The sequence below is a fragment of the Thermobifida alba genome (genome assembly GCF_023208015.1).
In the GTDB taxonomy this organism is placed as follows: Bacteria; Actinomycetota; Actinomycetes; order Streptosporangiales; family Streptosporangiaceae; genus Thermobifida; species Thermobifida alba.
The window spans coordinates 341716-398419 of record NZ_CP051627.1 but is presented as its reverse complement, the minus strand read 5'-3'; the positions used below and the strand labels follow the sequence as shown (position 1 = coordinate 398419).

At 73.7% G+C, this 56704-nt stretch carries 55 protein-coding genes (2 of these 55 running past the window's edge); 37 read left to right on the top strand and 18 right to left on the bottom strand.

All coding sequences use genetic code 11. The features are described 5' to 3' along the window. Positions 1–382 carry the 3' portion of a DUF3043 domain-containing protein gene (locus tag FOF52_RS01785; RefSeq protein ID WP_248592082.1) on the top strand. 215 nt of this gene lie to the left of the window's left edge, so only the last 382 of its 597 coding nucleotides appear in the window; its start codon lies off the left edge, out of view; its stop codon occupies positions 380–382. 86 nt (positions 383–468) lie between these two features. After that, positions 469–1473 (top strand): aldo/keto reductase family protein, encoded by a 1005-nt coding sequence (locus FOF52_RS01780; protein ID WP_248592081.1) that lies wholly within the window; start codon positions 469–471, stop codon positions 1471–1473. A gap of 129 nt (positions 1474–1602) precedes the next feature. Here FOF52_RS01780 and FOF52_RS01775 read toward each other — a convergent pair whose 3' ends face one another. After that, positions 1603–2343: a hypothetical protein gene (locus tag FOF52_RS01775; protein WP_248592080.1), complete on the bottom strand. Its 741-nt coding sequence runs from the start codon at positions 2341–2343 to the stop codon at positions 1603–1605. A 159-nt stretch (positions 2344–2502) separates the two neighbouring features. Further along, positions 2503–2661 (bottom strand): hypothetical protein, encoded by a 159-nt coding sequence (locus FOF52_RS01770; protein WP_248592079.1) that lies wholly within the window; start codon positions 2659–2661, stop codon positions 2503–2505. A gap of 490 nt (positions 2662–3151) precedes the next feature. Here FOF52_RS01770 and FOF52_RS01765 point away from each other — a divergent pair, with 490 nt between their 5' ends. Then, positions 3152–4402, top strand: coding sequence for a metallophosphoesterase family protein (locus FOF52_RS01765; protein ID WP_248592078.1), 1251 nt, complete (start codon positions 3152–3154; stop codon positions 4400–4402). Then, positions 4399–8028 (top strand): ATP-binding protein, encoded by a 3630-nt coding sequence (locus FOF52_RS01760; protein WP_248592077.1) that lies wholly within the window; start codon positions 4399–4401, stop codon positions 8026–8028. Before FOF52_RS01765 ends, FOF52_RS01760 begins: the two co-directional genes overlap by 4 nt. A gap of 39 nt (positions 8029–8067) precedes the next feature. Here the strand turns inward: FOF52_RS01760 and FOF52_RS01755 are convergent, their stop codons facing one another. Next, positions 8068–8274 carry a hypothetical protein gene (locus FOF52_RS01755; protein ID WP_248592076.1) on the bottom strand — a complete coding sequence of 69 codons (207 nt, stop codon included), beginning with the start codon at positions 8272–8274 and terminating at the stop codon, positions 8068–8070. A gap of 215 nt (positions 8275–8489) precedes the next feature. Between FOF52_RS01755 and FOF52_RS01750 the strand changes: the two genes are divergently transcribed. The 8 genes from FOF52_RS01750 to FOF52_RS01715 all read left to right on the top strand — a co-directional run bounded on the left by FOF52_RS01750 (position 8490) and on the right by FOF52_RS01715 (position 18062). Next, a complete protein-coding gene (locus tag FOF52_RS01750) occupies positions 8490–9464 on the top strand; it encodes a bifunctional adenosylcobinamide kinase/adenosylcobinamide-phosphate guanylyltransferase (RefSeq protein WP_425265541.1) in 975 nt (324 codons plus the stop codon). 5 nt (positions 9465–9469) lie between these two features. Then, positions 9470–10225, top strand: a complete 756-nt coding sequence (locus tag FOF52_RS01745) for an adenosylcobinamide-GDP ribazoletransferase (RefSeq protein WP_248593721.1) — start codon at positions 9470–9472, stop codon at positions 10223–10225. Between the two features lie 192 nt (positions 10226–10417). Beyond that, on the top strand, positions 10418–11917 hold the full coding sequence (locus tag FOF52_RS01740) for a leucyl aminopeptidase (RefSeq protein ID WP_248592075.1): 1500 nt from the start codon (positions 10418–10420) through the stop codon (positions 11915–11917). 86 nt (positions 11918–12003) lie between these two features. After that, a complete protein-coding gene (gene lpdA, locus FOF52_RS01735) occupies positions 12004–13383 on the top strand; it encodes a dihydrolipoyl dehydrogenase (RefSeq protein ID WP_248592074.1) in 1380 nt (459 codons plus the stop codon). Between the two features lie 81 nt (positions 13384–13464). After that, a complete protein-coding gene (sucB, locus tag FOF52_RS01730) occupies positions 13465–15243 on the top strand; it encodes a 2-oxoglutarate dehydrogenase, E2 component, dihydrolipoamide succinyltransferase (RefSeq protein ID WP_282573794.1) in 1779 nt (592 codons plus the stop codon). A 313-nt stretch (positions 15244–15556) separates the two neighbouring features. After that, entirely contained in the window at positions 15557–16258 is a 702-nt protein-coding gene (lipB, locus tag FOF52_RS01725) for a lipoyl(octanoyl) transferase LipB (RefSeq protein WP_248592073.1), read from the top strand. 50 nt (positions 16259–16308) lie between these two features. Next, positions 16309–17247 (top strand): lipoyl synthase, encoded by a 939-nt coding sequence (lipA, locus tag FOF52_RS01720; protein WP_248592072.1) that lies wholly within the window; start codon positions 16309–16311, stop codon positions 17245–17247. Between the two features lie 83 nt (positions 17248–17330). Further along, positions 17331–18062 carry a DUF4191 domain-containing protein gene (locus tag FOF52_RS01715; protein WP_248592071.1) on the top strand — a complete coding sequence of 244 codons (732 nt, stop codon included), beginning with the start codon at positions 17331–17333 and terminating at the stop codon, positions 18060–18062. A gap of 98 nt (positions 18063–18160) precedes the next feature. Here FOF52_RS01715 and FOF52_RS01710 read toward each other — a convergent pair whose 3' ends face one another. Continuing rightward, the gene (locus FOF52_RS01710; protein ID WP_248592070.1) at positions 18161–18655 is read right to left on the bottom strand and encodes an RDD family protein; all 495 of its coding nucleotides are present in this window, start codon (positions 18653–18655) and stop codon (positions 18161–18163) included. A 235-nt stretch (positions 18656–18890) separates the two neighbouring features. Between FOF52_RS01710 and glnA the strand changes: the two genes are divergently transcribed. Beyond that, on the top strand, positions 18891–20315 hold the full coding sequence (gene glnA, locus FOF52_RS01705; protein WP_248592069.1) for a type I glutamate--ammonia ligase: 1425 nt from the start codon (positions 18891–18893) through the stop codon (positions 20313–20315). 314 nt (positions 20316–20629) lie between these two features. On the opposite strand, the gene FOF52_RS01700 is transcribed toward glnA, so the two are convergent. Next, positions 20630–20953 carry a DMT family transporter gene (locus FOF52_RS01700; RefSeq protein WP_248592068.1) on the bottom strand — a complete coding sequence of 108 codons (324 nt, stop codon included), beginning with the start codon at positions 20951–20953 and terminating at the stop codon, positions 20630–20632. Between the two features lie 162 nt (positions 20954–21115). On the opposite strand from FOF52_RS01700, the gene FOF52_RS01695 reads away from it, so the two are divergent. The 3 genes from FOF52_RS01695 to FOF52_RS01685 all read left to right on the top strand — a co-directional run bounded on the left by FOF52_RS01695 (position 21116) and on the right by FOF52_RS01685 (position 26874). Beyond that, positions 21116–24130 (top strand): bifunctional [glutamine synthetase] adenylyltransferase/[glutamine synthetase]-adenylyl-L-tyrosine phosphorylase, encoded by a 3015-nt coding sequence (locus FOF52_RS01695; protein WP_248593719.1) that lies wholly within the window; start codon positions 21116–21118, stop codon positions 24128–24130. A gap of 392 nt (positions 24131–24522) precedes the next feature. Further along, entirely contained in the window at positions 24523–26343 is a 1821-nt protein-coding gene (locus FOF52_RS01690) for a carbohydrate-binding module family 20 domain-containing protein (protein WP_248592067.1), read from the top strand. 192 nt (positions 26344–26535) lie between these two features. Beyond that, positions 26536–26874 carry a hypothetical protein gene (locus FOF52_RS01685; protein WP_248592066.1) on the top strand — a complete coding sequence of 113 codons (339 nt, stop codon included), beginning with the start codon at positions 26536–26538 and terminating at the stop codon, positions 26872–26874. 60 nt (positions 26875–26934) lie between these two features. Here the strand turns inward: FOF52_RS01685 and FOF52_RS01680 are convergent, their stop codons facing one another. Then, positions 26935–28689 (bottom strand): NAD+ synthase, encoded by a 1755-nt coding sequence (locus FOF52_RS01680; protein WP_282573793.1) that lies wholly within the window; start codon positions 28687–28689, stop codon positions 26935–26937. Between the two features lie 193 nt (positions 28690–28882). On the opposite strand from FOF52_RS01680, the gene FOF52_RS01675 reads away from it, so the two are divergent. The 5 genes from FOF52_RS01675 to FOF52_RS01660 all read left to right on the top strand — a co-directional run bounded on the left by FOF52_RS01675 (position 28883) and on the right by FOF52_RS01660 (position 34031). Then, complete coding sequence (locus tag FOF52_RS01675; protein ID WP_248592065.1) at positions 28883–30244, top strand: glutamine synthetase family protein; 1362 nt, start codon at positions 28883–28885, stop codon at positions 30242–30244. A 224-nt stretch (positions 30245–30468) separates the two neighbouring features. Beyond that, positions 30469–31311 (top strand): 3-methyl-2-oxobutanoate hydroxymethyltransferase, encoded by an 843-nt coding sequence (gene panB / locus FOF52_RS01670; RefSeq protein ID WP_248592064.1) that lies wholly within the window; start codon positions 30469–30471, stop codon positions 31309–31311. Between the two features lie 136 nt (positions 31312–31447). Continuing rightward, positions 31448–32485 (top strand): LLM class F420-dependent oxidoreductase, encoded by a 1038-nt coding sequence (locus tag FOF52_RS01665; RefSeq protein WP_248592063.1) that lies wholly within the window; start codon positions 31448–31450, stop codon positions 32483–32485. A gap of 152 nt (positions 32486–32637) precedes the next feature. Then, on the top strand, positions 32638–32919 hold the full coding sequence (locus tag FOF52_RS22085; RefSeq protein ID WP_425265516.1) for a hypothetical protein: 282 nt from the start codon (positions 32638–32640) through the stop codon (positions 32917–32919). Between the two features lie 116 nt (positions 32920–33035). After that, on the top strand, positions 33036–34031 hold the full coding sequence (locus FOF52_RS01660) for a metallophosphoesterase family protein (protein ID WP_425265515.1): 996 nt from the start codon (positions 33036–33038) through the stop codon (positions 34029–34031). On the opposite strand, the gene npdG is transcribed toward FOF52_RS01660, so the two are convergent. Continuing rightward, a complete protein-coding gene (gene npdG / locus FOF52_RS01655) occupies positions 34018–34704 on the bottom strand; it encodes an NADPH-dependent F420 reductase (protein WP_248592062.1) in 687 nt (228 codons plus the stop codon). The two genes, FOF52_RS01660 and npdG, sit on opposite strands and share 14 nt — an antisense overlap. A 69-nt stretch (positions 34705–34773) precedes the next feature. Then, the gene (locus FOF52_RS01650; RefSeq protein WP_248592061.1) at positions 34774–34998 is read right to left on the bottom strand and encodes a hypothetical protein; all 225 of its coding nucleotides are present in this window, start codon (positions 34996–34998) and stop codon (positions 34774–34776) included. Positions 34999–35036: 38 nt separating this feature from the next. On the opposite strand from FOF52_RS01650, the gene map reads away from it, so the two are divergent. After that, positions 35037–35888 carry a type I methionyl aminopeptidase gene (map, locus tag FOF52_RS01645; RefSeq protein ID WP_248592060.1) on the top strand — a complete coding sequence of 284 codons (852 nt, stop codon included), beginning with the start codon at positions 35037–35039 and terminating at the stop codon, positions 35886–35888. 67 nt (positions 35889–35955) lie between these two features. Then, entirely contained in the window at positions 35956–36330 is a 375-nt protein-coding gene (locus tag FOF52_RS01640) for a peptidoglycan-binding protein (RefSeq protein WP_248593717.1), read from the top strand. A 6-nt stretch (positions 36331–36336) separates the two neighbouring features. Here FOF52_RS01640 and FOF52_RS01635 read toward each other — a convergent pair whose 3' ends face one another. Both FOF52_RS01635 and FOF52_RS01630 read right to left on the bottom strand, forming a co-directional pair. Beyond that, entirely contained in the window at positions 36337–37515 is a 1179-nt protein-coding gene (locus tag FOF52_RS01635; protein ID WP_248592059.1) for an FAD-dependent oxidoreductase, read from the bottom strand. Further along, entirely contained in the window at positions 37503–38108 is a 606-nt protein-coding gene (locus FOF52_RS01630; protein WP_248592058.1) for a TetR/AcrR family transcriptional regulator, read from the bottom strand. Before FOF52_RS01630 ends, FOF52_RS01635 begins: the two co-directional genes overlap by 13 nt. A gap of 536 nt (positions 38109–38644) precedes the next feature. Here FOF52_RS01630 and FOF52_RS01625 point away from each other — a divergent pair. The 4 genes from FOF52_RS01625 (at position 38645) to FOF52_RS01610 (ending at position 41280) form a co-directional block, all read left to right on the top strand. Beyond that, complete coding sequence (locus FOF52_RS01625) at positions 38645–39358, top strand: metal-dependent hydrolase (RefSeq protein WP_248592057.1); 714 nt, start codon at positions 38645–38647, stop codon at positions 39356–39358. Positions 39359–39408: 50 nt separating this feature from the next. Further along, positions 39409–40068, top strand: a complete 660-nt coding sequence (locus FOF52_RS01620; RefSeq protein WP_248592056.1) for an O-methyltransferase — start codon at positions 39409–39411, stop codon at positions 40066–40068. A gap of 68 nt (positions 40069–40136) precedes the next feature. Continuing rightward, on the top strand, positions 40137–40817 hold the full coding sequence (locus tag FOF52_RS01615; protein WP_248592055.1) for an AAA family ATPase: 681 nt from the start codon (positions 40137–40139) through the stop codon (positions 40815–40817). A gap of 55 nt (positions 40818–40872) precedes the next feature. Next, positions 40873–41280: a hypothetical protein gene (locus tag FOF52_RS01610; RefSeq protein WP_248592054.1), complete on the top strand. Its 408-nt coding sequence runs from the start codon at positions 40873–40875 to the stop codon at positions 41278–41280. A gap of 5 nt (positions 41281–41285) precedes the next feature. On the opposite strand, the gene FOF52_RS01605 is transcribed toward FOF52_RS01610, so the two are convergent. The 3 genes from FOF52_RS01605 to FOF52_RS01595 form a co-directional block, all read right to left on the bottom strand. Next, complete coding sequence (locus tag FOF52_RS01605; protein ID WP_248592053.1) at positions 41286–42176, bottom strand: TIGR03621 family F420-dependent LLM class oxidoreductase; 891 nt, start codon at positions 42174–42176, stop codon at positions 41286–41288. A gap of 64 nt (positions 42177–42240) precedes the next feature. Continuing rightward, positions 42241–44292: a bifunctional copper resistance protein CopD/cytochrome c oxidase assembly protein gene (locus FOF52_RS01600; protein WP_248592052.1), complete on the bottom strand. Its 2052-nt coding sequence runs from the start codon at positions 44290–44292 to the stop codon at positions 42241–42243. A 28-nt stretch (positions 44293–44320) separates the two neighbouring features. After that, positions 44321–44461, bottom strand: a complete 141-nt coding sequence (locus FOF52_RS01595; protein WP_248592051.1) for a hypothetical protein — start codon at positions 44459–44461, stop codon at positions 44321–44323. Positions 44462–44782: 321 nt separating this feature from the next. Between FOF52_RS01595 and FOF52_RS01590 the strand changes: the two genes are divergently transcribed. The 6 genes from FOF52_RS01590 to FOF52_RS01565 all read left to right on the top strand — a co-directional run bounded on the left by FOF52_RS01590 (position 44783) and on the right by FOF52_RS01565 (position 50590). Beyond that, positions 44783–46081, top strand: coding sequence for an amidohydrolase family protein (locus FOF52_RS01590; protein ID WP_248592050.1), 1299 nt, complete (start codon positions 44783–44785; stop codon positions 46079–46081). A gap of 119 nt (positions 46082–46200) precedes the next feature. Next, positions 46201–47322 (top strand): alanine dehydrogenase, encoded by a 1122-nt coding sequence (gene ald / locus FOF52_RS01585; RefSeq protein ID WP_248592049.1) that lies wholly within the window; start codon positions 46201–46203, stop codon positions 47320–47322. A gap of 127 nt (positions 47323–47449) precedes the next feature. Next, complete coding sequence (locus tag FOF52_RS01580) at positions 47450–48580, top strand: enolase C-terminal domain-like protein (protein ID WP_425265514.1); 1131 nt, start codon at positions 47450–47452, stop codon at positions 48578–48580. 133 nt (positions 48581–48713) lie between these two features. After that, complete coding sequence (locus FOF52_RS01575; protein ID WP_248592048.1) at positions 48714–49085, top strand: hypothetical protein; 372 nt, start codon at positions 48714–48716, stop codon at positions 49083–49085. Between the two features lie 219 nt (positions 49086–49304). After that, the gene (locus FOF52_RS01570) at positions 49305–49760 is read left to right on the top strand and encodes a MaoC family dehydratase (protein WP_248592047.1); all 456 of its coding nucleotides are present in this window, start codon (positions 49305–49307) and stop codon (positions 49758–49760) included. Positions 49761–49975: 215 nt separating this feature from the next. Further along, positions 49976–50590: a superoxide dismutase gene (locus FOF52_RS01565; protein WP_248592046.1), complete on the top strand. Its 615-nt coding sequence runs from the start codon at positions 49976–49978 to the stop codon at positions 50588–50590. Positions 50591–50668: 78 nt separating this feature from the next. Here FOF52_RS01565 and FOF52_RS01560 read toward each other — a convergent pair whose 3' ends face one another. The 3 genes from FOF52_RS01560 to FOF52_RS01550 form a co-directional block, all read right to left on the bottom strand. Continuing rightward, complete coding sequence (locus FOF52_RS01560) at positions 50669–51343, bottom strand: HAD family hydrolase (RefSeq protein WP_248592045.1); 675 nt, start codon at positions 51341–51343, stop codon at positions 50669–50671. Positions 51344–51353: 10 nt separating this feature from the next. Continuing rightward, on the bottom strand, positions 51354–51995 hold the full coding sequence (locus tag FOF52_RS01555) for a DUF4126 domain-containing protein (protein ID WP_248592044.1): 642 nt from the start codon (positions 51993–51995) through the stop codon (positions 51354–51356). Between the two features lie 111 nt (positions 51996–52106). Then, complete coding sequence (locus FOF52_RS01550) at positions 52107–52361, bottom strand: DUF2630 family protein (protein WP_248592043.1); 255 nt, start codon at positions 52359–52361, stop codon at positions 52107–52109. Positions 52362–52561: 200 nt separating this feature from the next. Here FOF52_RS01550 and FOF52_RS01545 point away from each other — a divergent pair, with 200 nt between their 5' ends. The 3 genes from FOF52_RS01545 (at position 52562) to FOF52_RS01535 (ending at position 53848) form a co-directional block, all read left to right on the top strand. Next, positions 52562–53167 carry a hypothetical protein gene (locus tag FOF52_RS01545; protein ID WP_248592042.1) on the top strand — a complete coding sequence of 202 codons (606 nt, stop codon included), beginning with the start codon at positions 52562–52564 and terminating at the stop codon, positions 53165–53167. A 151-nt stretch (positions 53168–53318) separates the two neighbouring features. Beyond that, entirely contained in the window at positions 53319–53606 is a 288-nt protein-coding gene (locus FOF52_RS01540) for a metal-sensitive transcriptional regulator (protein WP_248593715.1), read from the top strand. 35 nt (positions 53607–53641) lie between these two features. Continuing rightward, positions 53642–53848 (top strand): heavy-metal-associated domain-containing protein, encoded by a 207-nt coding sequence (locus FOF52_RS01535; RefSeq protein ID WP_248592041.1) that lies wholly within the window; start codon positions 53642–53644, stop codon positions 53846–53848. A 40-nt stretch (positions 53849–53888) separates the two neighbouring features. Here the strand turns inward: FOF52_RS01535 and FOF52_RS01530 are convergent, their stop codons facing one another. Together FOF52_RS01530 and FOF52_RS01525 are read right to left on the bottom strand one after the other, a co-directional pair. Then, complete coding sequence (locus tag FOF52_RS01530) at positions 53889–55244, bottom strand: NAD(P)/FAD-dependent oxidoreductase (protein WP_248592040.1); 1356 nt, start codon at positions 55242–55244, stop codon at positions 53889–53891. 17 nt (positions 55245–55261) lie between these two features. Beyond that, positions 55262–55900 (bottom strand): SACE_7040 family transcriptional regulator, encoded by a 639-nt coding sequence (locus FOF52_RS01525; protein WP_248592039.1) that lies wholly within the window; start codon positions 55898–55900, stop codon positions 55262–55264. Between the two features lie 108 nt (positions 55901–56008). Here FOF52_RS01525 and FOF52_RS01520 point away from each other — a divergent pair, with 108 nt between their 5' ends. Then, a protein-coding gene (locus FOF52_RS01520) for a carboxyl transferase domain-containing protein (protein WP_282574039.1) crosses the window boundary here: on the top strand, positions 56009–56704 show its 5' portion. 915 nt of this gene lie beyond the right edge of the window; the window shows 696 of its 1611 coding nt (coding positions 1–696); it begins with the start codon at positions 56009–56011; the stop codon falls past the right edge of the window.

Sequence of the window (56704 nt, the reverse complement as noted above, 5' to 3'; positions counted from 1 at the left end):
GGACCGCTACATCCGCCCCCAGGACCTGGGTGCGGCACGCGCCCTGGCCCGCGACTACGTCGACTCGCGCCGCACGGTCAGCGAGTTCTTCCTGTACTTCTCGCTGGCCATCATCGTGCTGCTGTTCCTGCCGCTGGTGCAGGTCCAGCTGTTCGTCACCTACGTCGTGTGGCCCATGATGATTGTGACAATGATCATCGAAGGCTTCTTCACCGCGCGCCGCGTCAAGCGGCTGATCGCCGAGCACTACCCCCGGGAGACCGAGAACGTGCGCGGCGCGGGCATGTACGCGGTCATGCGCCAGCTGCAGATCCGCAAGCTGCGGCTGCCCAAGCCGCGGGTGGGCGTGGGCGACGACTTCCTGGCCAAGCACCGCCGCTGACGCGGGCCCCGCCCCCGCGGCGGCGCGGTCGCGGCCCGCGGATCCGGGGAGGCGCTTTCCGGGGGTCGGACACTAGGGTGGCGCCCATGGAATTCCGTCATCTTGGCAGCAGCGGACTCGTCGTCAGCGAGATCGCCTACGGCAACTGGATCACCCACGGCTCCCAGGTCGAGGAGGACGCGGCCGTGGCGTGCGTGCACGCCGCGCTGGACGAGGGCATCACCACGTTCGACACCGCCGACGTCTACGCCCAGGGCCGCGCCGAGGAGGTGCTGGGACGCGCGCTGAAGGGGCAGCGCCGCGACGGCGTGGAGATCTTCTCCAAGGTGTACTGGCCGGTAGGGCCCGGGAAGAACGACCGGGGCCTGTCACGCAAGCACATCGTCCGCGGGGTGGAGGAGTCGCTGCGCCGCCTGGGCACCGACTACCTGGACCTGTACCAGGCGCACCGGTTCGACTACGCCACCCCGCTGGAGGAGACCCTGCGGGCCTTCGACGACCTGGTGCGCCAGGGCAAGGTCCTCTACGTCGGCGTGTCGGAGTGGCGGGCCGAGGAGATCGAACGGGCGCTGAAGGTCGCCGACGAGATGGGCCTGGACCGGATCGTCTCCAACCAGCCGCAGTACAACATGCTGTGGCGGGTGATCGAGTCCGAGGTGGTGCCGCTGTGCGAGCGTGAGGGCCTGGGGCAGATCGTGTGGTCGCCGATCGCCCAGGGCGTGCTGACCGGCAAGTACAAGCCGGGCCAGCCGCCGCCCGCGGGTTCCCGGGCCACCGACGAGAAGTCCGGGGCGAACTTCGTCCGGCGCCTCCTGGACGACCAGACCCTGCTGGAGCGGGTGCAGCAGCTGCCGCCGCTGGCCGCCGAGGCCGGCCTGACCCCGGCGCAGCTCGCGGTGGCGTGGGTGCTGCAGAACCCGAACGTGTCCGCGGCGATCATCGGCGCCTCCCGCCCCGAGCAGGTGCGCGACAACGCCAAGGCCGCGGGCGTCCGGCTCGACGCCGAACTGATGCGCCGCGTCGACGAGATCCTGGGCGACTCCGTACAGCGCGACCCGGCGCTGACCGCCAGCCCGAAGGAGCGCCCGTAGCCGACGGCCGGTCCTCGGCCGCAGCGGGCCGGGCCTTCCGCCCGTGCCGTCCGGGCTCTTCGAGCCGGGGCGGCACGGGCGGCGCCGGTGTCGGGGCGGACGGGCGCGCCCGGGACGGTTCGGCCGGGGTCACCGCGGGCGGTACCCGGCGGCGAGTGCGCGCAGGGCGGGGCGGTTGGCGCGCAGCAGGGCGGAGACGTGGCGCAGGCCCGCCCACTCGGGGTGCCCGCCGCGCACCCGCTCGGGGGCCACGCGCAGCAGGCTCCCGTCCTCTCCCAGTCGCAGCAGGCGGCAGTCCTGCCGCGACCACTCGCGCACGCTGTGGACCAGGCCCAGCTCCCGCCGCAGCCTGCGGTCCTGCCGGACCGGCGTCCCCGCGGCGCGCGCGGCACGCCACTCCTGCGGCGTCGGGTACACCTTGCGCACCGCCGCCGCCAGGTCCGGCACCGCCTCCCCCGCCCAGTCCAGCCGCCCCTCCAGCCGCACCGGTCGGCCCTCCTCACGCAGCTCCACCACGAACCACGGCAGTGCCTCGGCGGGCAGCGCAGGGTCACGGCTGACCAGGCAGGCGAGCAGGTCCCCGGGGTCCTCCACCCGGGCCAGGGTCACCACGCCCCCCGCCCGCGCCGTCTCCTCCAGCCTGGCCCGGACGACCTCCTCCCACTCCTCGGCGACCGCCAGGGCGCGCAGCAGCTCCGCGACCCTGTCGCCGTCGAGCGCAGCCTCCACCGCAGAGACCACCGCCTCCGACACCTGTCCCGCGATCCCGGAGAACGCCACGGCGGCCACGATCGCCGCGGCCAACACCAGCACCCCGGCGTACTCCACGAACGACGCCCCGCGCTCGGGATCGTGAATCCGCCTCAGCACCGCGCACCCGTTCCACCGCAGACAAAACACCCGGTTTGACCGCCGCGCCGCACACTTCCCCCAACAGACGCGGAATGAAACTAGTGGCTTTCCGTCCCCCGGACAGGGCCTGCAGACCCAAAGCAGGCCCCGCAGACCTGACCGGAAACAGCCACCGGCTCAGCGAGCCAGGAAGAACTCCCGCGCCGAGGGACGGCTCAGCAGCACCAGGATCGCCACCGGGAAGACGAGCTGGGTGACACGCCCGTCACCGGCCAGGGTCAGCAGCGTGTACAGCACGAACAGGACCTCGGTGACGAGGATGGCGAAGAAGACCACCCGCCCTCCCCGGGGGGACGAACAGGCCCAGCAGCGCCTGCAGCATCCCCGGCAGGGAGACCACCAGCACGTAGCCGAAGTCCCGGGCCGAGCCGCCCAGCAGGACGAACAGCGCCGCCGCGAACACGAAGGGCAGTCCGGCGACCACGAACAGCAGGATTCTGATCCACGCCACCGACCGGGGCAGTTCCTTGGCCATCTCCACTCCACGCTCTGGGGGCTGCGTGTCCGCACCGACTGCCCGCGGTCCCGCCGTGGCCGACCGGTCACCGGCAGGATACGCCGCCCTCCCGACGGTCCGGCCGACGGGAACGGACGCCGGTCCCGTGGGGCGCCGCGCCTCCCCGCCCGGGGCGGCCGGTCGTCTCCGCTGCCGCCCCGCGCCCTCCGGAGGCCGTTGCGCGACGGGTTTTTCCCACGGTCCGCTGCGCGGCCGCCGGGACCGTGGCATCCTGGTCGGCTGTCTTCCGTCTTCCCCCGGAGGAGATCGATGAAGCTGCTGCACGCCGCCGACCTGCACGTCGACAGTCCGCTGCGCGGGCTGTCCCGCTACGAGGGGGCCCCGGCCGAGCAGTTGCGCGGGGCCACCCGGCGCGCCCTGGAGAACCTGGTGGACCTCGCGCTGGCCGAGGAGGTCACCGCGGTGCTGCTCGCCGGGGACGTCTACGACGGGGACTGGCCCGACTACAACACCGGGCTGTTCTTCACCCGGCAGATGGGACGGCTGCGCGCGGCCGACATCCCCGTCTACCTGATCGCGGGCAACCACGACGCGCAGAACTCGATGACGCGGACGCTGACCCTCTCCCTGCCGGAGAACGTGCACTACTTCCCCACCGACCGCCCCGACACGGTGGTCGACGAGCAGCGCGGGCTGGCCGTCCACGGCCAGGGCTTCGCCCGCTACGACATCACCGACAACCTGGCCGTGCACTACCCCCCGCCGGTGTCCGGCCTGTTCAACGTCGGGCTGCTGCACACCGCGCTGGGCGGCCGCGAGGGGCACGAGCGGTACGCGCCGTGCAGCCTCGACGACCTGGTCGACCGCGGCTACGAGTACTGGGCGCTGGGCCACGTCCACCAGCGCAGGGTCGAGTACGACGCCGACGTCAAGGTCGTCTTCCCCGGCAACGTCCAGGGGCGGCACGCCCGCGAGGCCGGCCCCAAGGGCTGCACCCTCGTCACCGTGGACGACCGCCACCGGGTCACCGGACTGCGCCACCACGACCTCGACACCGCCGCCCGCTGGCACGAACTGCGGGTGGACGTCCGCGGCGCCCGCGACCTCACCGACGTGTTCGGGCTCGTCGCCGAGCAGCTCGGCAAGACGCTCGACTCCGACACCGAACCGGACCGCGTGCACGCCGTGCGGGTGGTGGCCGAGGGGCCCACCGACGCGCACGAGGCGCTGCACCGCGACCACGAGACCCTCCTCAACGAGCTGCGGTCCCTGGCCGCCCAGCGCGCCGACACCTGGGTGGAGAAACTCCGGTTGGAGACCTCCCCGCCCGAGGAGCGCTCCCCCGCCGACCACCTGGACGACCTGGGCGGCACGCTGCGGAGGGTGGGTGAGCAGCTCGGCGGCGACCCCGCGCTGCTGCGCGAGGTCGTCGAGGGCTCGGGCGTCCTGGCCCGGCTGCCGGACGAGCTGCGCCGGGAGCTGCGCGACCCCGAACGGCAGCGCGCCCTGGCCGCCGAGGCCGTCGAGCTGCTGCTCGCCCGGCTGGAGGACGCCCGGTGAGGATCGACCGGCTGGACCTGATCGCCTTCGGTCCGTTCACCGACCTGTCGCTGCCGCTGGACGCCCCCGGCGTGCACATCGTCTTCGGCCCCAACGAGGCGGGCAAGAGCACCGCGCTGCACGCCCTGGAGCAGCTGCTGTACGGCATCGGCCTGCGCAGCCCGCACACCTTCGTGCACGGCAACGACCTGCGGCTGGGCGCGGTGGTCCGCGGCGCGGACGGCGAGGTCCTGGAGTTCGTCCGGCTCAAGAAGCGCAAGGACCCCCTCGTCGCCCCCGACGGGACCCCGCTGCCCGAGGAGGCGCTGCTGCGCCTGCTGCACGGCGTCGACCGGACCGTCTTCACCACCGCCTTCGCCCTGGACCTGAAGACCCTGCGGGAGGGCGGGGAGCAGCTGGCGCGCGGCGGGGGCGAGATCGGCGAGGCGCTGGCCGCCGCCCACTCCGCCCACGACCTCCGCCGCCTGCGGCAGCGCCTGGAGGAGGAGCGCGACAGCCTGTTCCTCCGCAACGGCCGCAAACAGGCCGTGGCCCGGGGGGTGGAGGAGTACCGCGCCCTGGACGAGCAGCTGCGCGCCGCGCGCACCCTCCCCACCGAGTACCGCAGCCGGCAGGCCGCCGTCGAGGAGGCCCGGGCCCGCACGGAGGACCTGAAGCGCCGGCTGGGCGAACTCCGCGGGGAGCTGGCCGGCCTGGAGCGGATCGCCCAGACGCTGCCCGCGCTGCGCGAGCGGGCGCACCTGCTCCGGCGGATCGACGAGCTGGCGGCCCAGGGGCCGCTCGCGCCCGCGGACCTCGCCCACCGCGTCGCCCAGTTCGAGGAGCAGGCCCGCAGCGCGCAGGAGGCCCTGGAGCGGACCGGGCGGGCCGTCGCCGACGCGGAGCGCGAACTGGCCGACCTGACCATGGACCCGCGCCTGGCGCGGGCCCTGCCCCAGGTCGAGCGGCTCGCCCGGTCCCAGGAGCGCGTCCGGGCCGAGGAGGCGCGCGTCGTCGAGTTGGACCGCGCGGCGGCGCGGGCCCGCGACCGGGCCCGCGCCCTGCTGCGCGAGGTCCGCCCCGACGCCGACCTGTCGGACCTGGCCGGGACCGCGGTCACCCCGGCGCTGCGCGACCGGGTCGACGAGCTCCACCGGGAGCACCTGCGGCTGCGCGCCCGCCTCGACGAGGCCCGGGAGGAGGCCGCACGCCAGGAGAGCCGCCACGCCACCGCCGCCCGGCAGCTGGCGCAGCGGCCCGCCCCGGGCTCCGGGGAGCGGATCGCGGCGGCCCTGTCCGCGGTCCCCGAGGACCTGCCGGAGGCGTGGACCGCGGCGGCCGACGCCGTCGGCGAGGCCGAGGCCGCGCGCGACCGGGTCCTCGCCGACGCGGGGTGGGCCCGCGAGGACGCCGAGGCGCTGGCCGCCGCCCGGGTCCCCGGCCGCGACCAGGTCGCCGCGGTGCGGGAGCGGTGGCGCGACACCGAACGGGAGCGGCGGCGCACCGACCAGGAGCTGTCCCGGGTCGCCGCGGAACGGGAGCGCGCACGGCTGGAGCTGGAGCGGCTGGACCACGACGGGCACGTGCCCTCCGAGGAGGAGCTGCGCGCCGCGCGCGAGGACCGCGACGCGCTGTGGCGGCGGGTCCGCGAGGGCGACCGCGACGAGGCGGTGCTGACGGCCCACGAGCGGGCGGCGGCCGACGCCGACGCCCTGGCCGACCGGGCGCTCTCGGCCGCCCGCGTGCTGGTCAGGCGCCAGGAGCTGCGTGCGGCCCTGGACTCCGCGCGGGTCGAGTCGGCGCGGCTGCGCGAGGAGGCGGACCGGCTCGCCGCGGACGCCGACGACCTGGACCGGCGGTGGCGCGGGTGGTGGCCCGACCCGGTGCTGCCCGCCCCGGAGGTGGACGCCGCCGAGACCGTCCTGGACCGCCTCGGCGAGCTGAAGCGGTGCCACGAACGGCTCACGGCGGCGTCCCGGGCCCTGGCCGAGGTCCGCGAGCGGACGGCCGCGCACGCGGCCCGGCTCCACGAGGTCCTCGTCGAGGAGGGCGTGGCGGCCCCCGACCCCGGCGCCGGCTCCCCCGAGCGGGCCCGGACCCTGCTGGCGGAGCTGCGGGAGCTCGCCGCCGCCGAACTGGACCGCCGTGACCTGGCGGCCCGGGAACGGGAGGAGCTGAGCCGCGCGCTGCAGGACGCGGAGCGCGCCCTGGCCGAGGCGCGGTCCCGGCACGGCGCGGTCCAGGAGTCCCTGGCCGCCTGGGAGGAGGAGTGGGCCGAGGTGGCCGCCTCCCTGTCGCTGCCCGGGGACCGCCGTCCCGGGGAGGCGCTGGACGACCTCGCCCGATTCGCCCGGGCCGCCGAACTCGCCGCGGAGGCGGAGGGGCACGCCGCGGAGGCGGAGGCGCTGCGGGAGACCGTCGCGGCCTTCCACGGCGCCCTGGACGGCCTGCTCGGCGACTGCGGCCGCCCGGTCCCCGCGGAGGCGGCCGAACGCCACCCGGCCCTGGAGGCCCTGCACGCGGAGGCCGAGGAGCAGCGGCGCCTGGAGCAGCGGCGCACGGTGCTCGCCGAGACCCTGGAGTCCCTGCGGGAGAGCGCGCGCACCGAGGAGGCCCGGCGGACCGCCGCGGAGGCGGCGCTGGCCGAACTGTGCCGGCAGGTCGGGGTGTCCTCCACCGCCGAACTGCACGCGGCCGTCGCGCGCGGCCGCGAGGCGGGGGAGCTGCGCGCCGGGGTGGAGACGCTGGAGCGCAGCATCGTGTCCACCTGGGACGGCGGGCTGGCCGAGGCGGAGGCCGCCGTGGCCGGGGCCGACCGGGAGACCCTCGCCGCCCGGATCGCCGAGGTGCAGGAGGAGATCGGCCGGCTCGACACGGAGTACGCCGAGGCCATCGGCGCCTGGGAGAAGGCCCGGGGGGAGCTGGCTGCGGTCGACGGGTCGGAGGAGGCGGCCCGGGCCGCCCAGCACAGGGCGGAGGTCCTCGCCCGGCTCGCCGAGGACGCCGAGCGGTACACCCGCCTGCTGCTGGCCCACACCGTCCTGGTGCGGTGCCTGGAGGAGTACCGCCGCGCCCACCAGGACCCGATCCTGGGCCGGGCGCAGGAGCTGTTCGCCGCGCTCACCGGCCACCGGTTCACGGGGTTGGACAGCGACCTCGACGACAGCGGCGCCACCGTGCTGCGGGTGCGGCGGGACACCGGGGAGCAGCTGGCCACCCACCAGTTGAGCGAGGGCACCCTCGACCAGCTCTACCTGGCGCTGCGGTTGGCGACCCTGGAGCGCTACGCCGCCGAGGGGCGCTCCATGCCGTTCGTGCTCGACGACGTGTTCATGGCCTTCGACGAGGAGCGCACCGTGGCGGGGCTGCGGGTGCTCGACTCCCTGGCGGACCGCTTCCAGCCGGTGGTGTTCACCCACCACGCGCACCTGGCCGACCTGGCCCTCCAGGCGCTGCCCGAGGGGCGGGTCCACGTCCACCGGCTGCGGCGGTTCGCCCCGGAGCGGCCCGCCTCCGCGGGCGTGCGGCAGGGCTCCGGCGTCCCGCCGCACCCGGGGTCTTCGGAGCGGCTCTGCCGGGACTGCGGGTCCCCCTTCGCCCACCGGGGGCGGGGCCGTCCCCCCGCCCGCTGCCCGGAGTGCCGGTGAGGGCGGGCGGCCGGGCGCGCCCCGGCCGCCCGCCCGGATTCAGATCTCGTCGTTGAGGCTCATCGTGTAGGTGGCGGTGTCCCCGTCGAAGAGGGTGACGCGCTCGGCTCCGGCGTCCCGCAGCCGCCGCCACGTCTCGCCCAGCCAGCTCTCGGCGTCACCGCGCGAGGGGAACAGCTCCTCGGGCAGCTCCGCGCCGCCCAGCACCGTCCCGTCGGCCGTCTCGTACCGCCAGCTCCACGCCATGTGCGCTCCTCAATCCGTGTCCGTCGGCCGCCTGCCGTCCTCCGGCGGGTCCGCGGTCCCGCCCGTGTCGGACATCCTCGCAGCTGCGATGCGGTTAACTAGCGGACGTGCGTATTCGTCTCGCCGGAACGGCCGGGGCCGCGGGGTGGCCCGCTCCCCACTGCCGTTGCGCCTCCTGCAACCGCGCCGTCAACCGCCGCCGGCTGCCCCTGAGGGTGACCGTCGACGACCTCCTGAGCCTGTCCTCCCCCGACGCGCCCGTTCCGAACCTGGTTCCCGACGGCTACTCGGTGGCGCAGACGCCGTACGGTCTGCGGGTCGACGGCGCGGACGGCGGCCGCCTGCTGTACGCGCGTCCCGACGCGCCCGCCGAGCCTCCCGAGGGCGTCGACCCCGGCGACCCCCGCCCGCCGCACCGGGCCGACCTGGTGCTGGTGGACGTGGTGGAGTCGCCCGAGACGATCGGCGCGCTGCGGCGGGCGGGGGTCGTCGGGCTCACCACCGCCGTGGTGGCGGTGGGCGGCGACCACCGGGTGCACTCCCCCGCGGAGTTCGCCCGCCGGGCGCGGCTGTGGGGGGCGCTGGCCCCCTCCGACGGCCAGGAGTTGCGCTGCCCGCCCTCGGCCTGGCCGCCGTCCCGGCCGCACGGGCCCTACCGGGTGCTGGTCACCGGGGGCGCCCGGTCGGGCAAGTCGGCGGAGGCCGAGCGGCGGCTGCTGGGCGAGCCCGAGGTGCTCTACCTGGCCACCGGCCCCGCCCCCGACCCGGAGGAGGACCGGTCGTGGGCGCGGCGGGTGGCCGAGCACCGGGCGCGACGCCCGTCGTGGTGGCGCACGGTGGAGACGCCGGACGCCGCGTCGGTGCTGGCGGAGGCGGACGGCGCGGTGCTGTTCGACTGTGTGGGCACGTGGCTGGCCCGGGCCATGGAGGACTGCGGGATGTGGGCGGAGCAGGCACCCGCCGACGCCGAGGAGCGGCTGGCCGCACGGGTGGACGCGCTGGTGGCGGCGTGGCGTGCCAGCGGGGCCTACGTGGTGGCGGTGACCAACGAGGTGGGCTCGGGGGTGGTGCCGCCGACCGCGAGCGGCGGCCTGTTCCGGGACTGGCTGGGACGCCTCAACCAGCTGCTCGCCGCCGAGTCCGAGGAGGTCGTGCTGGCCACGGCCGGACGGGTCGTCCCGCTGCCGTGAGGGGGGTGGTGCGCGACTGCGCCGCCGGGCTGCGGATGGCGGTGGGCACGCTGACGGCGATCCCCGTGCGGGTGACGCGGGTGGACCGCACCGTGGCCGCCTGGGCGATGGCCGCGGCCCCGCTGGTGGGCGTGCTGCTGACCGCCCTGGCCGGGGCCGTGCTGGCGGGCGCGCTGCTGCTCGGCCTGTCCCCGCTGCTGGCCGCGGTGCTGGCGGTGGGGGCGCTGGCCCTGCTGACCCGGGGCCTGCACCTGGACGGTCTGGCCGACGTCGCCGACGGGTTGGGCAGCGGCGCCGCGGCCGACCGGGCGCTGGAGATCATGCGGCGTTCCGACATCGGCCCGTTCGGGGTGGTCACCCTGGTCCTCGTGGTGCTGGTGCAGGTGGCGTCCCTGGCGGCGCTGGCCGCGGAGGGGGCGGCGGCGGCCCTGTGGGGTCTGGGCGCGGCCCTGCTGTCGGGGCGGCTGGCCATCACCTGGGCGTGCACGCCCCTGGTGGGTGCGGCGCGGCCGGAGGGCCTGGGCGCGTTCGTGGCCCGGAGTGTGCCCCTTCCGGCCGCGGCGGCGGTCACCTGCGCCGTGCTGCTGGCCGGGGCGGCGGGGGACGGGACGTGGCCGGTCGCGGTGGGGGCGGGCCTGGCGGCGGCGGGCGGGCTGCTGCTGCGGCTGCGCCGCCGGCTGGGCGGGGTGACCGGCGACGTGCTGGGCGCGCTCGCCGAGACCGCGGCGGCCGCCGCCCTGGTGGCCGCCGCGGCCCTGTAAGCAGAATCACATCTGTTCACATAAAATCACTCACGGTCCTCCCGGTTCCGCCGGTTCCCGGCGGGGATCACACCAAACGAATCGGTGCGTCCCACACGGGTCACGGAGCGTCCCCGACCGCCCCGCGCGGATTCCGGGGCGCGCCTGCGACGCGTGTGCCGCCCGCAGAGTGCAAGGACTAGCATCAGGACTGTGAGCACGTCGCTGGAAGTCAAATCCGAGTCCCCACGTTCGCTCGACGCTGACGCGGTCGTCGTCGGCTACCACTCCGGGGCCGACGGCCCCGTGCCCGCGTCGGGCGCTCACGACGTCGACTCCGCCTTCTCCGGCGGGCTCGGCGCGGCCCTGACGCTGCTGGGCGCCACCACAGCGGTGGAGGAGGTGCGCACCGTCCCGGCCCTGGGGGCCGTCGCGGCTCCGGTGGTGGTCGCGGTCGGCCTCGGTCCGGCCCCCGCCGAGGGGGAGTCGGTCTCCGCCGACACCGTGGCGCGCGCCGCGGGAGCCGCGCTGCGCTCGCTGCGCGGCAAGTCCCGGGTCGTCCTCGCGCTGCCGGCCGAGACCGGCGAGCTGGCCGCCGCCGCGGCGCTGGGCGCGCTGCTGGGCGGCTACTCCTTCGACCGCTACCGCACCGACTCCGAGCAGGCCCCTCTTGAGGCCCTGACCGTGGTCAGCGGGGCCGCCGACGCGGCCGAGGCGGTGCGGCGCGCCGAGGTGCTGGCCGCCTCGGTCGGCCTCGCCCGCGACCTGGTCAACACCGCGCCCGCCGACCTGTGCCCCGCGGACCTCGCGGGAATCGCCGAGCAGGTCGGCCGGGACAGCGGCCTGGACGTGACGGTCCTCGACGAGAAAGCGCTGGTCGAGGGCGGTTACGGCGGGATCGTCGGGGTCGGTCAGGGGTCGGCCAACCCGCCGCGTCTGGTCCGCCTGTCCTACAGCCACCCGGAGGCGGCCAAGACGCTCGCGCTCGTCGGCAAGGGCATCACCTTCGACTCCGGCGGCCTGTCGCTCAAGCCCGCCGCGTCGATGGACTGGATGAAGTCCGACATGGGAGGCGCTGCGGCGGTGCTGGCCGCGATGCGCGCCATCGCCGAGCTCCGTCCCGCGGTGAACGTCGTCGGCTACCTCGCGATCGCCGAGAACATGCCCAGCGGCACCGCGCAGCGCCCCTCCGACGTGCTGACCGTCTACGGCGGCAAGACCGTGGAGGTGCTCAACACCGACGCGGAGGGCCGCCTGGTGATGGCCGACGCGCTGGTGCGCGCGCACGAGGACGATCCCGACCTGATCGTGGACGTGGCCACGCTGACCGGTGCGCAACTGGTCGCGCTGGGCACCCGGGTCTTCGCGGTGATGGCCAACGACGACGCGGTGCGCGAGCAGGTGGTGGCCGCGGCCGCGGACGCCGGCGAGGCGGCCTGGCCCATGCCGCTGCCCGAGGAGCTGCGCAAGGGCCTGGACTCCTCGGTCGCCGACATCGCCAACGTCGCGGGGGAGCGCTGGGGCGGCATGCTCAGCGCCGGAGTCTTCCTCAAGGAGTTCATCGCGGACGGAGTCAAGTGGGCGCACCTGGACATCGCCGGACCGGCGTTCAACCAGGGGCAGCCCCACGGTTACACCCCCAAGGGGGGCACGGGCGCGGCGACGCGCACCCTCGTTCGCCTCGCCGAGTCCCTCGCCGAAAGAGCCGAATAACCCAAGACCGGACGTCTTGAGCCGCGTCCGGGCTCGCCAACGGTGTGCGATCACACCGCAGAAACCAGTCAAGGAGTGTCCTTCCCGTGAGTGAGAGCGGCGGCACATTCGACCTCGTCATCCTGGGCGCCGGTAGCGGTGGCTACGCGGCCGCCATCCGCGCCTCCGAACTCGGCATGCGTGTCGCCCTGATCGAGAAAGACAAGCTCGGCGGCACCTGCCTGCACTACGGCTGCATCCCGACCAAGGCCCTGCTGCACGCCGGCGAGGTCGCCGACACCGTCCGCGCGAGCGAGAAGTTCGGTGTCCAGTCCTCGTTCGGCGCCATCGACATGGCCGGTGTGCACAAGTACAAGGACAAGGTCGTCAGCGGCCTGCACCGCGGCCTGACCGGCCTGATCAAGTCCCACGGCATCACCGTCGTGGAGGGCGAGGGCAAGCTGACCGGCGTCGACGAGGTCACCGTCAACGGCGCGGTCTACAAGGGCGCCAACATCGTGCTGGCCACCGGCTCCCAGGCACGCTCCCTGCCCGGTCTGGACCTGGACGGCGAGCGGATCATCACCAGCTACGAGGCCCTCCGGCTGGACCGCGTCCCCAAGTCCGCGATCATCCTGGGCGGCGGCGTCATCGGCGTGGAGTTCGCCAGCGTGTGGCGTTCCTTCGGCGCCGAGGTGACCATCGTCGAGGCCCTGCCGCACCTGGTCCCCGCGGAGGAGGAGTCCAGCTCCAAGCTGCTGGAGCGGGCCTTCCGCAAGCGCGGCATCAAGTTCGAGCTGGGCAGCCCGTTCGAGAGCGTCAAGACCACCGAGACCGGGGTCAGCATGACGCTGGCCAACGGCAAGACCGTCGAGGGCGAGCTGCTGCTGGTGGCCGTGGGCCGCAGCCCGGTCTCGCAGGGGCTGGGCTTCGAGGAGGCCGGCATCCGGCTGGAGCGCGGCTTCGTCCAGGTCGACGAGAACCTGCACACCGGCGTGGGCAACATCTACGCGGTGGGCGACCTCATCCCCACCCTGCAGCTGGCGCACGTCGGCTTCGCCGAGGGCATCTTCGTGGCCGAGCACATCGCCGGGCTGAACCCGGTGAACATCGACTACGACGGCGTCCCCCGGGTCACCTACTCCGATCCGGAGGTGGCGTCCGTGGGCATCACCTCCAAGACCGCGGCCGAGCGCGGGATCGAGACCACCGAGTTCGTCTACAACCTGGCGGGCAACGGCAAGAGCCAGATCCTGCAGACGCAGGGCGCGGTCAAGGTCATCGCGGCCAAGGACGGCCCGGTCCTGGGCGTGCACATGGTGGGCAGCCGGGTCGGCGAACTGGTCACCGAGGGCCAGCTGATCTACAACTGGGAGGCGCTGCCCTCCGAGGTGGCGCAGCTCATCCACGCGCACCCGACGCAGTCGGAGGCGCTGGGCGAGGCGCACCTGGCGCTGGCGGGCAAGCCGCTGCACGTCCACGACTGACCCGTCGCGGGTGGGCGGGCCCCGCGGGCGTCCGCCCACCCGCTCTCGTCGTTCTTGCGACCGCTCACTCAAGAGGAACACATGTCGACTCCCATCTCCATGCCCGCGTTGGGCGAAAGCGTCACCGAGGGCACCGTCACCCAATGGCTCAAGCAGGAAGGCGACACCGTCGAGGCCGACGAGCCGCTCCTTGAGGTCTCGACCGACAAGGTCGACACCGAGATCCCCTCCCCCGTCTCCGGCGTGCTGACCAAGATCCTGGTCGGCGAGGACGAGACCGTCGAGGTGGGCGCCCAGATCGCGATCATCAGCGGCGCCGACGAGGCGCCCGCGGCGCAGTCCGGTCCCGAGGAGGCCGCCCAGGCGGCTGCCGAGCCCGCACCGGAGCCGGAGCCCGCGCCGCAGCCCGCCGCCGAGGAGGCCCCGGCCCCCGCCGCGCCGGAGGCTCCGGAGGCCGCTTCCGGCGCGTCGACCGCCGTCTCCATGCCCGCGTTGGGGGAAAGCGTCACCGAGGGCACCGTCACCCAGTGGCTCAAGCAGGAGGGCGACACCGTCGAGGCCGACGAGCCGCTCCTTGAGGTCTCGACCGACAAGGTCGACACCGAGATCCCCTCCCCCGTCTCCGGCGTGCTGACCAAGATCCTGGTCGGCGAGGACGAGACCGTCGAGGTGGGCGCCCAGATCGCGATCATCGGCACCGCCGGGCAGGCGCCCGCGGCGCAGCCCGCACCCGCCGCTCCCGCACCGGAGGCGGAGCCGGAGCCCGCGCCGCAGCCCGCCGCCGAGGAGGCCCCGGCCCCCGCCGCGCAGCCCGCACCGGAGCCGGAGCCCGCCGCCGCGCCGCGCCCCCGGCGCACCCGCGAGGAGGAGACCCCGACCGTGGACCTGGGGACGCTGAGCGGCACCGGGCAGGTCTCGGGGACCGACGCGACCAGCGAGGGGTACGTCACCCCGCTGGTGCGCAAGCTCGCCGCCCAGGAGGGTGTGGACCTGTCCCAGGTCAGGGGCACCGGTGTGGGCGGCCGTATCCGCAAGCAGGACGTCCTGGAGGCCGCGCGCCGCAAGCGTGAGCTGCAGCGCGCCGCCGCGGCCCGGCCCGCGCCCGCCGCTGCCGCGCCGCGGTCCGCCGCCGACTCCGCCCTGCGGGGCCGCACCGAGACGATGTCCCGGCTGCGGCAGACCATCGCCGAGCAGATGGTCGAGTCGCTGCGCACCTCCGCGCAGCTCACCCAGGTGGTGGAGGTCGACGTCACCGCGGTCGCCCGGCTGCGGGAGCAGGCCGGCGAGCGGTTCGCCGCCGCGGAGGGGGTGGAGCTCGGCTTCTTCCCGTTCTTCGCGCTGGCCACGGTGGAGGCGTTGCAGGCGCACCCGAAGCTCAACGCGGTGGTCGAGGGCACCGAGGTCACCTACCACAGCACCGAGAACCTCGCGGTGGCGGTCGACACCGAGCAGGGCGTGCTGGCCCCGGTGGTCAAGGGCGCCGGGGACCTCGGCCTGGGGGGCCTGGCCCGCAGGATCGCCGACCTGAGCGAACGCGCGCACACCGCCCGCCTGGCCCCGGACGAGTTGAGCGGCGGCACCTTCACCCTGGTGGACAGCGGGGCCTACGGCGCGCTGCTGGAGACCCCGATCATCAACCAGCCGCAGGTGGCGGTCCTGAGCACCGGCACCGTGGTCAAGCGCCCGGTGGTGGTGGAGGACCCGCAGCTGGGCGAGGTCATCACGGTCCGCTCGATGGTGTACCTGTCGCTGAGCTACGACCACCGGCTGATCGACGGCGCCGACGCCGCGCGCTTCCTCGCCGACGTCAAGCAGCGTCTGGAGGAGGGCGTCTTCGAGGCCGACCTGGGGCTGGACTAGACCGGCTCCGGCGGCGAACGCACGGTGGGGCGGCACCCGGAGGTGCCGCCCCACCGCATACCCCACCATCATCCCCTGGTGATCCCCACCACCAAGGTCTGCGTGTCCCGGCCACCGTGTCCCGGCGCCGGGGCGTGCTCGTCACGGCACCCCGCCGGACAAGCGCGATGTAACCAGACTATCACCCAACGTTGCGAATGGGGCTGTTTCCTGGAAATCCGCATCCGGGATGCCGCGGCGCGCCTTCGGGCCCCGCGGGTGCCGCTCCCCGGCGCCCGCGCCGGAGTCGGAGCCAGCACATAAGGTGGAGGGCGTGAGTGAGCTCCTGTACCACTGGTTGGGCGAAGACCCCGTCCCCTACGAGGAGGGCTGGGAACTGCAGCGGCAGCTCCACAAGCGCCGCGTCGCCGATCAACTGCCGGACACCGTGCTGCTCCTGGAGCACGAGCCGGTCTACACCGCGGGCAAACGCACCGGCCCCTGGGACCGTCCGCTGGCCGATCCGGGCGCCCCGGTCGTCGACATCGACCGCGGCGGCAAGATCACCTGGCACGGCCCCGGTCAGCTCACCGCCTACCCCATCGTCAAACTGCCCGCCCCGATGGACGTCGTCGCCTACGTGCGCGCCCTGGAGGAGGCGGTCATCCGGGTGATCGGCGACCTCGGCCTGGCCGGCACGCGAGTGGAGGGCCGCGCCGGGGTGTGGCTCGACGCCGACCCCGGACGGGGCCTGCCCGAACGCAAGGTCGCCGCGATCGGCTGCCGGGTCGCCCGGGGCGTGACGATGCACGGGTTCGCGCTGAACTGCAACAACGACCTGTCGTGGTTCGACCGGATCGTCCCCTGCGGCATCTCCGACGCCGGGGTCACCTCCCTGAGCGCCGAACTGGGCCGCGACGTCCGCGTCGGCGACATCCTGGCGGCCACCGAGCACCACCTGGCCGCGGTACTCGGCGCGTCCAGCCACCGCAGGGCCGTGGGACGGCCCGCGCTCCCCGAGTTCGTCGACGCCTGAGCCACGTCGGCGGGCCCCGCGCCACAAGCGAAACGAAAGGAAGGCCGGTTGTGAGCATCGCTCCCGAGGGCCGCAGGCTGCTGCGGGTGGAAGCCCGCAACAGCACGACCCCCATCGAGAAGAAGCCGCCGTGGATCAAGATCAGGGCGAAGATGGGGCCGGAGTACACCGAACTGCACTCGCTGGTCAAGAACGAGGGGCTGCACACGGTGTGCCAGGAGGCCGGGTGCCCCAACATCTACGAGTGCTGGGAGGACCGGGAGGCCACGTTCCTCATCGGCGGCGACCAGTGCACGCGGCGCTGCGACTTCTGCCAGATCGCCACGGGCAAGCCGACCGCGCTGGACCGGGGCGAGCCGCTGCGGGTCGCCGAGTCGGTGCGCACGATGGGGCTGCGGTACGCGACCGTCACCGGGGTGGCCCGCGACGACCTGGACGACGGCGGCGCGTGGCTGTACGCCGAGACGGTCCGCAAGATCCACGAACTGAACCCCGGCACCGGGGTGGAGCTGCTGATCCCCGACTTCAACGCCGACCCCGACCTGCTGGCCGAGGTCTTCGGCGCGCGGCCGGAGGTGCTGGCGCACAACATCGAGACGGTGCCGCGGATCTTCAAGCGCATCCGCCCCGGGTTCCGCTACGAGCGCTCCCTGGAGGTCATCACCCGCGCCCGCGAGGCGGGACTGGTCACCAAGTCCAACCTGATCCTGGGCATGGGCGAGACCCGCGAGGAGATCAGCGGGGCCATGCGCGACCTGCACGAGGCCGGCTGCGACCTGCTCACCATCACCCAGTACCTGCGCCCCTCCAAGCTGCACCACCCGGTCGACCGCTGGGTCAAGCCGGAGGAGTTCGTGGAGCTGGGCCGCGAGGCCGAGGAGATCGGTTTCGCCGGGGTGATGTCGGGGCCGCTGGTGCGCTCCTCCTACCGGGCGGGACGGCTGTACCAGCAGGCGGTCGAGCGCCGCGGGGCGGCGGCGGCCTCCTGAGCCCCGCGCCGACGGTGCCGCGTGGGACGGCGGCGGACGTCACCGCCGTCCCACCCGTCCACTTCCCGCCCTATCCTTGAGGTATGGCCAAGAAGCCCAAGGAGACCAGGACCGCCCCGGCCGACACGGCCAAGGGGACGGCCGCCGCGAAGCAGCCCGGCAGATTCAAGCAGTTCGGCATGGTCGTCAAGATCGTGCACCAGCACAGCCCGAAGAGCATCCCGATCGCGGTCGGGGTCGTGGCGGCGGTGCTGGTCGTGGCGATCCTGGTCGCCGTCCTCACGGACTCCTGGCTGTACCCGCTGCTACTGGGGGTTCCGCTGGCGCTGCTGGCGGGGCTGATCACCTTCTCCCAGAGCGCGCAGAAGGTGCAGTACCGGCTGCTGGACGGCCAACTGGGCGCGGGGCTGGCGATCCTGCAGAACATGCGCGGCAACTGGACGATCGACCCCGGGGTGAACGCCAACCGCAACATGGACGTCGTGCACCGGGCGGTGGGCCACCCCGGTGTGGTGCTGGTCGGCGAGGGCGACCCGCAGCGGCTGAAGTCCCTGATCGCGGCGGAGCGCAAGCGGGTCATGCGGGTGGCCTACGACACCCCCATCTACGACGTGCAGGTCGGCAACGGCGAGGGCCAGGTCAGGGTCTCCGAGCTGCAGAAGCGGATCTTCAAGCTCCCCCGCAACCTGGACAAGGCGCAGCTGACCGAGCTGCGCTACCGGCTCAAGGCGCTGCCCCCGGCGATGCAGGCCCCGCGCGGCCCGATCCCCAAGGGCGTCAAGATGCCCAAGATGCCCCGTCCCAAGCAGCGCTGAGGCGTATCCGGTCTTCTCCGGCGCTGCCGGAACCGTTTCCGCACGGTTCCGGCAGCGCCGGTGGTGTTTCTCCGGTCCGGCCCAACAACGGGTCCCGCTCAGAAGCGCTGGTTGACCGTTCCCGCGGCGCGGTCGTGCAGGCCGCGCTGGTCGCGGTCGTAGACGACGGCGGGAAGGGCCAGGCACAGCAGGAGGGTGCGGACCAGCATCGCGACGGGCCACGGCCACCTCCGCTCGCCCGTGGCGGCGATGCGGATGCCGACCAGGCGTTTGCCCACGGTGGTGCCGAACAGGGTCAGCAGTGCGGCCGTCAGCACCCCGAAAACCAGGAGCGGCAGCCACAGGGACGGCCCCGAGGCCGGGGCGGCCTGTGCGCCGGGCAGCGCGGGGAGGCCGAACAGCAGCGACGACAGGCAGTTCGCGAGAAACCAGTCGACGGCCACGGCGACCAGACGGCGGCCGAAGCCGGGCACCGACCCCGATCCCGTCTCGGGGAGTCCCAGTCGGCTGCCCCGGTAGCGGAACTCCTCCCCGCCTTCGGAGCCGCCGTCGGTGGTCCCGGTCGGACCGTCGTGACCTTTCGATTCGCCCATGCCTTCACCGTACTGGGCTCCGCCGCCGACTCTCACTCCCCTTCGGGCCGCCAGGACGCCGGCCGCGGGGGCCCGGGGAGGGGAGTCCTCCGTAACAGCCACGAAACATACGGGACACGGGTCGGAAATCGGCTGCTCCTAGCGTCGCATACAGAGCCGGAAGGTGGCGGAGGCGGATCTTCGCGACGTATCGGACGTCCGTCCCACGACCTTGTGAACCCGCACGGAGGTAACCTTGTTCAGCAGCGCCGACGAAGCTCTCGCCTATATCCGGGAAGAAGGCGTTCAGTTCGTGGACGTCCGGTTCACCGACCTGTTCGGCGGCGTCCACCACGTGACGCTCCCGGCCGAGCACGTCGACGAGGACTTCCTCAGCAACGGCCAGATGTTCGACGGCTCGTCGATCCGCGGCTTCCAGGCGATCCACGAGTCCGACATGCTGCTCCTGCCCGACCTGGGCACCGCGGTCCTCGACCCGTTCCGCGAGTACAAGACGCTGAACATCACCTTCTTCGTGCACGATCCGCTCACCCGCGAGTCCTACAGCCGCGACCCCCGCAACGTCGCCCGCAAGGCCGAGGCCTACCTGAAGAGCACCGGCATCGCCGACACCGCGTTCTTCGGTCCCGAGGCCGAGTTCTACATCTTCGACGACGTCCAGTTCGCCACCGAGCCCAACACCGGCTACTACTGCATCGACTCCATCGAGGGCGCCTGGAACACCGGCAGCAAGCGCGAGGGCGGCAACCTCGGCTACCGGCCCCGCTACAAGGGCGGCTACTTCCCGGTGGAGCCCAGCGACCACTACAGCGACCTGCGCTCCCGCATGGTCCGCACCATGATCGAGGCGGGCCTCCCGGTGGAGCTGCACCACCACGAGGTGGGCACCGCCGGCCAGTCCGAGATCGGCATCAAGTTCGGCACCCTGCTGCGGCAGGCCGACCGGGTCCAGCTGTACAAGTACATCGTCAAGAACGTCGCCAACGCCGCGGGCAAGACGGTGACCTTCATGCCCAAGCCGCTGTTCGGCGACAACGGCTCCGGCATGCACTGCCACCAGAGCCTGTGGAAGGACGGCGCCCCGCTGTTCTTCGACGAGAGCGGCTACGCGCAGCTGTCCGACATCGCCCGCTACTACATCGGCGGCCTGCTCCGGCACGCCCCGTCGCTGCTGGCCTTCACCAACCCGACGGTGAACTCCTACCACCGCCTGGTGCCGGGCTACGAGGCGCCGATCAACCTGGTGTACTCGCAGCGCAACCGCTCCGCCTGCGTCCGCATCCCGCTGACCGGCCCCAACCCGAAGGCCAAGCGGCTGGAGTTCCGGGTGCCCGACCCGTCGGCCAACCCGTACCTGGCCTTCTCCGCCATGCTGATGGCGGGCATCGACGGCATCAAGAACAAGATCGAGCCGCCGGAGCCGCTGGACAAGGACCTCTACGAGCTGCCGCCGGAGGAGGCCGCCGAGATCGCCAAGGTCCCGGCGTCCCTGGAGGAGGCCCTGGACCACCTGGAGGCCGACCACGAGTACCTGGTCGAGGGCGGGGTCTTCACCGAGGACCTCATCGAGACCTACATCGACTACAAGCGCAGCGTCGAGATCGACTCGCTGCGGCTGCGTCCGCACCCGCGCGAGTTCGAGCTGTACTACGACGTCTGATCACGCGCCGCCGACCGGACCCGGGTCCTCCCGGCCGGGCCGGCGCACCTGACGGCCGCGGTGGGGCCGCCCGGACGGGCGGCCCCACCGCGTTGCGCACGCAGACCTCCACCGGGTCCGGCCGGGCACGCAAGGCCGCCGGGCTCCCGGTGTTCCGCCGGCACCGCCCGACGGCCCCGCGGAGCGCACCGTGCCGCGGCAGCGCCTCCCGGCTCACCGCCCGCCCCGGGCTACGATCGGTCCCGTGGGCCCCGGGGCGCCTCTGCACAGCACGCCACCCGGGGCACGGTCGTCCGGGGCGCCCGCGCCGCCCCTCAGCGCGCCGCACCCAGTTCCAGGGCGGCCACGCCCGCGATCACCAGGACGATGCCGCCCACCTGGATCCAGGTGAGGGTGTCGCCCAGGAAGAGGGCGCCGATGAGGGCGACCAGGGTCACACCCACCGCCGCCCAGATGCCGTAGGCGACGCCCACCCCCATGCCCAGCTTGAGCACCTGGGCGAGCAGGTAGAACGCCACCCCGTAGCCCGCGAGCGTGACCACCGAGGGCAGCGGCCTGGTGAACCCGTCCGACAGCCGGAGCGAGACCGTCGCGGTCACCTCGGCGAGGATCGCGCCGATGAGCAGCAGCCACTGCATGAGCCCCCCACGGAAGTATCTGACGACATCCCCACCCCAAGTGTCCCCTTTCGGGTGCTTCTCTTCGTCACGGGGCCGTCCCGGCATTGCGCCCCCGTGGTCGCTCCCCGCCGCTCCCCCCGGCGTTACCGTGGTTCTGTGGCGACTCGGGACAGCACGGGGATGAGCGTGGGCGCGCTGGCCCGCCGGGGTTTCGGCGACGCGGCCCGCGCGGCACGGTTGTTGGCGGAGGCGGGCCTGGACCCCGTCCGGCACGAGGCGGTCATGGACGCTCTGAGCCGGTCGGCCGACCCCGACCTGGCGCTGCTGGGGCTGGTCCGGATCGTGGAGCGCTCCCCGGAGGCCGAGGACCTGTTCGCCGCCCTGCACGAGGACGCGGACCTGCGGGAGCGGCTGTTGCGGGTGCTGGGGGCCAGCAGCGCGCTCGCCGACCACCTGGTGCGCCACCCCGGGGACTGGCGGGAGCTGCGCGGCGCCGACGCCGCCCGGCTGCCCGACGCCGAGGAGCTGCGCGCGGGACTGCTGCACGTGGTCGGCGCCGACCCGCACTCCCCGGCGCCGGCGGCCGACCTGTCCGCCTTCGACCCGGCCGAGGCGGCGCACGCGCTGCGGCTGGCCTACCGGCGGCGGGTGCTGCGGCTGGCCGGACGGGACCTCACCGGGGTGCAGGACCTCAGGGAGGTCGCCGCCGAACTGGCCGACCTGGCCGCGGCCGTGCTGGAGGGGTCCCTGGCCATCGCCCGCGCCCGCTTCCCCGAGGAGGCCGCGCGCTGCCGGCTGGCGGTGATCGGCATGGGCAAGTGCGGCGGCCGGGAGCTCAACTACGTCAGCGACGTGGACGTGGTGTTCGTCGCCGAGCCCACCGCCGACGCCCCCGACGAGGCCGCGGCGCTGGCGGCGGCCACCCGGCTGGCCGCCGCGATGATGGAGGTCCCCAGCGACACCGACGCCGAGGGCACCCTGTGGGAGGTGGACGCGGCGCTGCGCCCCGACGGCAGGCACGGGCCCCTGGTGCGTCCGCTGGCCGGCCATGTCGCCTACTACGAGCGCTGGGCCAAGACCTGGGAGTTCCAGGCCCTGCTGAAGGCCCGTCCGATCGCCGGGGACGCCGAGCTGGGGGCGGCCTACGTCGAGGCGATCGGTCCGCTGGTGTGGCAGGCGGCGGGGCGGCCGGACTTCGTCGAGGACGTGCAGGCGATGCGCCGCCGGGTGGAGGCGCACATCCCGCGGGCCGAGGCCGACCGGCAGCTCAAACTGGGGCGGGGCGGGCTGCGCGACATCGAGTTCGCGGTGCAGCTGCTGCAGCTGGTGCACGGCCGCAGCGACGAGTCGCTGCGCTCCGGCAACACCCTGGAGGCGTTGGAGGCGCTGTCCCGGGGCGGTTACGTGGGCCGCCGGGACGCCGCGGACATGGCCGACTCCTACCGGTTCCTGCGCCGGGTGGAGCACCTGCTGCAACTGCACCGGCTGCGCCGCACCCACCTGCTGCCCGACGCCCGGACCGAGAGCGGGCAGCGGGAGCTGCGCCGCCTGGGCCGGTCGCTGGGGTTCACCGCCGACCCGGTCGCCGGTCTGACCGCCACCTGGCGGCGGCGGGCCGGCGAGGTGCGCCGCCTGCACGAGAAGCTGTTCTACCGGCCGCTGCTCAAGGCGGTGGCGCGGCTGCCCGAGGACGAGGTGCGGCTCTCCCCCGAGCACGCGCGCTTCCGGCTGGAGGCGCTGGGGTTCGTCGACCCGACGGGGGCGCTGCGCCACCTGGAGGCGCTCACCTCGGGGGTGTCGCGGCGCGCCGCGATCCAGCGCACCCTGCTGCCGGTGATGCTGGGCTGGTTCGCCGACTCCCCCGATCCCGACGCCGGGCTGCTGGGGTTCCGACAGGTCAGCGACGCGCTGGGCACCACCCCGTGGTACCTGCGGCTGCTCCGCGACGACGTGCGGGTCGCCGAGCGCATGGCCCACCTGCTGGGGACCAGCCGCTACGTCACCGAACTGCTGCTGCGCGCACCGGACGCGGTGGCGCTGCTGGCCGACGACGCCCTCCTCGTGCAGCGCCGCAACGCCGAGCTGGCCGCCGAGGCCGACGCCGCGCTGCGCCGGCACGACACGGCGGAGAACCAGGTGGCGGGGGTGCGTGCGCTGCGCCGCCGGGAGCTGCTGCGGACCGCGGCCGCCGACCTGCTGGGCGTGACCGACATCGACGGGGTCGGCGACGCGTTGACCGCGATCGCGGTGGTCACCATCGACGCCGCGCTGCGCGCGGCGACCGAGCGGGTGGCCCGCAGGCGCGGCGCGCAGCCGTGCACCCGGATGTGCGTGGTCGCGATGGGGCGGTTCGGCGGCAACGAGCTGAGCTACACCAGCGACGCCGACGTGGTGTACGTGCACGATCCGCTGCCGGGCGCGGATCCGGCGGAGGCCGCGGCCACCGCGGAGGAGATCGTGCGGGAGCTGGCGCGGCTGCTGGAGCTGCCCGCGGCCGAGCCGCCGGTGCGGTTGGACGCGGCGCTGCGGCCGGAGGGCCGGAACGGCCCGATGGTGCGGACCCTGGACTCCTACGCGGCCTACTACTCGCGGTGGGCGTCGCACTGGGAGAGCCAGGCGCTGCTGCGCGCGATGCCGGTGGCCGGGGACGCCGAGCTGGGGCAGCGGTTCGTGGAGGTGGTCGACCCGGTCCGCTATCCGCGGGGCGGCCCCGGCGAGCAGGCGGTCCGGGAGATCCGGCGGCTCAAGGCGCGCATGGAGGCGGAGCGGCTGCCGCGCGGCGCCGACCCCGCGCTGCACACCAAGCTGGGCCGGGGCGGGCTCTCGGACGTGGAGTGGTCGGTCCAGCTGCTGCAGCTGCGGCACGCCCACGAGGTCGCGGAGCTGCGGACCACGGGGACGCTGCAGGCGTTGAACGCCGCGGTGCGCAACGGTCTGCTGGATCCCGACGACGGCGCGACGCTGGAGGTGGCCTGGCGGCTGGCGTCCCGGATCCGCGGCGCGCTCACCCTGGTGCGCGGGAGGGGCGGCGACTCCATCCCGGCGGACCTGCGGGAGCGCACCGCGATCGCGGGCGCGCTGGGCTACCGTGCCGACAGCGGCGAGGTGAGCCCGGGGGAGCGGATGGTGGAGGAGTACCGCAGGGCCACCCGCCGGGCCCGCGCGGTGATGGAGCGCGTGTTCTACGACAGCTGAGCCGGGCCCGCCCGGGGCCCGGCGGCCTCTCTTCCCGTCCCGCGGTACGGGCCGCTCCGGGGCGTGCCCGGCCCCGCCGTGCCCCCGGAAGCCCTCTCGGCCGCCCTCGGGCGACGGTGATGTTTGCGCAAGTTATTACGGTTCTTGCGGTTCTTTCGCACGGTTGACGCAGCGGACTGCCGCCGCCCCGCCCTCTATTCGACCCCGCAGAGCCCAGCACAACCCCCATGAATCCGCACTTTCGGACAATCAGCACGATTCCATCGGGGAAGGTTCACAAACCGGCCGCCGGTTGTTATCTTCATCTCACCCTGAAAGTTCTTGCAAAGATTGCACAACTTGCAAGCCCTCTTTCAGGTGTCTGAACCCCCCGATCCGCATTGGAGTACCCGATGGGAGTACGCAGACCCCTGGCCGCGCTGCTCGCGGCCGTGCTGGGCGTCGCGGTGTCCCTGGTCTCCCCGGTCGTCGCGGCCTCCCCCGCTCATGCCGCGCCCTCCGGGGACCGGGACGTCATCGTCCACCTGTTCCAGTGGCGGTGGCAGTCGATCGCCGAGGAGTGCGAGACCACGCTGGGCCCCCACGGCTTCGGCGCGGTACAGGTCTCCCCGCCCCAGGAGCACGTGGTGCTGCCCGGTGAGGGATACCCCTGGTGGCAGGACTACCAGCCGGTGTCCTACCGGCTCGACCAGACCCGCCGCGGCACCCGGGCCGACTTCGTCGACATGGTCGACACCTGCCGCGAGGCCGGGGTCAAGATCTACGTCGACGCGGTCATCAACCACATGAGCGGCACCGGGTCCGTCGGCTCCGGCCCCGGCAGCGCGGGGTCGGCCTACGGCAAGTACGAGTACCCGGGCCTCTACCAGAGCCAGGACTTCAACGACTGCCGCCGCGACATCTCCGACTGGAACGACAAGTGGGAGGTGCAGTACTGCGAACTGGTCGGCCTGGCCGACCTGAGGACCTCCTCCCCCTACGTCCGCGACCGGATCGCGGACTACCTCAACGACCTGGTCGCCATCGGTGTGGCGGGCTTCCGCATCGACGCGGCCAAGCACATCCCCGAGGCCGACCTGCAGGCGATCGTCTCCCGCCTGGACGACGTCCACCCCGACTGGGGCGGCGGCAAGCCGTACGTCTTCCAGGAGGTCATCGCCGACGGCACGATCGGCACCGGCTCCTACACCCCGATCGGGGACGTCACCGAGTTCCAGTACCACCGCGACATCAGCCACGCCTTCGCCGACGGCGCCATCTCCCACCTGACCGGGCTGGGCGGCGGCCTGACCCCCGGCGCCGAGGCCGTGGTGTTCGTGGCCAACCACGACACCCAGCGCAACGACCCGATCCTCACCCACACCGACGGGGCCCGCTACGACCTGGCGCAGAAGTTCATGCTGGCCCACCCCTACGGCACCCCCAAGGTGATGTCCAGCTACACCTGGTCCGGGGACGACCGGACCGGGCCGCCCATGAGCGCCGACGGCACCACCGACCCCACCGACTGCTCGGCGGCCCGCTGGGTGTGCGAGCACCGCGCGGTCGCGGGCATGGTCTCCTTCCACAACGCGGTGGACGGCCACGGGATCGGCTCGGCCGTCACCGACGGCGCCGGCCGGCTGGCGTTCGCGCGCGGCTCCGCCGGGTACGCCGCGTTCAACGCCACGGACAGCGCCTGGACGCGCACCTTCACCACCGGCCTGCCCGACGGCACCTACTGCGACGTGGCCAACGGCACCTTCGTCGACGGCGTGTGCGACGGGCCCAGCTACGAGGTGTCCGGGGGGACGTTCACCGCCACCGTCGCCGCCGACGGCGCGGTCGCGCTGCACGTCGGGGCGGTGGGCGAGTGCGCCGACCCGGCCGGCTGCGGCGCCGGGCCGCCCCCCGGCGACGGCGACTGCCCCGCCGTCGCCTCCCGGTTCGACGCCACCGTCACCACCTGGTACGGCCAGGAGGTCCGGGTGGTGGGCTCCCTCCCCGAACTGGGGTCCTGGAACCCCGCCGACGGGCTGCGGCTGCACACCGACGCCGCCGCCTACCCCGTCTGGACGGGGCAGGCCGCCCTGCCCGAGGGGGCCCGGTTCGAGTACAAGTACGTCAAGGTCGACCCCGACGGCACCGTGGAGTGGGAGAACGGGGGCAACCGGTCCGCCACGGCCGACGACGGCGGCGGCTGCGCCCGGACCTTCACCGGCTCCTGGCGGTGACCCCCGTCCCCGCCCTGCCTCCGAGGAGGTGATCCACCGGTCCACCGGGGGCATCGGCGGACGGTCCCCCTCCTGACCCCCCGTCCGCCCCACGCCCCGTCCCCGCGGCGCCGCCCCGACTCTCCTCCCGGGGCGGCGCCGTCACGGCACCGCCGGAAAACGACAACTACGGGACGTAGTAGTGTGCGGGGTATGGAAATCGCCTACTCCGCGCTTGTCTTCCTCCACTTCGTGACCCTCTCCGGAATCGTCGCCGGATGGCTGATGCAGCAGATCGGCGGCTACGCCAAGGCCCCCAAGGTGCTCCTGCACAGTGCCCTGACCCAGCTGGTCATCGGCGTGCTGCTGGTGGGCCTCCGCGAGATGGGCGACCTCGGCGCCGTCGACCACGCCAAGATCGGCGTCAAGCTGGCGGTCAACCTCGCCGTGATCGTGGTCGCCGTCCTCAACGCCCGCAAGTCCTCCCCGAAGCTGGCGCTGACCGCCGGTCTGCTGACCCTGCTCAACATCGGCGTCGCCGTGTTCTGGTAGTCCCCCCGCCGAAGACGACCGCGACGGCGGCGGGCGTCCGCCGCCGTCACCGCTCCCGGGTCAGGCCGTCCACCGGTTGGTGATCGGCAGCCGCCGGTCCCGGCCGAAGTTGCGCCCGCTGATCTTGGGCCCCGGCGGGTACTGGCGGCGCTTGTACTCGGCCCGGTCGACCATGCGGATGACCCGGTCCACCAGCGCGGGGTCGTGTCCCGCGGAGACCAGTTCCTCCCGGCCCAGGTCGGTGCCCACGTAGTCGTCCAGCAGCGCGTCCAGGATCCCGTAGTCCGGCAGGGAGTCGGTGTCCAGCTGCCCGGGCCGCAGTTCGGCGCTGGGCGGCTTGGTGATGGAGTTCTCCGGGATCGGCGGGGTCCGCCCCAGCCGCGCGGCCTCGGCGTTGCGCCACCGCGCCAGCTCCCACACCAGGGTCTTCCAGACGTCCTTGATCGGCGCGAAGCCGCCCGCGGAGTCCCCGTAGAGGGTGGAGTAGCCGGCCGCCAGCTCGCTCTTGTTCCCGGTGGTCAGCACCAGGTGGCCCTCCTGGTTGGACAGCGTCATCAGCAGCTGTCCGCGCACCCGGGCCTGCAGGTTCTCCGCGGCCAGGCCGTCGACCTCCACCGCGTTCTCGAAGGCCTCCACCATCGGCCCCACCGGGATGGTGCGCGCGTTGAGGCCCTGGCGGCGCACCAGCTCCTCGGCGTCGGAGACCGAGTGGTCGCTGGAGTAGCGGCTCGGCATGAGCACGCCGTGGACCCGTTCGGGGCCGAGCGCGTCGACGGCGATGGTGGCGACCAGCGCTGAGTCGATGCCGCCGGACAGGCCCAGGATCACCGAGGCGAACCGGTTCTTGCGCACGTAGTCGCGGGTGGCCAGCACCAGGGCCGCGTACACCTCGCCGATGTCGTCCGTGCGCGGGGCCACCGGGGCGGGCAGCGGCTCGTAGGGCCGCACCGGCTGCTCGGACAGCAGGTGCCGCTCGATGGTGACGCCGTCGGCCTCCGCGGCCGCCCCCCACAGGCCCGGCCCCACCGCCTCCGGCAGCTCCAGGTCCACCACCAGCAGCGCCTCCTCGAACCGGGGGGCGCGGGCGAGGAGGTTCCCGGCGGCGTCGACGACGAGGGAGTCGCCGTCGAAGACGAGTTCGTCCTGGCCGCCGACCATGTTGACGTAGGCCAGGGCCGCCCCGGCCTCGCGGGCCCGGCGGGCGCACAGCTCCAGCCGCGCGTCGCCCTTGTCCCGCTCGTACGGCGAACCGTTCAGCACGACCAGCAGGGAGGCCCCGGACTCGTGCACGGCGGCGACGGGGCCGCCGTCCTGCCACAGGTCCTCGCAGACGACGAAGGCCGTGTCGACGCCGTGCAGCCGCACCACCGGCAGCACGTTGCCGGGCACGAAGTAGCGGAACTCGTCGAACACCCCGTAGTTGGGCAGGTGGTGCTTGGCGGAGGTGAAGACCGGGCGTCCCCGGTGCAGCAGCGCCACCGCGTTCTGCGGGGACCCGACCGGCTGGCCCAGCGCGGTGGCGGCACTCCCCCGGCGGCGGCTCAGGTGGCCGACGACGACGGGGAGCTCTCCCAGCCCCTCCGCGGCGAGCCGCTCGGCCAGGGCGTGCACGGCCTCGATGGAGGCGTCGACGAAGGTCCTGCGCAGGGCGAGGTCCTCCACCGGGTAGCCGGTGAGCACCATCTCGGGGAACACCACCAGGTGCGCCCCCGCCTCGGCCGCCCGGCGCGCCTGCTCGCAGACGATGTCGCAGTTTCCCCCCAGGTCTCCCACGGTGGGGTTGACCTGGGCCATAGCCAGTCGCAGTTGTGCCACGGCACCGAGCCTAACGCCCGGCGCCCCCGCGCCGCCGCACACCCCCGGCCGGCCGGTGTTCCCTCCCGCACTCGGGGTAGGGGACGGGGAGCCTCCGCTTAACGTCGCGGTAACTCTCGCGGGGCACACTGGCAGCGGGAGTCTGGTAAGAACGCGTGAGACGTCCCACGAGATCGAACGAGGAAGGTGGACCGTGAACCGACAGCAGGAATTCGTGCTCCGCACCCTTGAGGAGCGCGATATCCGCTTCGTGCGACTGTGGTTCACCGACGTGCTCGGTTACCTCAAGTCGGTCGCGGTGGCCCCCGCCGAGCTGGAGGCCGCCTTCGTCGAGGGGATCGGCTTCGACGGCTCGGCGATCGAGGGGTTCGCCCGGGTGTACGAGTCGGACATGCTCGCCCTGCCCGACCCGACCACGTTCCAGGTGCTGCCGTGGCGCAACGAGCCGCACGGGACCGCGCGCATGTACTGCGACATCCTGATGCCCGACGGGTCGCCGAGCTACGCCGACCCGCGCAACGTGCTCAAACGGCAGCTGAGCAAGGCCTCCGACCTGGGCTTCACCTTCTACACGCACCCCGAGATCGAGTTCTACCTGCTGAAGAAGAAGCCGGGGTTCGGCGAGCTCCCCGAGCCCAACGACGACGGCGGCTACTTCGACCACACGCCGCACAACAGCGCGCACGACTTCCGCCGCAGCGCCATCATGATGCTGGAGGACATGGGCATCTCGGTGGAGTTCAGCCACCACGAGGGCGGGCCCGGCCAGCAGGAGATCGACCTGCGCTACGCCGACGCGCTGACCACCGCCGACAACATCATGACCTTCCGGCTGGTGATGAAGGAGGTGGCCCTGGAGCAGGGCATCTACGCCACCTTCATGCCCAAGCCGTTCACCGAGTTCCCCGGTTCCGGCATGCACACCCACATGTCGCTGTTCGAGGGGGACCGCAACGCCTTCTACGAGCCCGGCGCCGAGTACCAGCTGTCCAAGATCGGCCGCGGGTTCATCGCCGGGCTGCTGCGGCACGCCGCCGAGATCACGGCGGTGTGCAACCAGTTCGTCAACTCCTACAAGCGGCTGTGGGGCAACGCCGCTGCCTCGGCGGGGGCGGGCGGCGAGGCGCCCGCGTACGTCTGCTGGGGGCACAACAACCGCTCCGCGCTGGTGCGGGTGCCGATGTACAAGCCGAGCAAGGGCAACTCCACCCGGATCGAGTTCCGCTCGCTGGACTCGGCGTGCAACCCCTACCTCGCCTTCGCGGTGGTCCTGGCCGCGGGGCTGAAGGGTATCGAGGAGGGCTACGAGCTGCCCCCGGGCGCCTCCGACGACGTGTGGGCGCTCACCGACGCCGAGCGCAGGGCGCTGGGCATCACCCCGCTGCCGCAGAGCCTGGACGAGGCGCTGCGGGCGATGGAGAGCAGCGAACTGGTCGCCGAGGCGCTGGGCGAGCACGTGTTCGACTTCTTCCTGCGCAACAAGAAGGCGGAGTGGGAGTCCTACCGCCGCCAGGTGACCCCCTACGAACTGCAGCGCTACCTGCCGACGCTCTGACGTTCCCGCCGCGGGGGCGCACGCCGGGGCGGCCCGGTGGGCGCCCCCGCGGTGTCCCTTCCCCGGGAGCGGGACGAAACCGGGCGGCAAATCGGTTTCATTCGGTGGAACAACACAAATCATGCGTGCCATGATGAGACCGTCCGGCGCGCCCGCGCCGACCGCGACCGACAACGTCCGGGGACGCCTCCACGGCGCTTCGAGACAACGGAGGAAACGCACAGATGAATCCGAACACCCCCGCTCCCGCCCTGTACGGTGGCGCCTCGAACCGCCGTGTCACCGTCCACGACCTGGCCTCGGCCAAGCAGCGCGGCGAACGCTGGCCGATGCTCACCGCCTACGACGCGCTGACGGCGCGGATCTTCGACGAGGCGGGCATCCCGGTACTGCTGGTGGGCGACTCCGCCGCCATGGTCGTCTTCGGCCACGACTCCACCATCCCGGTCACCGTCGACGACCTGGTGCCGCTGACCGCCGCGGTGGCGCGGGCGGCCAAGCGGGCGCTGGTCGTGGCCGACCTGCCCTTCGGCTCCTACCAGGCCGGTCCCGAGCAGGCGCTGGCCTCGGCCGCCCGCCTGATGAAGGAGGGCGGGGCCCAGGCCGTCAAGCTGGAGGGCGGCCACCGGGTCACCCCCCAGGTGGAGGCGCTGGTCGCGGCCGGCGTGCCGGTGATGGGCCACATCGGGCTGACCCCGCAGTCGGTCAACACCCTGGGCGGCTACCGCGTGCAGGGGCGCGGCCACGAGGCGGCCGAGGCCCTGCTGTCCGACGCCAAGGAACTGGAGCGGGCAGGCGCCTTCTCGGTGGTCCTGGAGTGCGTCCCGGCCCGGCTGGGCGCGGAGATCACCCGGCAGCTGACCATTCCGACCATCGGGATCGGCGCGGGTCCGGACACCGACGCGCAGGTGCTGGTGTGGCAGGACATGGCCGGGCTGTCGCCGAAGGTGGCCAAGTTCGTCAAGCCCTACGCCAACCTCGCCGCCGAGCTGCGGGACGCCGCGACGAGCTTCGCCGACGAGGTGGTGTCCGGGGCGTTCCCGGACGAGCAGCACTCCTACGCCTGAGTCCGCGTCGGCCCCCGAGCGCACGGCCCCCGCGGCGGTTTCCGGCCGCCCCGGGGGCTTCCCATTCCCCGACCAGAAAACTACTCGGTAGTAGCATGGTCGGGATTCTGGCGCACCGGACCGCGGAGGCTTTCCCATGCAGATCTCCATGCCGTTGAACTACTCGGGGGACATCAAGAAGACCGTCGACCTGGTGGTCGAACTGGAGAAGGTCGGCCTGGACACCGTGTGGGTGGCCGAACTCTACGGCTTCGACGCCGTCTCCCTGATGGGCTACCTCGCCGCCCGCACCGAACGGGTGCAGATCGGCTCGGCGATCCTGCCGCTGTACTCCCGCACCCCCACCCTGATCGCGCAGACCGCCGCGGGCCTGGACTACCTCTCCGGCGGCCGCGCCGTCCTCGGTCTGGGCGCCAGCGGCCCGCAGGTCATCGAGGGCTGGCACGGCGTGCCCTACACCAAGCCGCTCGCCCGCACCAGGGAGGTCATCGAGATCTGCCGCAAGGTGTGGGCGCGCCGGGGCCCGCTCACCCACGAGGGGTCGGTCTTCTCCCTGCCGCTGCCCCCGGGGGAGGGCACCGGCCTGGGCAAGCCGCTCAAGATCATCAACCACCCGGTGCGCGACCGCATCCCGGTCTTCGTGGCCTCCCTGGGGGCCAAGAACGTCGAGATGACCGCCGAGGTCGCCGACGGCTGGCTGCCCCACCTGTTCATCCCGGAGAAGGCCGCCGACGTCTGGGGCGGCGCGCTCGCCGCGGGCCGCGCCAAGCGCTCCCCCGAACTGGGCGAACTCCAGATCGCGGCGGGCGGCATGATCGCGATCGGCGAGGGCGAGGAGACCAAGCGGCTGCTGGACTTCGCCCGCCCCATGATCGCGCTGTACGTCGGCGGCATGGGCGCCAGGGGCAAGAACTTCTACAACTCGGTGGCCCGGCGCTACGGCTACGAGGAGGCCGCCGAGAAGATCCAGGACCTCTACCTGTCCGGGAAGAAGGAGGAGGCCGCCGCCGCGGTGCCCGAGGAGATGGTGGAGCTGACCAACCTGGTCGGCCCCGAGTCCTACGTCCGCGAACGCATCGAGGCCTTCCGCGAGGCCGGGGTCACCCACCTCAACCTGACCCCCTTCGCCGACGACCCGGTCGCGCTGATCGAGAAGGTCAGAAGCTGGGTGTGAGCCGTTCTCCCGACGGCACGGCACAGGCGGCACAACGGTCGGAGAGCACTCACCGGGGCGTCGCCTGCCGAAGCTGACTTCCGTCACAGAACGAAACCGTCCGGACACCTGAGCGTCCGGACGGTCCGCCTCCGTCCCGACGGGAGTCGCCGATGTCGTCCCCTTCCCTCCGCTCTCGCCTCGCCGTCCGTGCCGGTCTCCTCTCCCTCCTCGGTTCCGCCGCCCTCGGCGCGGGAGCCGCCACCGCGACCGCGACCGCCGCGGCCGCCGCCGGCTTCGCCGAGCGCATCGCCCTCTCCCCCACCGCCACCGGCGTCACCACCGCCCGGGTGGAGTACGGCCCCGCCTCCGGCGGAGCCACCACCACCGTCCAGGGCCGCGGCACCGGCACCGCGGCAACGGCCGCTACCACGCCGCCACCCTCACCGGTCTGACGCCCGGCACGGCCTACCGCTACCGGGTCGGCGACGGAGCCTCCTGGAGCGACTGGTCCACGTTCACCACCGCCTCGGCCACCGCCGAGCCGTTCGCCTTCCTCTACCTGGGCGACGTGCAGAACAACATCACGGCGGGCGCCGCCCCCACCATCCGGGCCGCCTACGCCGCCGCGCCCCACGCCGAACTCACCGTGCACGCGGGCGACCTGGTCGACAACGCCAACTCCGACTCCGAACGGGCCGAGTGGTACGACGCCGTCGGAGCCGTGTCCTCCTCGATGAACCACATCACGGCCCCCGGCAACCACGAGTACAGCGGCTGGAACCTGTCGAGCTTCTGGAACCGGCCGTTCCCCGGCGCGGGCAACGGCCCCGGTGACGACGGCCTCGACGACACCGTCGACCACACCGACTACCAGGGCGTGCGCTTCGTGGTGCTGAACAGCAACCACCGCAACGCGCCCCGGTCCGACACCACCGACTGGCTGGAGGACCAGGGGCACTGGCTGGAGCGGGTGCTGTCCGACAACCCCAACCGGTGGACGGTGGTCACCTTCCACCACCCGGTGTTCGCCAACTCCCCCGGCCGCGACAACGGGCCGCTGCGCTCGGAGTGGCTGGACATCCTGGAGGAGTACGACGTCGACCTGGTGCTCCAGGGCCACGGCCACTCCTACGGCCGCGGCACCCCGGTCGCCGACCGCACCGCCGACCCGGCCGTGCAGACCGGACCGGTCCACGTGGTGTCGGTGACCGGGCCGACGATGGACGACGTGTCCGACCGCAACTGGACCGCCAACGGGGCCGAGGCCCGCGTCCAGGTCGGCAACACCCAGACCTACCAGGTCGTCGAGGTGGACGGCGGTGAGCTGAGCTACGAGTCGCGCACCCTGGACGGAACCCTGGTGGACGCGTTCACCATCACCAAGGACGCCGACGGGGGCAAGCGGGTCACCGACGGGCGCTGGGCCCGCCCCGGGCCCGGCCGGGCCCGGGGCGCCCGCCGTGCCCGGGACCGGCGGGGCACGGCGGGTGGGCGCGGCCCGCGGATCGCGGCGCCGCGCCCGCCACCCCGACTCGGCCGCGGCCGGCGGCTCACACGTCGGTGATGCGGATGCCCGCGTGCGCCTTGTAGCGGCGGTTGATCGAGATCAGGTTGGCGGTGAACGCCTCCACCTGGTGGGCGTTGCGCAGCCGCCCGCCGTAGATCCCGCGCACCCCGGGGATGCGGGAGGCCAGGGCGCGCACGGTGTCGGTGGCCTCCCGGTCGTCGCCGAGCACCAGCACGTCCAGGTCCACCTCGGCGACCTCGGGGTCGAGCAGGACCACGGCGGAGACGTGGTGGAAGGCGCCCACGACCCGGCTGTCCGACAGGATCGCGGCGGCCTGCTCGGCGGCGCTGCCCTCCTCGACCGGCAGCGCGTAGGCGCCGCGCTTGTCGAAGCCCAGCGGGTTGACGCAGTCGATGACGATCTTGCCGGCCAGGACGTCCCGCAGCGACTCCAGCAGGGCGCGGTGGCCGTCCCAGGGGACCGCGACGATGACGACGTCTCCGGCCTCGGCCGCGGCCGCGTTGTCCGCGCCCCGCACCGGCAGGTCCGCGCCGAGCTCCGCGGCGACGGCCTGGGCCCGTTCGGCGTTGCGGGAGCCGAGGATGACCTCGTGGCCGGCCATCGCGAACCGGCGGGCCAGTCCGCGTCCCTGGTCGCCGGTGCCGCCCAGCACGGCGATGGACAGTCCGGACACGTCGGGCAGATCGTGCGGTGAACTCTGTTGTGTCATAACCATGATCATGTCAGCCGCGGGGGGCGGGTTCCCGACCCGACCCCCCGTTTACCAGCAGGAACCTCGTCACCAGTCATTCCACTCGCGGTCCTGCTCCTCCCACTGCTCGTTGCGCTCCCGGGCCCGGGTCAGGGCCGCCTCGGCGGAGGCGCGGTCGGGATAGGGGCCGAGCCGGTCCTTGTTGGGGCTGCCCGGACCGCGTTCGACCTTCCCCGTCTTGAGGGAGTACCACCACTTGTCCGCCCCGTCCTCCGGTTCGGGCAGGATGTCCCGCCCCAGACCTCTGCTCACGGACGCCTCCCGTCAGCCGCTGACTACACTCGTATTCCATGACTACCCCGCTGGTTCCCGGGCGTATCTCGCCCAAGCGATCGGTTCCTCCGTCCATCCCCCGCCCCGAGTACGTCGGCAAGAAGCACCCGGTCGAGGGGGTGCTGGGGGATGTGCAGACCCCGGAGACCATCGAGGCCATGCGGGTGGCGGGGCGGATCGCGGCACAGGCGCTGGAGGAGGTCGGCAAGCACGTCCGGCCCGGCGTGACCACCGACGAGCTGGACCGCATCGGCCACGAGTTCCTGTGCGACCACGGCGCCTACCCCAGCCCGCTCGGCTACAAGGGGTTCCCCAAGTCGCTGTGCACCTCGCTGAACGAGGTCATCTGCCACGGCATCCCCGACGACACGGTCATCTCCGAGGGCGACATCGTCAACATCGACGTCACCGCCTACATCCACGGCGTGCACGGCGACACCAACGCGACCTTCCTCGCCGGGGAGGTCGGCGAGGAGTCCCGGCTGCTGGTGGAGCGCACCCGCGAGGCCCTGATGCGCGGCATCAGGGCGTGCCGGCCGGGACGGCAGATCAACGTGATCGGCCGGGTCATCGAGTCCTACGCCAAGCGCTTCGGCTACGGCGTGGTGCGGGACTTCACCGGCCACGGCGTGGGGCCGGAGTTCCACTCGGGGCTGATCATCCCGCACTACGACGACCCGCGCGCCGACACCGTGATGGTCCCCGGCATGACCTTCACCATCGAACCGATGATCACCCTGGGCACCATCGAGTACGAGGTGTGGGAGGACGGCTGGACCGCGGTGACCAAGGACCGCAGGCGCACCGCCCAGTTCGAGCACACCCTGGTGATCACCGAGGACGGCGCGGAGATCCTGACGCTGCCCTGAGCCGCTCCCGCCCGCCGCCCGTAACGTGTGAGGTGGGGGCCGGTGGGAGGAGGCAGCCGTGCTGGCGATGGTCGGTCCGCGGGACCGCGGCGCCACGGGGCCTGCCCGGCGGGCGACCCCGTGGTCCGGTCCGGCCGTCCGCCGCCTGCGCGCCATGCTGTCCTTCGCGGCGGGCGTCCTCGGGGCGCTGTGCGACGCCGAGCGGGTGCTGCCCGAGGCCGATCCCGCGCGGGTCGGCGCCCTGCTGGCGGAGCTGGGCCGCCTGCCGCCGTCCGCGCCGCCCGCCGACCGGGTGGCGGCGCTGCGCGCGTTCCAGGCCGCACGGGGGCTGCCGGACGACGGCGTGGCCGACGGCGCCACCGTGACGGCGCTCATGCGCGAGGTGCGCTCCCTGCGGGAGCGGCGCGCCCTGGGGCTCGCGGGGCGTCTCCGGCGCCGCTGACGCCGCTCAGCGGTGCGCCGCCAGGTCGGCGAGCCGGTCGTCGGGGGTCCGCAGCACCGGGCCGAGCAGGCCCACGAGTCCGGGGCGGGCGGCCAGGCGCAGGGCGGCCGTGCGCAACCGCAGCCGGGTCCGGCTGGCGGGCACGAACCAGTCGGCGATGCGCCGCCCGGCGCGCTGCTTGCGGACGACGGCGGGACGCACCCGCTCCTCGTAGCGGAACGGCGCAGCCACCGCGTCGCCGTCGCGCAGCAGTTCCTCGGCGAGCACGCAGGCGCCCGCCACGGCCATCGCCGCACCCTGCCCGGCCAGCAGCGACACCGCCTGGCAGGCGTCGCCGAGCAGCGCCACGCGGGGCCGCGCCCACGAGGCCGCCTCGATCTGGGCGACCTCGTCGTAGTACACCTGTCCCGGCTCGGGACAGCGGTCCAGGACCTCGGGGATCAGCCAGCCCAGGGAGGCGTAGCGCTCCCGCAGCCGCTCGCGGGGGTCCTCGGGCAGCGGGTCCGCCCCGGCGCGGTGGGCGAAGACCGCGGCGAGGCGCTCGCCGTCCAGGCGGCAGACCCCGGCCTGGAGTCCGGGCGCCTCCACCATCTCCAGGTGGTCGCCGACGCGGGCGCCCAGCTCCGGGTCGGCGAACAGGTAGGCGGCGGTGTGGTAGCCGAGGGAGCGCAGATGGCGCCACTCGGGTCCGAAGGCGAGCTCGCGGACCCGGGAGTGGATGCCGTCGGCGCCGACGAGCAGGTCGGCACGTTCCACCTCGCCGGTGGTGAGGGTGACGGCCACGTGGTCGGCGGCGGTGGCCACCGCGTCGACGCTGGTGGAGTAGCGGAACTCCACGCCCGGTCCCAGCGCCTCGAACAGGAGGTCCTCCAGTTCTCCGCGCATCAGGGTGACCACCCTGCCCCGTTGCAGCCGGACCAGGGAGTCGTAGGGCAGCTCGCAGGTGACGCGTCCCGCGCGGTCGCGGTAGCGCACCCCGGCCACGGTCCGGGCGCGCTCGCGCACCCGCGGCAGCAGCCCCATCCGTTCGACCGCGTCGTAGCCGGGGCCGAAGAAGTCGATGAGGTAGCCCGCGCCGCGCTGCCCGGGGGCGTGCTCCACGACGAGCACCTCCCACCCGGCGCGCTCCAGCCACCAGGCCAGCGACAGTCCGGCGATCCCGGCTCCGCAGATCACGACCCGCACTGTGGATTCCTTCCGGTGGTGTGCTCGCGGGGGGCCAGGATCCTGGCCAGCGGTCCCGCCAGGGCTGCGGTGTCCGGGACCTGCCCGAGTGCGCGGTGCAGGACGATCCCGTCGAGCAGGGCGCACAGCAGCGCCGCGCTCTCGGCGGCGTCGGCGACTCCGTGGCCGCTCAGCCACTCGGCCACGCGGTCGCGGTACTCCGCCAGCAGTCCCGCCAGGGCGGTGCGCAGCGCGGCGTCCCGGCCGGCCGCCAGGGCCGCCTCGACCAGCAGCAGCGATCCGGGGTCGCGGCCGTCGTAGACGTCGAGGGCGGCGAGCAGCCGGGCCAGCCCGGTGGCGGGGTCGGGGGCCGCGCGCAGCTCCCGCAGCGGCTCCTCCAGGGCCCGGCGGGCGAACTCGACCGTCGCCGTGGCGAGGAGGTCGGCCACCGAGTCGAAGTGGTAGTGCACCAGGCCGGGGCGCACCCCGGCGCGTTCGGCGACGCGCCGGGTGGTCACCGCCGCCCAGCCGACCTCGGGGATCAGTTCGGTCGCGGCGGCCAGCAGCCGCTGCCGGGTCTGCCGTCCCCGTTCGACCGCGCTCTCCGCGGACACCGCCCCTCCCGTCGTTGGTCAATTGCCTTGGACACATGACCAATATCGGGGACGGGAGCGCCCGGGTCAAGGAGAATCCGTGTGGTCCCGGACGACGGCCCCTGCGGGCACGGAAAAGACCGCCCGTGCCCCGGTGCTCCCCGGCATGATCCCCACGAGCATGCCGGGCGCACCGAGGCCAAGGACGCCGTGGATCGGCCACGGCGGCCAGGTCCGGCCCTGGCGACCGAGCACTCGGCGCCTGACGGCCACGCCGGAACGGGCGGCTGGAAGAAGCATATGCGCAACGGCGGGACGGGCTCCGTGGCCCCGCTCACTCCCCGGTTGCGGGCAGCAGGGGGCGAAAACGGCGTTCTGGCTGGCCAGAGCACTTCCGGTGGGACCGTTCGCGGCGGGCTGGCCGTATCCGGCCACCGCTGCGCCCCGCGGCCGTCCTCCGGTGCGCCGTATCTCACACCCCCCTCTGACCTCCTCACCTTTCCCCCGCAGACTTCGCGACTCGCCAAAAACCCTCTGTCACCGCTACCGTTCCGCCCATGATGGGGCACTCTCACGCGCTCAGCGGCGTGGTCGGTTGGATGGCTGTCGTTCCGTTGCTCAACCAGGTCGACGTCCTCGGCGTCACCTTCGACCTGGGCCCGGGCGAGATCATCGCGGGCGGACTGGTCTGCGCGGGCGCCGCGCTGATCCCCGACCTGGACCACAAGAGCGCCACCATCACCAAGACCTACGGGGTCTTCACCGAGACCCTCGGAGCGTTCTTCAACTGGGCGTTCGGCGGACACCGCAACGGCACCCACTCCCTGCTGTTCGCGCTGCTGATGGGCGGGCTGGCGCAGCTGCTGGTGTGGTGGTCGGAGATGGCCGCCCAGGTGTTCGTGTTCCTGCTGATCGGCATCGCGCTGAACGGCCTGGGCTACGGCATGGAGAAGAACCGCGTGGCGGCCGAGGTCATCAACGCGCTGGCCACGGCGGGCATCACACTGGCGCTGTACACCTCGGGGGTGAGCTACGCCTGGCTCGGCCTGGCCGTGTGCTACGGCTGCCTGCTGCACTTCCTCGGCGACATGGCCACCCAGATGGGGGTGCCCCTGCTGTGGCCGTTCTGGAAGTACCGGTTCGGGCAGAACGTCGGCTTCAAGACCGACGGGCCGGTGGAGCGCAAGGTCATCACCCCCATGCTCACGCTCGCGATCGTGCTGATGTCGGTCTACCTGTTCCCGTGGAAGGACCTCCTCCCCGAACTGTGAGACCGCGCTCCGGCCCCCGGGAGGGGCGCGGCCGCGCCTAGGCTGGACGCGTGACACGCGTATCCGAGAACCTCAGCCCCGAACTGCACGCCTACCTCGTCGCCCACAGCAGCCCGGTCGACGAGGTGCTGACCGACCTCGCCGCCGAGACCGAACGCCTCTTCCCCGAGGCCGTCCGCATGCAGATCGCCCCCGAGCAGGGCCTGTTCCTGACCCTGCTGGCCCGCCTGACGGGCGCCCGCGACGTGGTGGAGGTCGGCACCTTCACCGGCTACTCCTCGATCTGCCTGGCCCGCGGCCTGCCCGCCGACGGCACCCTGCTGGCCTGCGACGTCAGCGAGGAGTGGACCGCGGTGGCCCGCCGCTACTGGCAGCGGGCCGGGGTCGCCGACCGCATCGAGCTGCGCCTGGCCCCCGCGCTCGACACCCTGCGCGCACTGCCCGCCACCCCCCGCTTCGACCTGGCCTTCATCGACGCCGACAAGGAGTCCTACACCGACTACTGGGAGGAGCTCGTGCCGCGGGTGCGTCCGGGCGGGGTGCTGCTGGTGGACAACGTGTTCTCGCACGGCCGGGTCCTGGACCCCGCGCAGACCTCCGCCCGGGTGCAGGCCATCCGCGACTTCAACGCCCACGCCCGCGCCGACGAGCGGGTGGAGCTGGTCCTGCTGCCCATCGGGGACGGCCTGACCCTGGCCCGGCGGAGGTGACCCGCCCCGGAACGGAGCAACCGCCCCGTCCTTACCGCTCCTTTACCCGCGTGGGAGATACCCCTGCCGTGACCGCCTCGCCCTCGCGCCCCGAAGCCGCCGACGTCTGCGACGAGTTCGTGCTCCGCTACCCGCGGCGCTGCCTCCTCCTGCTCGGCGGCCTTCCCGGTGCGGGCAAGAGCACCCTGCTCGGCCGCCTCTACGGGCTGTCGGGGACCGAGACCGCCACGGTGCGCTCCGCGGACGGGGTCCACGTCGTCGACTCCCTCCAGTCCCGCAACCGGCTCACCCCCCGCCTGCGGGCCGTTCCCTACCCGCTCTGGCGCTGGGCCACCCACCTGCTCCACTTCCTGCGCGTCCTGACCGCGCTGCGCGGCGGCGGGCCGGTCATCGTCCACGAGACCGGCACCCGCCGCCCGGTGCGCCTGCTGTTCGCGCTGTACTGCCGCCTGACCGGCGCCGAACTCCACCTGCTGTTCATCGACGCCGCCCCCGCCGAGGCCCGGCGCGGACAGTTCACCCGCGGCCGCCGGGTCAGCAGGCACAGCTTCCGCGGGCACCTGCGCCGGTGGCGGGCCCTGCGCCGCGCCGTCAGCCGCGACCCCCGCCGGGCGGTGCCCGAAGCGCGCTCCCTGGTGCTGCTGGCCCGTCCCGAGGCCGCCCTGCTGCACCGGATCGACTTCGGAGCCCGGCGGTCCGCGCCGCGTTTCCCCCGGCCGCACGGGTCGTCGCGGATCGCGGTCCCCTGAGCCGCCACACCGGCCCCGGGAGACGGCACCGCTCCGGCAGTGGGACAATCGTTCAGTGATCTCGCTGCTCACCACCATCGCGATCTTCGGCGTCGGCGGAGCCGTCCTCAACGTCGCGCTCCAGGGTCTCCTGCTCACCCTCGTCGGCCGTTCCACCAGAACCGGGCCGCGTGTCGCCTCGGGCGTCGCCATCGCCCTGCTCCTCGTCGCCCTGCCGACGCTGGGCGCCGCCAACCTGCTGGCCACGACCCCGCAGGCGGGCTTCGCCTCGGCCTTCACCGTGGCGTTCTGCGTGGCGCTGCTGGTCCTCGGCTCCACCCTGGCCTTCTCCGCGCTGGCCGCGCGGCGCGCGCTCCCCGAGACGCTGCCGAGCCTGTCGGGACCGACCGTCTACCTGGGGTCGCTGGGCATCTGCGTGCTGGTGGGCGTCCTCGGCGCGGTCACCGCCGACACCCTGTTCTGAGCGGCTCAGGACAGCGCTGCGGCCTCGGGGACGACCGCCGCCAGCGCGTCGCGGTGGACGCCGTGGGTGACCACCGTGGTGAACCCGAACCGGTCGCGGTGGGCGAGAAGCTCCCGGGCGATCTCCGCGGCGCTGCCGAGCAGGACGAAGGGGCTGTCCAGCACCTCCTCCAGGGTGCCCAGCCCGGCGGCCGCGAAGCGCTCGGACCGTTCGGCGAAGGCGCGCTCGACGTCGTCGGTGACCAGGACCTCCTGGACGAGCACGCTGAACTCCGGGTTCCGGCCGTGCCGGGCGGCGACGCCGCGCACCAGCTCCACCCGCCGCAGCAGCTCGTCGGTCCCGGCGACGGTGAACTCCCCCGGCGGGCGGCCCGGGCGGTGCCGGAGGCCGCTGAAGGCGACGACGTCGGCGTGTGCGGCGGCCAGGGTGAGGACGCGCTCGCCGTGGCCGCCGATCGTCAGCGTCGGACGCGGGGAGCGGGCCGGGGCCGGTTCGGTCCCGGCGAACCGGCGGTCGAGTTCGGCGACGGCGCGTTCCAGGCGTTCGACCCGTTCGGCGTGGGGCCGCCACGGGATGCCCGCGTCGTCGAACTCCCACTTCATGTGCCCCGCGCCCAGGCCCAGCTCCAGTCGGCCGCCGCTGATCCGGTCCACGGTGGCGGCCGCGCGGGCCAGCAGCGCGGGGTTGTGGAACCCGTTGTTGAGCACGTAGGTGCCCAGCCCCAGCCGCGTGGTGGCCGCCGCCGCGGCGGCCAGCATCACGAAGGGGTCGGGCTGCCCCAGGTGGTCGGGGGCGTAGAGGACGTCGAAGCCCAGCTCCTCGGTCCGTACGCAGTAGTCGGTCCAGTGGTCGAGGTCGGCGCCGTGGAAACTGACGCCGAAACGGAGTCCGCTCATGCTCCGAACCAACCACACGCGGCCGTCCGGGGACAGCCCGTTCTGCTGACAGCAGGAGGCCGGCTCAGTTCTGCTGTTCGCGCTGCGCCTGCCGCGCGGCCCGCCGCTCCAGGGAGGCCAGGTAGGCGTTGTAGGCGTCCAGGTCGGCGTCCTCCGAGCCGTCCCGCCGGCTGTGGCGCTCGCGGCGGCGCTCCGCGCGCTCCTCGTCGCGGGCCCACTGCACGGACAGCGCCACCAGCACCAGCAGGGTGGGGATCTCCCCGAGCGCCCAGGCCACCCCGCCGCCCGCGTACTGGTCGTCGGCGAGGCTGTCCAGCCAGGGCACCTCGAACTGGCCGTAGTACTCCATGGCCAGCGGCGCGGACTGCATCATGATCGCGACGCCGAAGAAGGCGTGGAACCCCATCGCCACCAGCAGCAGCACGATCCGCAGGATGAAGGGGACCTTCCGGGGCGCGGGGTCCACGCCGATGATGATCCAGTAGAACAGGAACCCCGAGAGCAGGAAGTGCACGTTCATGAACATGTGCCCGAGGTGGTCCTGCATGAGGAAGCCGAACAGCGGGGTGAAGTACAGCACGTAGACGCTGAGCACGAACATGGGCGTCGCGAAGGCCGGGTGCGTCACCACGCGCGAGTACCCGCTGTTGAGGAAGGCGTTGAGCCACTCGCGCGGTCCCCGGTCGCCGCGCTGGCGGGCGGGGCGCAGGGCGCGCAGCGCCAGCGTCGTCGGGGCGCCGAGCACCAGCAGGATCGGCACCAGCATCGACAGCACCATGTGCTGCACCATGTGCACGCTGAACAGCACGTAGGAGTAGGTGCCCACGCCGGTGAGCAGGACCGCGGCGAGCACCAGCAGGCCCGTCAGCCACGCGGCGGTCCGCCCCCACGGCCAGGCGTCGCCGCGGCGCCGCAGGCGGACCACGCCCGCCAGGTAGCCGCCGCCCAGCACGGCGATGACCGTGATGAAGAAGAGGTCGGGCCGCCACAGCGTGAGCAGGGTCTGCGCGCTCATGGGCGGCGGCATGGCGAAGCCGGTGAGGTTGCGGAAGGCGTCCGTGGCCTGCGACAGGTCGGGCGGCGGGGCGGTGCGGCTGAGCGCGGCGGCCAGCCCCATCGCCGCGGCCATGAGGGCGACCTCGACGGCGGCGAAACGCAGGAACAGGCGGCGCCCCGGCTCCTCGGCGATGCCGGGGACGGTGCGGGAGCGGTGCACCCAGCCCAGCCCGCCCAGGGCGATGAAGACCACGACCTTGGCGAGCATCACCTGCCCGTAGGCGCTGGTGAACAGCTCCCCGACGCTGGACAGGCGGCTCGCGGCGCTCGCCAGTCCGCTGAGGGCCACCCCGATCCAGGCCCACAGCGCCATCGTGCTGAACCGGCGCACCGCCGTGGGCACGTGCTCGCCGGTGCCGCGCAGGGCGTGGAAGAGCAGTGCGGCCAGGCCGCCCACCCACAGCGAGACGGACACCACGTGCGCCGACAGGCCGACGATCGCCATCTCGTGGTTGCCCGCGGAGGAGGCGTGCCCGGTGAGCGCGGGCGGCAGCATCCCGACCAGGGCCAGCGCGGCGAGTCCGGCCGTTCCCGCGGCGCCGGTGACGGTGCGTCCGACGAGGGCCACCCCCAGGGCGGCCAGCACGGTGAGGGTCAGCCCGATCCCCTGGGGCACCGAACTGGCGTAGCTGGTGATCTCGTTGCCGAGGATCTCCGCGACGGGCCGTCCCAGGATGTCGGAGAGCTGGAAGACGAGGGCGGCGGCGGCCGCCGCCGCCCACACCAGTGCGCTCCAGGAGGCGGCGCGCACGTAGGACCGCGCCTGCTCCCCGAGCCCGCCCCGCTGCAGCGGCAGCAGGAACACCGCGAGCACGAGCAGCCCGACGGTCAGCGCGGCGGAGACGTCCACCGCCGTCCTGGCGACCGGCAGTCCCCAGCGGGTGAGCGGGCCGGGGTCGGGCAGGCCGGGGCTGATCTGGGGGTATCCGGCGCCGCCCAGCAGCATGGCGAGGATCAGCGCGACCAGACAGGCCGCGGCGGCCGCGGCGGCGGCCAGTACGACGGCCTCGCCCGCGCCGGAGCCGTCGGTCCTGAGTCGTTGGTTACCGGGGGAAGCCACGCCCACGCTCCGTCGTCGTCGAACGTCCTCACGTGCTGCGGCGACCACCGATCACCGCAGCGGCGATCCCCGCACCCACCAGTATCCCGAGCGCTCCCCACAACCACGGAGCGACCACCTCGGCCGCGTCGCCGAGGAGCCAGGCCATGACGTTCAGTGCGGACACCACCTTGGACAAGCCTAAGCGAAGTACTACAAATCGTCGTACCCACCTTCTCCGACACTACCCGTGCCGGCGCGAACGCGTTCCGAAATCCCCCCGCCGAGCAGAAACTCCGTTCCGGTGTGTCGAAAAGCCCACGCTGTCCCCGGTTCGCGGGGACAATGGCGGTCAGCGGCGCGACGGGCCGGCGCCGGCGTCCCGAGCGGGCGGCGGGGCCGCGGCCGGTCAACCCGCCGAGAACCGACGTCCACCCCTGTGCCGCGCGGCCGCGAGGCTCCGGCGCCGGGACGGGCACGACTGTCGGCGACAACCACACGAGGGGGCCAGGTGCGCCAATTCGATCTCGTCATCCGATCCCGACGCGCGGTCACTCCCACCGGTGTCGGACCGGCCGCGGTGGCCGTCGCCGACGGGCGGGTCGCCGCTGTCGCCGACTACCGCGCCGAGCTGCCCTGCCGGGGCCAGACCGATCTGGGCGAGGTCGCGCTGCTGCCCGGGATGGTGGACGTCGACGCGGCGGTGCAGGCCCCCGGCCAGCTGCTGTCCCAGGGGTACGCGCGCACCACCCGGGCGGCCGCCGCCGGCGGGATCACCACCCTCGTCGTGGCCCCGGCCCCCGCCCAGCCCGCGATCACCTCCACCGACACGCTCCGCGCCCACCTGCACGCCTCGGCGAGCAGCTGCGCCGTCCACGTCGCCTTCCTCGGCGGCATCACCCCGCGCAGCGGCCCCGCCGAACTGGCGGACCTGCGCGCCAACGGGGTGGTGGGGTTCGCCTGCTCGCTGTCGGACGGGGGAGGCGGGGGCCTGGCGGCCCTCGACGACGTCCACCTGGGCAAGAGCATGGCCGAGGTGGCGACGATGGACGTGCCGCTGGTGGTGCACGCCGAGGACGCCCGCGAACTGGGCTCCCCGGTGGGCCCGAGCAACAGCGCGCTGCTGGCCGCGCGGCCGCCCCGGGCGGAGCGGCGGGGGCTGGAACGGGTGCTCGCCGCCGCGCGGAGCAACGGCGCCCGGGTGCACATCGCCCCGTTCGTGGCGGCCGAGTGCGCGGCGATCCTGGCCGCGGCGCAGGCCGTCGGCATCCCGGTCAGCGCGCAGACCTGCCCGCACTACCTGTGCCTGCCCGCCGAGCACGTGCCCGACGCCGACCCCGCCTACCGCTGCCGTCCGCCGCTGCGCTCCGACGCCAACCGCGGCGCGCTGTGGAACGCCCTGCTGCACGGCGCGGACTCCTCCGGCAACGCCATCGTCGGCTCGGTGGCCTCGGGGCACCGCCCGGGCACCGGCATCGCGGCGATCCGGTGGACGCTGCCCGCGCTGTGGACCGCGGCCCGGCGGCGCGGCCGCGGCCTGGCCGAGCTGAGCCGCTGGACCGCGCAGCGGCCCGCCGAGCTGATGGGGCTGTCCGCCAAGGGGCGCATCGCGGTGGGGTGCGACGCGGACCTGGTCGCCTTCGACCCCGACGCCCACCAGACGGTCCCCGCGGCCGACGACAGCCCCTACCGGGGGCGTCGTCTGCAGGGGAGGGTGACCGGCACGTGGGTGTGCGGGATACCGGTACCTTCGGACCCTGACAAGGACCCCTCGCCGCGTGGTGGTCCCCTGCTGTCCGCCTACAACTAGGGGCACCGCGGAAGTCTCACGGCGCGGCGGTCGGACCCCGTTGCCCGTCCGTTCCGCCGTGGGCCGGACGGGGACCGGGATCGGAGTGGGGGCAGCATCTTCGACACCGAGGAGGAACCGTGCGCGTCGGCGTGCCCCGTGAGATCAAGAACCACGAGTACCGGGTGGCGATCACCCCGGCAGGCGTCCACGAACTGGTCCGGCACGGCCATGAGGTCCTCGTCGAGCGCGACGCCGGCGCGGGCTCGGCCATAAGCGACGCGGAGTACACCGCCGCGGGGGCGCGGGTCCTGGACAGCGCGGACGAGGTGTGGGGCGCCGCCGACCTGGTGCTCAAGGTCAAGGAGCCGGTCCCCGAGGAGTACCACCGCCTGCGCGAGGGCCAGGTCCTCTTCACCTACCTGCACCTGGCCGCCTCCCGCGAGTGCACCGACATCCTGCTGAAGCACGGGGTCACCGCCATCGCCTACGAGACCGTGCAGCTCGCGGACGGCTCCCTGCCGCTGCTGGCCCCCATGTCGGAGATCGCCGGACGGCTCGCCCCGCAGGTGGGGGCGACCGCCCTGCAGCGTTCCAACGGCGGCCGGGGCGTGCTGCTGGGCGGCGTCCCGGGGGTGCGCCCGGCCCGGGTCATGGTGCTCGGCGCGGGCGTGTCCGGCATGAACGCCGCCCAGGTCGCGGTGGGCATGGGCGCCGAGGTGACCCTGCTGGACGTGGACATGGCCAAGCTGCGGCGCGCCGACACGGTGTTCCAGGGGCGGGTGCGGACCCTGGCCTCCACCGCCTACGAGATCGAGCGGACCGCGCTGGAGTCCGACCTCGTCATCGGCGCGGTGCTGATCCCCGGGGCCAAGGCCCCCGTCCTGGTCGACAGCGACCTGGTCGCGCGGATGCGGCCGGGGTCGGTCCTGGTGGACATCGCCGTGGACCAGGGCGGCTGCTTCGCCGACACCCGGCCCACCACGCACTCCGACCCCACGTTCACCGTGCACGACACGGTGTTCTACTGCGTGTCCAACATGCCGGGCGCGGTGCCCACCACCGCCACGCACGCCCTGACCAAGGACACGCTGCGCTACGCGGTGGCCCTGGCCGACCGGGGGTGGCGTGCCGCGCTGGCGGCGGACCCGGCGCTGGCGGCGGGGCTCAACACCTTCGGCGGGGAGCTCACCAACGAGGCGGTGGCCCGCGCGCACGGGCTGTCGGCCCGCCCCGTGGCCGAGGTCCTGGCGCAGGGGTAGCCCCCTCCGGTCGCGGGCCCGCTCCCGCCGCTCGGTGGTGCCGGGTCTGCCGGAGCCGCTACCGTCGAGAGTGCAGGAAGGCGGCCGTTCCGCGGCCGCGACCCCGGTCTTGGGAGGCGACAGGTCAGTGGCACGCACGGAGCCGACGACCCTCACCCGTGTGGCGGCCGTGGAGATGCGTCTGGTACGGCTGACGGTGACGCGGCCCCGGGCGCGGCAGCGCTCCGGAGGGCCCGACCGCTTCGTGCGGCACATCCTGGTCCGGGTCCGCGACGACGCGGGGACCAGCGGCTGGGGGGAGATCCCCGACGCCGACGACGCGCTGTGGGACTCCCTGGTGGCCGACTACGCCCCGGCCCTGGTGGGGTACCGCTGGCAGCGGCCCACCGAGGCCGCGGCGGCCTGGCGGTCCCTCGCTCCCCGGCCCGCCGTGGCCGCCGCGCTGGACACCGCCTGCTGGGACCTGTGGAGCCGGCAGCGCGGCATGCCGCTGGCGCACGCGCTGGGCGGGGTCCGCACCGCCGTCACCACCGGGGTCACCCTGGGGCCGCAGCCGTCCGTGGAGTCCCTGGTCCACGAGGTGAACCGGCAGGTCGGCGCGGGGTGCAAGCGCATCCGGCTGCAGATCGGGCCCGGGTGGGACGTGGAGGCGGTCCGCGCCGTCCAGGAGACCTACCCGTTCCTCGTCCTCCAGGCGGACGGGGGCGGCCGCTACACGGAGAGCCCCTCGGACCTGGCGGCGCTGCGCGCCCTGGACGACTACGGCCTGCTCGCCATCGAGCAGCCCTTCGCCGCCGCCGACCTCGCCGCGCACGCCCGGCTCAGCCGTGACCTGCGCACCCCGGTGGCGTTGGACGACTCGGTCGACTCCCTGGAGCGGCTGGACGAGGCGATCCGCCTGGAGGCGGCGTCGGCGCTGAACCTGCGGATCGTCCGGATGGGCGGCCTCACCCCGGCCCGGCGCGCCCACGACCGGGCGGTGGACGCCGGCTGGCAGGTGTGGTGCGGTTCCGACCGGGAGTCGGGGGTGGGCCGGGCCGCGGTCGTGGCGCTGGCCTCGCTGCCCGGCGCGACGCTGCCGTGCGAGATGCCGCGGGCGGGCGAACGCTTCGCCCACGACCTGGTGGCTCCGACGGTGCGGTCGCACGACGGTGTCGCGGCGGTTCCGCTCACCCAGCCCGGGCTGGGGCACGAGGTGGACGAGCGCACCGTCGAGGCGCTGACGGTGCGGTCGGCCTCGCTGGGGGTCCTGGACTGACCGGGCCCCGGCGCGGTCCCGTGCGCTCCTTCGTGCCCGGGTCCGTTCCGCCGCGGTCCGGCTGCGCCGTGTTGCCGCGCGCCCTCCCGCTCCGGGATGATCGAGTCCCCTCCTCCGCAGAAAGGAAAAACCGGTGGCGCTGTACGAGGTGCACGCCCGCAAGTGGGAGAACGGCTGGGAACTCCGCATCCCCGACGTGGGGGTCACCTGGTCGCCGACCCTGGGTGAGGCCTCCTCGCGGGCCAGGGAGTTCATCTGTGCCCAGCTCGCCCGGGAGGAGCGCACCGTCCACGTCGACCTGCAGCCGCACGTGAACGAGGAGCTCGACCAGCTGGCGGTCGAGGCCCGGCGTGCCCTGCACATCGCGGACGAGGCCGTGCGCACCGCCTCGGCCAAGGTCAGGGAGCTCGTGCACGGGCTGTCCGGGGCGGGCCTGGCCCCGCCCGACATCGCCCAGTACCTGGGGGTGCCCCACAGCCGCCTGGAGGAGCTGGTCGGGGACTGACCGGCTCCGGGCCGGGGCGCGCGGTGCCGGAGGACGGGCGTGGTCGTCCGGATCCTCCGGCGCCGCCGTGCGTTGCGGGGCCGGGCGGGCCGCGCCGCTGCCGGGGTGCGCCCTGCCGCCGCGGTGCCGGACGCGGTACTGTAGGCCACGACGCATACCAACCAGTTGGTCTGGTGGTGTCCCGCGCACCACGGACAGGACGAGAAAGAGTCGCGCAGCATGCAGGAGTTCGCCGACATCCACGCGCTGGCCGCCGTGCAGGGCAGCCACCTGGGGCACAGCCCCTGGCACACCGTCACCCAGGAGCAGGTCAACCAGTTCGCCGACGCCACCGGCGACCACCAGTGGATCCACGTGGACGCCGAACGCGCCGCCGCGGGACCGTTCGGCGGCACCATCGCCCACGGGTTCCTCTCCCTCTCCCTGCTGCCGATGTTCTCCTGGCAGACCTACCGGCTGCGGAAGGCCCCCGCCATGTCGATCAACTACGGCCTGAACAAGGTCCGCTTCCTCCAGCCGGTGCGGGTGGGCTCCCGGGTCCGCGACAGCCTCGAACTGGCCGAGGTCAAGGAGACCCCCAAGGGCCTGCTGCTGACCATGCGGCACGAGGTCGAGATCGACGGGGAGGAGCGCCCCGCGCTCGTCGCCGAGGCGCTGAGCCTGGTCGTCCCCTGACCCCCGGGCGGCCGCGCCGCCCCGGACGGGCGGCGCGGAAGCGGACGCATGAGGCACGCTGCGGCGGGTAGCGGACGGCGGCGGTGGGCCACGGCCGCCGGGACCCCTGCCCCGGAGGCGGTACCGGACGGTATCCCCTCCGGCTGATAGTTTTCTGTTCAGCGATCTTTCGCAGGGGTCAACTGTCAGATCTCTAGAGACTGAAAGGTGCGTAGATGTCCGCGCCGTACTCGCTTCCTGAACTGCCCTACGACTACGCGGCGCTGGAGCCGTGGATCTCGGGCCAGATCATGGAGCTGCACCACGACAAGCACCACGCCGCCTACGTCAAGGGCGCCAACGACGCCCTGGAGCAGCTGGCGGAGGCTCGGGAGAAGAACGACCTGGGCAAGGTCAACCTGCTGCAGAAGAACCTCGCCTTCAACCTGGCGGGCCACGTGAACCACACGGTCTTCTGGCCGAACCTGTCGCCGGACGGCGGCGACAAGCCCGAGGGTGAGCTGGGCGCCGCCATCGACGACGCCTTCGGCTCCTTCGACGCCTTCCGCGCGCACTTCAACGCCGCGGCCACCGGCATCCAGGGCTCGGGCTGGGCGATCCTCGCCTGGGACATCCTCGGCCAGCGCCTCATCATCGAGCAGCTCTACGACCACCAGGGCAACCTGGCCGCCGGCTCCTACCCGCTGCTGATGCTGGACATGTGGGAGCACGCCTTCTACCTGCAGTACAAGAACGTCAAGGCCGACTACGTCAAGGCGTTCTGGAACGTCGTGAACTGGGCCGACGTCGCCAAGCGGTTCGAGGACGCCCGCAAGGTCGCCCTCGGCTAGGCCGAAGCGGCTCCGACGGTCGGACGCACGGGGCGGCGCCCTCGCCGGGCGCCGCCCCGCTGTCGTCCGCGGCGCGGCTCAGCCGTGCAGCATCCGCACCGCCTCGGTCAGCGAGTCGGCGACCGGGTGGCCGGTGGCCTCCAGCCGCTCCCGGCTCATCAGCCCGGTGGCGACCAGGATCGCCCGGGCCCCCGCCGCGCGGGCGGCGTGCGCGTCGTCGTCGATGTCGCCGATGAGCACGACCGTGGCGGGGTCGATGTCCTGCGCCGCCAGGTGGTTGACCAGGTGTTCGGCCTTGGAGTCGGCGCCGGTGTCGTGGCGCCGCCCGTCCACCCTGGTGAAGTGCGGCACCAGGCCGTGCTCGGTGATCACGGGGACCAGGTGGTCGTGCGCGGCCATCGACAGCAGCGACTGCGTGCCTCCCGCCGCGCGCCAGGCGCCCAGGGTCTCCAGCGCGCCGTCGGCGAGCCGGCACGAGGGCAGCAGCCGCCGGTAGTAGCTGTTGTAGGCGGTGTCGAGGCGCTCCCACTCGCCGTCGGCGAAGGACCTGCCCAGCAGCTCCTCGTAGAACGGGAGCAGCGGACGGCGGAAGATCCGCCGCCACTCCTCCAGTTCCCTGGGGGGCGCGCCGAACATCTCGCACACGTGGTTGGCCGCGGCGAGATTGGCGTGGTTGTCGTCGAGGAGGGTGCCGTTCCAGTCCCACACGATGTGTCGGACGCCCTCTCGCAGGATCGGGGGTTGCTCTGCCACATCCCGTACTCTAGGCGCCGCCGGCGACGCGCCGGGAGTGCGGTCCCCCACCCCCGTCCGCCGCGGCCTCCCCGCGCCGCCGTCTGCGGCGCAGGCGCACCACGAGCCAGACCCCGACCACGGCCACGGCCGAGACGAACAGCACGACCAGCACCGGCAGCAGGACGGCCAGCACGGACAGCACGGCGCTCGTGGCGTCCTCGGCGGTGCTGACCACGGGCGCGCCCACTCCCCCGCTGACGGCGTTGACCATCAAGCGGACCAGCGCCTTGAGCAGGTGGAAGAACAGGGCGATGGCCGCTCCGGCGACCGCCAGCCACACGTCGACGCCTCCCCCGGCCTCGGCGGCGGCCGCCGCCTCACCGGTCGTCGCGGTGGCGCCGGCGCCGAAGACGATGCCGCCCGAGGCGGGCCGCACCAGCGTCTGGAGCACGTCGTTGACGTGGTCCAGGGCGGGGACCTTGTCGGCGCAGAACTCGACGACGAGCAGCACGGCGAGGATGCCCAGCGCCCAGGGGTTCTCCAGCCACTGCCAGCCCGGGCCCAGCGACAGCACGTCGGTGAACCGGGAGAGCAGTCCCGCCGCCAGCAGGGGGATGTAGGCGTTCAGACCGGCCGAGGAGGCCAGGCCGATTCCGGTCAGTATCTCCACTCACGGTGCCTTCTGCTCGGTCGCCCCGCGGGGCGATGAGGGGTGGGTCACCGTGGTGAGACGCGGTCCGTCCCGCCGGAGTTCCCGCCGTCCGGCGCGGACCGGGGCGGGCTACTGCCGGTACTCCTCGACCTGGCTCGTCGGGCGGGGCCGCGCCTGCCCGGGGTCGCCGCCGAACTCCTCCTTGGCCCGCCGCTGGCGCAGCAGGTCCCAGCACTGGTCCAGGGCGCGCTCCAGCTGCTCGATGCGGTCGCGTTCGGCCGGGCTGAGCCGGTGCGCGCGCCGCTCCCGGAGGTCGCGCTCCTCGGTGACGAGCTCCCCGATGCGCTGGATGATCTCCGTCTCGCGGCCGCTGCGTTCGCTCATGTCCCCATGCTCGGTCCGCCGCCTCGGGCAAAGCAAGAAAGCAGGCCCGAAACGCGGTGTTTTTGCCGTTCGCTGACTGTTGTGCGGGACAGTCCCGACAGGTCGGATTGGCCGCGGCGGGCGGGGGAAGACCCATCTCGGCCGCCGGCCCCCGTCCGGCGGTCCCCCTTCCGAAGCGTTCCAGTTGGGAGTCCCCCGCCGTGAAGATCTACGCCGACCGTCCGCTCCGCCGCTGCGCGCAACTGCTGTGCGACGCCCTCGCGCTCGCCTGGATCGCGCTGTGGGTGTGGGCCGCGACGGCCCTGCACGCGACCCTCAGCGCCCTGGCGCGGCCGGGCGTCCTCCTGGAGGACGCGGGCGAGGGGCTGACCAGTCACATGGCGGCCGCGGCCGAGACGGCCCGGGAGGTGCCGTTCGTCGGCGAGCAGCTGTCCGAGCCGTTCGCGAGCATGGGCGCGACCGGCGAGGACCTGAGCGCGGCCGGGGCGGGGTTCCAGCAGACCGTGGCCGATTTCGCCCTGACCCTGTCGCTGGCCGTCGCGGTCCTGCCCGCCGTGGTCGCGCTGGGGGTGTGGCTGCCGCCGCGGATCCGCTGGGTCCGGCGGGCCCGCGAGGCCCGCCGACTCCGGGAGGCGGCCACCGCGGCCGGCAGCGGGCTGCTGGCGCTGCGCGCGCTGGCCGCGGCGCCGGTCGACGCCCTGGGCCGGGTGCACGCCGATCCGGTGGAGGCGTGGCGCCGCGGGGACGAGCGGGTCGTGGCAAAGCTGGCCGCGCTGGAACTGCGGCGGCTCGGCCTGCGGCACTGACGCCGCAGGGCACAAACCAGACAGATCAGCGAATATGGAGCGACCGCGCGTCGCCGCGGTCGGGAAGTGACCGTCTCCGGACCTGCTCCGGATATACCCGTGGGGGGTATAATTGGCCGAGGAAGCGACCAGTCGACAGGAGAACCCCGCGATGGCCGTCTACGGCTACCACGACAACAAGCGGCAGCACCTGAACCGGCTGCGCCGGATCGAGGGGCAGGTACGCGGCCTGCAGCGGATGGTCGAGGACGACGCCTACTGCATCGACGTGCTCACCCAGACCTCCGCGGTGAACAAGGCGCTGCGCTCCTTCGCCCTGTCGCTGCTGGACGAGCACCTCAAGCACTGCGTGGCCCACGCCCTCGCCCACGGCGGGGACGAGGCCGACGCGAAGGTGCGCGAGGCCTCCGAGGCGATCGCCCGGCTGGTCCGCTCCTGACCGATGTCGCCCCAGACCCAGAGACGAGGAACGCCATGGCCACCACCACCATCACCGTCAGCGGAATGACCTGCGGCCACTGCGTGAGTTCGGTGCGGGAGGAGATCGGCGAGCTGCCCGGCGTGACCGACGTGCGCGTGGACCTGGCCAGCGGGCGGGTCGAGGTGGACAGCGCGGCCCCGCTCAGCGACGACCAGCTCCGCTCCGCCGTGGCCGAGGCCGGCTACGAGATCGTGGCCTGACCGGTCCCGCCGGTGCGCGGGGGACGGCGCCTCCGGGCGCTCACTCCCCCACGGCCAGCGCCGCCTTCTCCCGGGCCTGCTCGGGGGCGAGGTACCGGGAGTACGCCTCCAGGTCCACCAGCGCCTCGATACTGCGGTTGAGGAAGCCCAGGCGGGAGACCTCGCCCCCGAGCAGCGCCCGGATCCCCCAGTTGGCGGCCACCCGCATCCGGGCGGGCCCCGAGGGCAGCGAGTACAGGTGGTAGGCCCTGGTCAACGCCAGCGCGGAGGACCCGGTGAGCTCCACGCCGAGCGGACGGGCCACCGCGTCGCGGCCGCTGAGGTCCACCAGCAGCCCGAGGTCGCGGTGGCGGTAGGGCCGGCCGGGGCGTCCCAGCAGCGACGCGATGACGTTGTCCGCGGCCACCGGACCCTGCCGGGAGGCGTTCTGCGCCGTGGGCGGGCAGAACGCGCCCTCCTCGCCCTTGCTCAGGTCGGGCACGGCGGCGGAGTCGCCGACGCCGAAGATCTCCGGGTGCCCCGGGACCGCCAGGTCCGCCCCCACCAGGAGCTTGCCCCGCTCGGTGGGCAGGCCGGTGGCGGCGATGAGCGGGCTCGGCGCGGTCCCGGCAGTCCAGATCAGCGTCCGGCAGGGCAGCAGCCGGTCGTCGGTCAGGGTCACCTTGTCCTGGGTGACCTCGCGGACGCTGACCTCCAACGCGACCTGGACACCGCGCCTGCGCAGCAGGTCCAGGGCCCTGCGGCCCAGGTGCTCGCCCAGTTCCGGCATCAGCCGGGGCGCGATGTCCACCAGGTGCCACTGGATGTGCCGGCGCAGGTCCGGGTAGAGCGCGCACGCCTCCTCGCACAGCAGCTCCAGCGAGGCCGCCGTCTCCACCCCGGTGTAGCCGCCGCCCACGACGACGAAGGTGCAGCGCTCGTCGCGTTCGGCGGGGTCCTCGCTGGCGTTGGCCAGCTCCAGTTGGGCCAGCACGTGGTCGCGCAGGTAGACCGCCTCGGCGAGGTTCTTGTTGCCGCGGCCGTGCTCGATCAGGCCGGGGATGTCGAAGGTGCGGGTGACGCTGCCCGGGGCCAGGATGAGGCGGTCGTAGCGTTCGTAGGCGTACTCCCCCGAGATCTTGAGGACCACGACCGTGCGCCGGCCGGTGTCCACCCCGATGGCCGCACCGGGGACGATGCGGGTGCGGCGGAGTTTGCGGTGCAGGGAGACCGCGATCGACTGCGGGGTCAGCAGCCCCGAGGCCACCTGGGGCAGCAGCGGCTGGTAGAGCATGTAGTCGTTGGGGGCGACGAGCACCAGCTCGGCTCTGCCCTCCGGAATTCTCTGTTCCAGTCGGCGCAGCGCGTTCAGTCCCGCGAACCCCGCGCCGACCACGACGATGCGTGGCCGTGCCATCGTCGGACCACCCCCTGTCAGTCGGCCGTTCGCGCTCCCCGCTGCCCGTGGACCGGAGGGGCAAACGCGCCGTCGGGACGGCCGCCGACGGCGAGCACCGCCGTGCGGGCCATCGTGAACAGCAGCTCGGCCATCCGGTCCCGGTCGAGTTCGCCCGCGCTGTGCGGGGTAGAGTTGAGCAGGCCGAACATGGCGTGCACGGCGGTGCGCAGCACCGGTTCGGCCACCCCGGGCCGCAGTTCGGCCAGCACGGCCACCCACTGCTCCACGTAGGCCCGCTGCAGTCGGCGGATCCGGTGCCGCGGCTCGGGCGGGACGTTGCGCAGTTCGCGGTCGTGCACCGTGATGAGCGCCGGTTCGTCCAGGGCGAAGGCGATGTGGCCGCGCAGCAGGGCGTCCAGGGCGGCCTCGGGGCCGGGACTCCCGGCGACCCGCGCCGCGCCCCCGTGCAGCAGCCGCTCGCTGACGTCGAGGAGGACCTCGGCGAGCAGCGCCTCCTTGCCGCGGAAGTGCCGGTACAGGGCGGGTCCGGTGGTCCCGACCGCCCGTCCCAGGTCCTCGATGGACACGCCGCGGAAGCCGCGTGCCGCGAAGAGTTCGGCGGCGGCGCGCAGAATGGCCGACCGGCGGTCTCCCCCGCCGCTGTTCCGCTCCATCGCACCTCCGGGCACCGCAGTCCTGGACACCAATGTTAGCGATCATTAACATCGCAGTTGTTAATGGTCATTAACAACGTGGGGAGGGGAAGGATGAGCGGGCCGTCCGTGCTCACCTCCGCCGTGGACCCGTCGAGTCCGGCCTTCCGGGCCAACGCCGAGGCCAACCGCGCGCTCGTCGCCGACCTGCGGCGCCGCCTGGCCGCCGCGGCGGCCGGCGGCCCCGAGCAGGCCCGCAGACGCCACGTGGCGCGCGGCAAGCTGCTGCCCCGGGAGCGCGTGGACGCCCTCCTCGACCCGGGATCGCCGTTCCTGGAGCTGTCGCCGCTGGCCGCCGACGGGATGTACGGGCCCGACGGCCGCGACGCGCCCGCCGCCGGGATCATCACCGGGGTGGGGCGGGTGGCGGGCCGCGAGGTCGTGGTGGTGGCCAACGACGCCACCGTCAAGGGCGGCAGCTACTACCCGATGACCGTCAAGAAGCACCTGCGCGCCCAGGAGGTGGCCCTGCACAACCGCCTGCCGTGCGTCTACCTCGTCGACTCCGGCGGCGCCTTCCTGCCCCTGCAGGACGAGGTCTTCCCCGACCGCGAGCACTTCGGCCGCATCTTCTACAACCAGGCCACGATGTCGCGGCTGGGCATCGCGCAGATCGCCGCGGTGCTGGGGTCGTGCACCGCGGGCGGCGCCTACGTGCCCGCCATGAGCGACGAGGCGGTGATCGTCCGCGACCAGGGCACCATCTTCCTGGGCGGCCCCCCGCTGGTGAAGGCCGCCACCGGAGAGGTCGTCACCGCCGAGGAG

Bases quoted from the DNA above. Each gene is read 5' to 3' on its own strand.
- FOF52_RS01780 (WP_248592081.1), top strand. From the start codon at position 469: ATGGAATTCCGTCATCTTGGCAGCAGCGGACTCGTCGTCAGCGAGATC.
- FOF52_RS01765 (WP_248592078.1), top strand. From the start codon at position 3,152: ATGAAGCTGCTGCACGCCGCCGACCTGCACGTCGACAGTCCGCTGCGC.
- FOF52_RS01755 (WP_248592076.1), bottom strand. From the start codon at position 8,274: ATGGCGTGGAGCTGGCGGTACGAGACGGCCGACGGGACGGTGCTGGGC.
- sucB (WP_282573794.1), top strand. From the start codon at position 13,465: ATGTCGACTCCCATCTCCATGCCCGCGTTGGGCGAAAGCGTCACCGAG.
- FOF52_RS01715 (WP_248592071.1), top strand. From the start codon at position 17,331: ATGGCCAAGAAGCCCAAGGAGACCAGGACCGCCCCGGCCGACACGGCC.
- FOF52_RS01710 (WP_248592070.1), bottom strand. From the start codon at position 18,655: ATGGGCGAATCGAAAGGTCACGACGGTCCGACCGGGACCACCGACGGC.
- FOF52_RS01700 (WP_248592068.1), bottom strand. From the start codon at position 20,953: ATGCAGTGGCTGCTGCTCATCGGCGCGATCCTCGCCGAGGTGACCGCG.
- FOF52_RS01695 (WP_248593719.1), top strand. From the start codon at position 21,116: ATGAGCGTGGGCGCGCTGGCCCGCCGGGGTTTCGGCGACGCGGCCCGC.
- FOF52_RS01690 (WP_248592067.1), top strand. From the start codon at position 24,523: ATGGGAGTACGCAGACCCCTGGCCGCGCTGCTCGCGGCCGTGCTGGGC.
- FOF52_RS01685 (WP_248592066.1), top strand. From the start codon at position 26,536: ATGGAAATCGCCTACTCCGCGCTTGTCTTCCTCCACTTCGTGACCCTC.
- panB (WP_248592064.1), top strand. From the start codon at position 30,469: ATGAATCCGAACACCCCCGCTCCCGCCCTGTACGGTGGCGCCTCGAAC.
- FOF52_RS01665 (WP_248592063.1), top strand. From the start codon at position 31,448: ATGCAGATCTCCATGCCGTTGAACTACTCGGGGGACATCAAGAAGACC.
- FOF52_RS22085 (WP_425265516.1), top strand. From the start codon at position 32,638: ATGTCGTCCCCTTCCCTCCGCTCTCGCCTCGCCGTCCGTGCCGGTCTC.
- npdG (WP_248592062.1), bottom strand. From the start codon at position 34,704: ATGACACAACAGAGTTCACCGCACGATCTGCCCGACGTGTCCGGACTG.
- map (WP_248592060.1), top strand. From the start codon at position 35,037: ATGACTACCCCGCTGGTTCCCGGGCGTATCTCGCCCAAGCGATCGGTT.
- FOF52_RS01640 (WP_248593717.1), top strand. From the start codon at position 35,956: ATGGTCGGTCCGCGGGACCGCGGCGCCACGGGGCCTGCCCGGCGGGCG.
- FOF52_RS01625 (WP_248592057.1), top strand. From the start codon at position 38,645: ATGATGGGGCACTCTCACGCGCTCAGCGGCGTGGTCGGTTGGATGGCT.
- FOF52_RS01605 (WP_248592053.1), bottom strand. From the start codon at position 42,176: ATGAGCGGACTCCGTTTCGGCGTCAGTTTCCACGGCGCCGACCTCGAC.
- FOF52_RS01570 (WP_248592047.1), top strand. From the start codon at position 49,305: ATGCAGGAGTTCGCCGACATCCACGCGCTGGCCGCCGTGCAGGGCAGC.
- FOF52_RS01565 (WP_248592046.1), top strand. From the start codon at position 49,976: ATGTCCGCGCCGTACTCGCTTCCTGAACTGCCCTACGACTACGCGGCG.
- FOF52_RS01550 (WP_248592043.1), bottom strand. From the start codon at position 52,361: ATGAGCGAACGCAGCGGCCGCGAGACGGAGATCATCCAGCGCATCGGG.
- FOF52_RS01540 (WP_248593715.1), top strand. From the start codon at position 53,319: ATGGCCGTCTACGGCTACCACGACAACAAGCGGCAGCACCTGAACCGG.
- FOF52_RS01535 (WP_248592041.1), top strand. From the start codon at position 53,642: ATGGCCACCACCACCATCACCGTCAGCGGAATGACCTGCGGCCACTGC.
- FOF52_RS01530 (WP_248592040.1), bottom strand. From the start codon at position 55,244: ATGGCACGGCCACGCATCGTCGTGGTCGGCGCGGGGTTCGCGGGACTG.
- FOF52_RS01525 (WP_248592039.1), bottom strand. From the start codon at position 55,900: ATGGAGCGGAACAGCGGCGGGGGAGACCGCCGGTCGGCCATTCTGCGC.